55 protein-coding genes and 2 tRNA genes (2 of these 57 running past the window's edge) are annotated in these 57,671 nt (G+C 41.3%); 13 read left to right on the top strand and 44 right to left on the bottom strand.

Annotated elements, in window-relative coordinates; all coding sequences use genetic code 11:
* Positions 1–355 carry the 3' portion of a winged helix-turn-helix domain-containing protein gene (locus tag FAX86_RS09340; protein WP_144393052.1) on the top strand. 95 nt of this gene lie to the left of the window's left edge, so 355 of the gene's 450 nt are visible here — the last part of the coding sequence; its start codon lies off the left edge, out of view; the stop codon is at positions 353–355.
* On the opposite strand, the gene truB is transcribed toward FAX86_RS09340, so the two are convergent.
* The 28 genes from truB to FAX86_RS09200 all read right to left on the bottom strand — a co-directional run bounded on the left by truB (position 342) and on the right by FAX86_RS09200 (position 27,624).
* Positions 342–1,265: a tRNA pseudouridine(55) synthase TruB gene (truB, locus tag FAX86_RS09335; RefSeq protein WP_144393051.1), complete on the bottom strand. Its 924-nt coding sequence runs from the start codon at positions 1,263–1,265 to the stop codon at positions 342–344. The genes FAX86_RS09340 and truB overlap by 14 nt on opposite strands.
* A 19-nt stretch (positions 1,266–1,284) precedes the next feature.
* Positions 1,285–1,668, bottom strand: coding sequence for a 30S ribosome-binding factor RbfA (gene rbfA, locus FAX86_RS09330; RefSeq protein ID WP_144393050.1), 384 nt, complete (start codon positions 1,666–1,668; stop codon positions 1,285–1,287).
* A gap of 32 nt (positions 1,669–1,700) precedes the next feature.
* On the bottom strand, positions 1,701–4,442 hold the full coding sequence (infB, locus tag FAX86_RS09325) for a translation initiation factor IF-2 (RefSeq protein ID WP_144393049.1): 2,742 nt from the start codon (positions 4,440–4,442) through the stop codon (positions 1,701–1,703).
* 17 nt (positions 4,443–4,459) lie between these two features.
* On the bottom strand, positions 4,460–5,959 hold the full coding sequence (nusA, locus tag FAX86_RS09320) for a transcription termination factor NusA (RefSeq protein ID WP_144393048.1): 1,500 nt from the start codon (positions 5,957–5,959) through the stop codon (positions 4,460–4,462).
* A 20-nt stretch (positions 5,960–5,979) separates the two neighbouring features.
* Positions 5,980–6,438: a ribosome maturation factor RimP gene (gene rimP, locus FAX86_RS09315; RefSeq protein ID WP_144393244.1), complete on the bottom strand. Its 459-nt coding sequence runs from the start codon at positions 6,436–6,438 to the stop codon at positions 5,980–5,982.
* A gap of 155 nt (positions 6,439–6,593) precedes the next feature.
* Positions 6,594–6,670 (bottom strand) — tRNA-Met (locus FAX86_RS09310).
* Between the two features lie 248 nt (positions 6,671–6,918).
* Complete coding sequence (locus FAX86_RS09305) at positions 6,919–8,004, bottom strand: mechanosensitive ion channel family protein (RefSeq protein ID WP_144393047.1); 1,086 nt, start codon at positions 8,002–8,004, stop codon at positions 6,919–6,921.
* Positions 8,005–8,010: 6 nt separating this feature from the next.
* Positions 8,011–9,441 (bottom strand): NADH-quinone oxidoreductase subunit NuoN, encoded by a 1,431-nt coding sequence (gene nuoN / locus FAX86_RS09300; RefSeq protein ID WP_144393046.1) that lies wholly within the window; start codon positions 9,439–9,441, stop codon positions 8,011–8,013.
* Entirely contained in the window at positions 9,438–10,976 is a 1,539-nt protein-coding gene (locus tag FAX86_RS09295; protein WP_144393045.1) for an NADH-quinone oxidoreductase subunit M, read from the bottom strand. Before FAX86_RS09295 ends, nuoN begins: the two co-directional genes overlap by 4 nt.
* 18 nt (positions 10,977–10,994) lie before the next feature.
* Complete coding sequence (gene nuoL, locus FAX86_RS09290; protein WP_144393044.1) at positions 10,995–12,959, bottom strand: NADH-quinone oxidoreductase subunit L; 1,965 nt, start codon at positions 12,957–12,959, stop codon at positions 10,995–10,997.
* Positions 12,960–12,962: 3 nt separating this feature from the next.
* Positions 12,963–13,268, bottom strand: a complete 306-nt coding sequence (gene nuoK, locus FAX86_RS09285; protein WP_144393043.1) for an NADH-quinone oxidoreductase subunit NuoK — start codon at positions 13,266–13,268, stop codon at positions 12,963–12,965.
* A complete protein-coding gene (locus FAX86_RS09280; RefSeq protein WP_246128536.1) occupies positions 13,265–13,900 on the bottom strand; it encodes an NADH-quinone oxidoreductase subunit J in 636 nt (211 codons plus the stop codon). The genes nuoK and FAX86_RS09280 overlap by 4 nt, the downstream gene beginning before the upstream one ends.
* A gap of 2 nt (positions 13,901–13,902) precedes the next feature.
* Positions 13,903–14,397 (bottom strand): NADH-quinone oxidoreductase subunit NuoI, encoded by a 495-nt coding sequence (gene nuoI / locus FAX86_RS09275; RefSeq protein ID WP_144393042.1) that lies wholly within the window; start codon positions 14,395–14,397, stop codon positions 13,903–13,905.
* Positions 14,398–14,411: 14 nt separating this feature from the next.
* Positions 14,412–15,440 (bottom strand): NADH-quinone oxidoreductase subunit NuoH, encoded by a 1,029-nt coding sequence (nuoH, locus tag FAX86_RS09270; RefSeq protein ID WP_144393041.1) that lies wholly within the window; start codon positions 15,438–15,440, stop codon positions 14,412–14,414.
* Positions 15,433–17,676, bottom strand: coding sequence for an NADH-quinone oxidoreductase subunit NuoG (gene nuoG / locus FAX86_RS09265; RefSeq protein WP_144393040.1), 2,244 nt, complete (start codon positions 17,674–17,676; stop codon positions 15,433–15,435). The genes nuoH and nuoG overlap by 8 nt, the downstream gene beginning before the upstream one ends.
* 37 nt (positions 17,677–17,713) lie before the next feature.
* Positions 17,714–19,000 (bottom strand): NADH-quinone oxidoreductase subunit NuoF, encoded by a 1,287-nt coding sequence (gene nuoF / locus FAX86_RS09260; protein ID WP_144393039.1) that lies wholly within the window; start codon positions 18,998–19,000, stop codon positions 17,714–17,716.
* On the bottom strand, positions 18,990–19,517 hold the full coding sequence (locus tag FAX86_RS09255; protein WP_144393038.1) for an NADH-quinone oxidoreductase subunit NuoE family protein: 528 nt from the start codon (positions 19,515–19,517) through the stop codon (positions 18,990–18,992). Before FAX86_RS09255 ends, nuoF begins: the two co-directional genes overlap by 11 nt.
* Positions 19,517–20,770, bottom strand: coding sequence for an NADH-quinone oxidoreductase subunit D (locus FAX86_RS09250; RefSeq protein WP_144393037.1), 1,254 nt, complete (start codon positions 20,768–20,770; stop codon positions 19,517–19,519). Before FAX86_RS09250 ends, FAX86_RS09255 begins: the two co-directional genes overlap by 1 nt.
* Positions 20,771–21,463 carry an NADH-quinone oxidoreductase subunit C gene (locus FAX86_RS09245; RefSeq protein ID WP_246128535.1) on the bottom strand — a complete coding sequence of 231 codons (693 nt, stop codon included), beginning with the start codon at positions 21,461–21,463 and terminating at the stop codon, positions 20,771–20,773. It lies immediately after the preceding gene.
* Positions 21,464–21,471: 8 nt separating this feature from the next.
* Positions 21,472–21,948 (bottom strand): NuoB/complex I 20 kDa subunit family protein, encoded by a 477-nt coding sequence (locus FAX86_RS09240; protein WP_144393036.1) that lies wholly within the window; start codon positions 21,946–21,948, stop codon positions 21,472–21,474.
* Positions 21,939–22,295, bottom strand: a complete 357-nt coding sequence (gene ndhC, locus FAX86_RS09235) for an NADH-quinone oxidoreductase subunit A (protein ID WP_144393035.1) — start codon at positions 22,293–22,295, stop codon at positions 21,939–21,941. The genes FAX86_RS09240 and ndhC overlap by 10 nt, the downstream gene beginning before the upstream one ends.
* A 219-nt stretch (positions 22,296–22,514) precedes the next feature.
* Positions 22,515–23,051, bottom strand: a complete 537-nt coding sequence (locus tag FAX86_RS09230; RefSeq protein WP_144393034.1) for a retropepsin-like aspartic protease family protein — start codon at positions 23,049–23,051, stop codon at positions 22,515–22,517.
* Between the two features lie 11 nt (positions 23,052–23,062).
* Positions 23,063–23,401: an MGMT family protein gene (locus FAX86_RS09225; RefSeq protein ID WP_205859138.1), complete on the bottom strand. Its 339-nt coding sequence runs from the start codon at positions 23,399–23,401 to the stop codon at positions 23,063–23,065.
* A gap of 65 nt (positions 23,402–23,466) precedes the next feature.
* Positions 23,467–23,552: transfer RNA gene (locus FAX86_RS09220), tRNA-Leu, on the bottom strand.
* Between the two features lie 7 nt (positions 23,553–23,559).
* Positions 23,560–24,063: a preprotein translocase subunit SecG gene (secG, locus tag FAX86_RS09215; protein WP_144393032.1), complete on the bottom strand. Its 504-nt coding sequence runs from the start codon at positions 24,061–24,063 to the stop codon at positions 23,560–23,562.
* A 4-nt stretch (positions 24,064–24,067) separates the two neighbouring features.
* On the bottom strand, positions 24,068–24,820 hold the full coding sequence (tpiA, locus tag FAX86_RS09210; RefSeq protein ID WP_144393031.1) for a triose-phosphate isomerase: 753 nt from the start codon (positions 24,818–24,820) through the stop codon (positions 24,068–24,070).
* Between the two features lie 162 nt (positions 24,821–24,982).
* A complete protein-coding gene (locus FAX86_RS09205; RefSeq protein ID WP_144393030.1) occupies positions 24,983–27,076 on the bottom strand; it encodes an EAL domain-containing protein in 2,094 nt (697 codons plus the stop codon).
* Positions 27,076–27,624 carry a YfiR family protein gene (locus tag FAX86_RS09200; RefSeq protein ID WP_164503518.1) on the bottom strand — a complete coding sequence of 183 codons (549 nt, stop codon included), beginning with the start codon at positions 27,622–27,624 and terminating at the stop codon, positions 27,076–27,078. Before FAX86_RS09200 ends, FAX86_RS09205 begins: the two co-directional genes overlap by 1 nt.
* Before the next feature lie 486 nt (positions 27,625–28,110).
* Here FAX86_RS09200 and FAX86_RS09195 point away from each other — a divergent pair, with 486 nt between their 5' ends.
* From FAX86_RS09195 to nqrM, 9 genes are all read left to right on the top strand, one after another.
* Positions 28,111–29,454: a Na(+)-translocating NADH-quinone reductase subunit A gene (locus FAX86_RS09195; RefSeq protein WP_144393028.1), complete on the top strand. Its 1,344-nt coding sequence runs from the start codon at positions 28,111–28,113 to the stop codon at positions 29,452–29,454.
* Entirely contained in the window at positions 29,454–30,662 is a 1,209-nt protein-coding gene (locus tag FAX86_RS09190; protein WP_144393027.1) for an NADH:ubiquinone reductase (Na(+)-transporting) subunit B, read from the top strand. The genes FAX86_RS09195 and FAX86_RS09190 overlap by 1 nt, the downstream gene beginning before the upstream one ends.
* Entirely contained in the window at positions 30,652–31,428 is a 777-nt protein-coding gene (locus FAX86_RS09185) for a Na(+)-translocating NADH-quinone reductase subunit C (RefSeq protein WP_144393026.1), read from the top strand. The genes FAX86_RS09190 and FAX86_RS09185 overlap by 11 nt, the downstream gene beginning before the upstream one ends.
* Positions 31,418–32,050 carry an NADH:ubiquinone reductase (Na(+)-transporting) subunit D gene (locus FAX86_RS09180; RefSeq protein ID WP_144393025.1) on the top strand — a complete coding sequence of 211 codons (633 nt, stop codon included), beginning with the start codon at positions 31,418–31,420 and terminating at the stop codon, positions 32,048–32,050. The genes FAX86_RS09185 and FAX86_RS09180 overlap by 11 nt, the downstream gene beginning before the upstream one ends.
* Complete coding sequence (nqrE, locus tag FAX86_RS09175; RefSeq protein ID WP_144393024.1) at positions 32,050–32,658, top strand: NADH:ubiquinone reductase (Na(+)-transporting) subunit E; 609 nt, start codon at positions 32,050–32,052, stop codon at positions 32,656–32,658. Before FAX86_RS09180 ends, nqrE begins: the two co-directional genes overlap by 1 nt.
* 18 nt (positions 32,659–32,676) lie before the next feature.
* Entirely contained in the window at positions 32,677–33,903 is a 1,227-nt protein-coding gene (gene nqrF / locus FAX86_RS09170) for an NADH:ubiquinone reductase (Na(+)-transporting) subunit F (RefSeq protein ID WP_144393023.1), read from the top strand.
* A 54-nt stretch (positions 33,904–33,957) separates the two neighbouring features.
* Complete coding sequence (locus FAX86_RS09165) at positions 33,958–34,542, top strand: GGDEF domain-containing protein (protein ID WP_144393022.1); 585 nt, start codon at positions 33,958–33,960, stop codon at positions 34,540–34,542.
* A 103-nt stretch (positions 34,543–34,645) separates the two neighbouring features.
* Positions 34,646–35,560: an FAD:protein FMN transferase gene (locus FAX86_RS09160; protein WP_164503517.1), complete on the top strand. Its 915-nt coding sequence runs from the start codon at positions 34,646–34,648 to the stop codon at positions 35,558–35,560.
* Between the two features lie 27 nt (positions 35,561–35,587).
* Positions 35,588–35,815, top strand: a complete 228-nt coding sequence (gene nqrM / locus FAX86_RS09155; protein ID WP_144393020.1) for a (Na+)-NQR maturation NqrM — start codon at positions 35,588–35,590, stop codon at positions 35,813–35,815.
* 44 nt (positions 35,816–35,859) lie between these two features.
* Here nqrM and FAX86_RS09150 read toward each other — a convergent pair whose 3' ends face one another.
* From FAX86_RS09150 to rlmE, 5 genes are all read right to left on the bottom strand, one after another.
* Positions 35,860–36,267, bottom strand: a complete 408-nt coding sequence (locus FAX86_RS09150) for a CBS domain-containing protein (RefSeq protein WP_144393019.1) — start codon at positions 36,265–36,267, stop codon at positions 35,860–35,862.
* 248 nt (positions 36,268–36,515) lie between these two features.
* Positions 36,516–37,859, bottom strand: coding sequence for a phosphoglucosamine mutase (gene glmM / locus FAX86_RS09145; RefSeq protein WP_144393018.1), 1,344 nt, complete (start codon positions 37,857–37,859; stop codon positions 36,516–36,518).
* Between the two features lie 9 nt (positions 37,860–37,868).
* On the bottom strand, positions 37,869–38,684 hold the full coding sequence (gene folP / locus FAX86_RS09140; RefSeq protein WP_144393017.1) for a dihydropteroate synthase: 816 nt from the start codon (positions 38,682–38,684) through the stop codon (positions 37,869–37,871).
* A gap of 116 nt (positions 38,685–38,800) precedes the next feature.
* A complete protein-coding gene (gene ftsH, locus FAX86_RS09135; protein WP_205859137.1) occupies positions 38,801–40,720 on the bottom strand; it encodes an ATP-dependent zinc metalloprotease FtsH in 1,920 nt (639 codons plus the stop codon).
* 112 nt (positions 40,721–40,832) lie between these two features.
* Positions 40,833–41,453 (bottom strand): 23S rRNA (uridine(2552)-2'-O)-methyltransferase RlmE, encoded by a 621-nt coding sequence (gene rlmE, locus FAX86_RS09130; RefSeq protein WP_144393015.1) that lies wholly within the window; start codon positions 41,451–41,453, stop codon positions 40,833–40,835.
* 128 nt (positions 41,454–41,581) lie between these two features.
* On the opposite strand from rlmE, the gene yhbY reads away from it, so the two are divergent.
* Positions 41,582–41,878 (top strand): ribosome assembly RNA-binding protein YhbY, encoded by a 297-nt coding sequence (gene yhbY, locus FAX86_RS09125; RefSeq protein ID WP_144393014.1) that lies wholly within the window; start codon positions 41,582–41,584, stop codon positions 41,876–41,878.
* A gap of 227 nt (positions 41,879–42,105) precedes the next feature.
* Positions 42,106–42,561: a CBS domain-containing protein gene (locus FAX86_RS09120; protein WP_144393013.1), complete on the top strand. Its 456-nt coding sequence runs from the start codon at positions 42,106–42,108 to the stop codon at positions 42,559–42,561.
* A 2-nt stretch (positions 42,562–42,563) separates the two neighbouring features.
* Here the strand turns inward: FAX86_RS09120 and FAX86_RS09115 are convergent, their stop codons facing one another.
* Genes FAX86_RS09115 through coaBC form a run of 4 tightly spaced genes read right to left on the bottom strand, consistent with a single transcriptional unit; the run spans position 42,564 to position 47,633 of the window.
* Positions 42,564–43,247, bottom strand: a complete 684-nt coding sequence (locus tag FAX86_RS09115) for a zinc metallopeptidase (protein ID WP_144393012.1) — start codon at positions 43,245–43,247, stop codon at positions 42,564–42,566.
* A gap of 33 nt (positions 43,248–43,280) precedes the next feature.
* Positions 43,281–43,865, bottom strand: coding sequence for a nucleoid occlusion factor SlmA (slmA, locus tag FAX86_RS09110; protein ID WP_144393011.1), 585 nt, complete (start codon positions 43,863–43,865; stop codon positions 43,281–43,283).
* A 26-nt stretch (positions 43,866–43,891) separates the two neighbouring features.
* Positions 43,892–46,423 carry a phosphomannomutase/phosphoglucomutase gene (locus FAX86_RS22740; RefSeq protein ID WP_281286389.1) on the bottom strand — a complete coding sequence of 844 codons (2,532 nt, stop codon included), beginning with the start codon at positions 46,421–46,423 and terminating at the stop codon, positions 43,892–43,894.
* A gap of 25 nt (positions 46,424–46,448) precedes the next feature.
* On the bottom strand, positions 46,449–47,633 hold the full coding sequence (gene coaBC / locus FAX86_RS09100) for a bifunctional phosphopantothenoylcysteine decarboxylase/phosphopantothenate--cysteine ligase CoaBC (protein ID WP_246128534.1): 1,185 nt from the start codon (positions 47,631–47,633) through the stop codon (positions 46,449–46,451).
* A gap of 248 nt (positions 47,634–47,881) precedes the next feature.
* On the opposite strand from coaBC, the gene radC reads away from it, so the two are divergent.
* A complete protein-coding gene (gene radC / locus FAX86_RS09095; protein ID WP_144393009.1) occupies positions 47,882–48,556 on the top strand; it encodes a RadC family protein in 675 nt (224 codons plus the stop codon).
* A 16-nt stretch (positions 48,557–48,572) separates the two neighbouring features.
* Here the strand turns inward: radC and FAX86_RS09090 are convergent, their stop codons facing one another.
* The 7 genes from FAX86_RS09090 to argC all read right to left on the bottom strand — a co-directional run.
* Positions 48,573–49,619 (bottom strand): hypothetical protein, encoded by a 1,047-nt coding sequence (locus tag FAX86_RS09090; protein WP_144393008.1) that lies wholly within the window; start codon positions 49,617–49,619, stop codon positions 48,573–48,575.
* A 13-nt stretch (positions 49,620–49,632) separates the two neighbouring features.
* Positions 49,633–52,287 carry a hybrid sensor histidine kinase/response regulator gene (locus FAX86_RS09085; protein WP_144393007.1) on the bottom strand — a complete coding sequence of 885 codons (2,655 nt, stop codon included), beginning with the start codon at positions 52,285–52,287 and terminating at the stop codon, positions 49,633–49,635.
* Between the two features lie 96 nt (positions 52,288–52,383).
* Positions 52,384–54,192: an argininosuccinate lyase gene (gene argH, locus FAX86_RS09080; RefSeq protein WP_144393006.1), complete on the bottom strand. Its 1,809-nt coding sequence runs from the start codon at positions 54,190–54,192 to the stop codon at positions 52,384–52,386.
* Positions 54,192–55,439: an argininosuccinate synthase gene (locus tag FAX86_RS09075; RefSeq protein ID WP_144393005.1), complete on the bottom strand. Its 1,248-nt coding sequence runs from the start codon at positions 55,437–55,439 to the stop codon at positions 54,192–54,194. The genes argH and FAX86_RS09075 overlap by 1 nt, the downstream gene beginning before the upstream one ends.
* Positions 55,439–56,338: an ornithine carbamoyltransferase gene (argF, locus tag FAX86_RS09070; protein WP_144393004.1), complete on the bottom strand. Its 900-nt coding sequence runs from the start codon at positions 56,336–56,338 to the stop codon at positions 55,439–55,441. Before argF ends, FAX86_RS09075 begins: the two co-directional genes overlap by 1 nt.
* Positions 56,335–57,135, bottom strand: a complete 801-nt coding sequence (gene argB, locus FAX86_RS09065; RefSeq protein ID WP_144393003.1) for an acetylglutamate kinase — start codon at positions 57,133–57,135, stop codon at positions 56,335–56,337. The genes argF and argB overlap by 4 nt, the downstream gene beginning before the upstream one ends.
* Positions 57,132–57,671, bottom strand: the 3' portion of a protein-coding gene (gene argC, locus FAX86_RS09060) for an N-acetyl-gamma-glutamyl-phosphate reductase (protein ID WP_144393002.1). Its footprint extends 507 nt past the window's final position; only the last 540 of its 1,047 coding nucleotides appear in the window; the start codon falls outside the window, past its right edge; its stop codon occupies positions 57,132–57,134. The genes argB and argC overlap by 4 nt, the downstream gene beginning before the upstream one ends.

Genomic DNA, 57,671 nt, shown 5'->3' with positions numbered 1-57,671 from the left:
ATTGCGAAATAAGCTTTTTCAATTATTAGTATATTTAATCGATAAACGAAATACGCTTGTCAGCAGGAAGGAGCTCATTGATGCCATTTGGGATGGAAATTACTACATTGGTGAAAAAGGTTTAACTCATGCTGTATGTATTTTGCGAACAAAATTAAAAGAAGCCGGTGATAGCGGATTAAGTATTGAGACCATCCCCAAAACTGGCTATCTACTTAAAGTCAAAGGAGTCAATTCGGCTCAAACAAAAAGCAAAGAAAGTGATTACGACCCAACTTCAGATATCGATACATCGATTCCAGACTGGTGGCCACAAAATTTGTCAAAGTTAATGACAGGTATCAATCGCGATTAGCAATGACTCTTTTGGGAGCTAGCTGCAGTTCATCATCAATTGCGGCTACACCTAAAAACCTATGATGCTCATCGTAGACTCGAATAACAGGGTGATGTTCAAGCTCGGAATCAGTAACGGTGACTGACTGTCCTTGAAGAAAATAAAAAGCAGAGTCATGGTCCAGTTCAACAGATGGATAACCACTCAATGCTTCGTCACTTGGTAGCAAAAGTTCATCCATCTCGGCAAATTTATCATCATCCCTCAAGCTTTGAATATCAGCGATAGAAATCATATTATCTGTCTTGAAATGTGCAACCCACTCTCTTCTTAACGCTATGACATGAGCACCACATCCCAAAATCTCTCCAATATCCTCGACCAAATTTCGAATGTAAGTTCCTTTACTGCACTCCACAAAAAGTGAAAATTCATTACCGTTATATGACTCGAGTTCAATTCGATAAATATGAATTGCACGAGCTTTACGTTCTACTTCAATTCCTTGACGAGCCAGCTTATAAAGAGGTTGACCATTATGTTTGAGAGCAGAAAACATCGATGGAACTTGCATCGATTCACCCAAAAAAGATTTCACAACATCAAGCAGCTGACTCTCGGAAACATTCACCTCTCGGCGTTCCCTAACTTCTCCTTCCGCATCAGCAGTCGTTGTAGTTTCTCCAAGTTTTCCTGTAACCCGATAGGATTTATCGGAGTTTAAAAGATATTGAGAAAACTTCGTGGCTTCACCGAAACAAATGGGCAACATGCCGCTGGCCAGAGGATCGAGGCTTCCAGTATGACCAGCTTTGGCCGCATTATAGAGCCGCCGTACCTGTTGCAGAACTCTATTCGAAGATTCTCCGGTCGGTTTATCCAACAGAAGAATTCCATCTAAAGAACGACCTTTACGTTTTCGCGCCATATTATGAAATTAGAATTGGTTACTCTGTATCAGATGGTTGGTCTGAATCTTTTGATCGGGCTTTCTTGATTAACGACGACATCGCCTGCCCTCGAGAAAGAGAGGTATCATGAACAAAGTGTAGTTGAGGAACAACCCTCATTCGAACTCGACCAGCAAGACTCGAACGAATAAATCCTTCAGCTTTATCAAGAATTTTTAAAGCCTGTTCGACTTCTTCGGGTTCATCTTTACCCAAAAATGAAACAAAAACCTTAGCATGTTGAAGATCGCGAGTCATTTCAACGGCTAATACCGTTGGCATACCGACACGCGGATCTTTAATTTCTCGCTGAAGTATTTGCGCCAACTCGCGTTGCAGTTGCTCTGCAACGCGTTCTGTTCGACTAAACTCACGACTCATATACTAACTTACCTGTAAAAAAGACGAACAAACTAAATCGTTCGAGCAACTTCGATGATTTCGAAACATTCGATTTGATCGCCTTCTTTAACATCATTGTAATTCTTAACGCCAATACCACATTCCATGCCGTTACGAACTTCTTGTACATCATCTTTAAAGCGGCGAAGTGACTCAAGTTCACCTTCATAAATCACCACGTTATCACGAAGTACACGAATAGGATTGTTTCGCTTCACATACCCTTCAGTAATCATACAACCAGCGATAGCACCGAATTTTGGCGATCGGAAGACATCTCGCACTTCAGCAAGACCAACAATTTCTTGTTTACGTTCTGGTGACAACATTCCAGACATTGCAGCTTTAACTTCATCAATGACATCATAAATAACGCTGTAATAACGTAAGTCAACACCTTCTGCTTCTGCCGCTTTTCGACCCGAAGAATCAGCACGAACGTTGAAACCTACGATAAATGCATTAGACGCTGCAGCAAGAGAAACATCCGTTTCCGCAATTCCACCAACACCAGTTGCAATAACGTTAACGACAACTTCGTCCGTCGATAAATCGTTAAGAGAATTAACAATTGCCTCAACCGAACCTTGAACATCCGCTTTAACAATAACACTTAAAGTCATCTTGTCGGCTTCAGTCATGTTAGCAAACATGTTCTCAAGCTTAGTTTTTTGTTGGCGAGCTAGTTTCGCGTCTCGATCTCTTTCTTGTCTTGACTCCGCTACTTCACGAGCTTTACGTTCACTTTCTACGCTCAACATCTCATCACCAGCTGATGGAACACCTGAAAGCCCTAAAACCTCAACTGGCATTGAAGGACCAACAGAATCTACCATCTTCCCAGTATCATCAACGAGAGCTCTAATTCGACCATAATGATGACCGGCCAGCATAATATCACCACGATTGAGAGTTCCAGATTGAACCAGAACAGAAGCAACCGCACCACGCCCTTTATCGAGGCGAGCTTCAATTACAATTCCTTTCGCGTGACCTTCCGCAGATGCTTTCAACTCTAATAATTCAGCTTGTAGTGATATTGCATCTAATAAGTCATCAATACCTTCACCGGATTTTGCGGAAACGTGAATAAATTGAGTATCACCACCCCAGTCCTCTGGAAGCACGTCATATTTAGAAAGCTCCGTTTTAACGCGATCAGGGTCAGCTTCTGGCTTATCCATTTTATTGACCGCTACTATCAGTGGCACGCCCGCAGCCTTCGAGTGCTGAATGGCTTCGACGGTTTGCGGCATAACGCCATCATCAGCAGCAACAACGATAATTACAATATCTGTCGCATTTGCACCTCGCGCTCGCATGGATGTAAATGCAGCATGGCCAGGAGTATCAAGAAATGTAATACCGCCTCTATTGGTATCAACATGATAGGCACCAATGTGCTGAGTAATACCACCGGCTTCACCATCAGCAACTTTTGTTGAGCGAATATAATCCAATAAGGATGTCTTACCGTGATCAACATGCCCCATGATAGTCACTACAGGAGCGCGCGGAGTTCCTTCGCCTTCACCCTGGCTTTCAGAAGCTCTTGTAACTAACTCATCTTCAACAGACACTTCTGCTTTTGCTACCGCTTTGTGACCAAGCTCTTCGACAAGCAGTATTGCTGTATCTTGATCTAAACTCTGGTTTATCGTTGCCATAGTGCCCATTTTCATAAGTGCTTTAATGAGCTCCGCAGCTTTAACCGACATTTCTTGTGCTAATTCACCAACGGTGATTACTTCGGGGACTTGAACTTCGATAACTTTTTTATCCATAGGTTTCGAAAAGCCATGTTGCAACGCTTTAGGCGCTTTTATCGGCTTAGCCGACTTAACAGTGCTTTCAACTTTTTCTGGTTTACGTCGGCTTGATGAATATCGACTGATGATGTCATCATTGTCGCCTTCCTTATCATTAGACCCGCGCTTTTTCTTTTTACGTTTCTTTTTCGGCTCCGCAGCACGAATATCTTCTTCAACCCGACCCGACTTTTTCCGTTGTTCTAAACGAGCTTTCTTTTCAGCTTCTCTTTCTCGCTCTTCTTCAGCAGCTTTGGCCTTGGCTTCTTCCTCTGCCTTCTTACGTGCCTGGTCGGAGATACGGGCTTCGACTTCTTTGCGAGCCATAGCTTCTGCCTGGGCTTTCATTTGTGCAGCGATTTCAGCTTTGGCAGCTGCCGCAGCATCTTCCTCAGAAACTGGCTCTGATTGCCCAGCTTCTGATTCAGTAGCTTTTTCTTCAGGTTCAGCTAAAGTTGATTCTTCAGGAGCAGCCTCTGGCTCTGCTTTTTCAGTAGTTTTAGCTTCAACCTCGGCAGCTTCGACTTTATCTTCTACAACGTCTTCTTTTTGAGGCTTCTTCTCAACTACCGTATCTTCTTCAGGCAAAACAGGCTTTTCTTCTAGCTCTGGTTTAGCTGAAGTCTCTAATGACTCTGCCGCACCTTTCTTAACGTAGGTACGCTTTTTTCGTACAGCAACCGTTACCGTTTTTGATTTTCCAGTAGAGCCCGTTACTTTTAGTGAGCTTTTTTTGGTTCTTTTTAAAGTGATCCGCTTAGGTTCACTGTCTTGTTTCTCGCCGTGACTTTGCTTCAAGTAAGTCAGCAACGTTTGCTTCTGCTCATCTGAAACGACATCATCCGGATTCGACAATTCGAGTCCGGCGCTTTTCAATTGGTCCAGTAGTTTATCTACAGGAGTGCCAACGGTTTCAGCGAGTTTAGCGACTGTTACTTCTGACATTCGTTATGGCCTCCAGATTATGATTCATCATTTTCAAACCAGGGAGCCCGAGCAGCCAGAATTAATTTTCCAGCTCTTTCTTCGGTCATACCCTCTACTTCCATTAACTCGTCTACGGACTGTTCCGCCAAATCTTCCATACATTGAATTCCCATTCCTGCTAACTGAAATGCTAACTGCTTGTCCATACCTTCCATATTCAGCAAATCTTCAGCTGGTTCGGTAGCATCCAGTTTTTCTTCTGACGCAATTGCCTTAGTGAGCAATACGTCTTTGGCTCGAGACCGTAACTCTTCAACCAGGTCTTCTTCAAATCCATCGATTTCCAGCATCTCAGCAAGAGGAACATAAGCAACTTCTTCTAAAGTTGTAAATCCTTCCTGTACAAGAACCTCAGCCAGCTCTTCATCAACGCCTAACTCATCGATGAACATCGTAATAATTGACTCACTTTCAACCGTATTTTTCTCATCGAAATCAGCTTCAGTCATTACATTTAATGTCCAGCCAGTCAGCTCGCTTGCTAACCTAACATTCTGACCAGAACGACCAATCGCCTGAGCTAACTGATCTTCTGCAACAGCTATATCCATACTATGTTTGTCTTCATCAACCACTATTGATGCTACTTCAGCAGGTGCCATTGCATTGATGACATATTGTGCTGGATTGTCATCAAATAAAACGATGTCAATTCGTTCGTTATCTAGCTCACCGGATACCGCCTGAACACGAGAACCACGCATGCCGACACAAGCACCGACAGGATCAATACGCTTGTCGTTCGTTTTCACTGCAATTTTCGCACGAGAACCAGGATCACGAGCAGCGCCTTTTAGTTCAATTACCTCTTCGGCAATTTCTGGCACTTCAATGCGGAAAAGCTCGATTAACATTTCGGGACGAGTTCGACTAACAAATAACTGAGGGCCTCTCGCTTCTGGTTTAACTGCGTACAATAAACCTCTTACACGGTCACCAGTACGAACAGACTCTCGTGTAATCATTTCTTCACGTGGCACAATAGCTTCCGCATTGTTGCCTAAATCTAGAATAATACTGTCACGATTGGCCTTCTTCACAACACCTGTGATGAGCTCGCCTACACGCCCTTCAAAAGCACGAACAACTTTCGCTCGCTCTGCTTCTCGCACTTTTTGCACAATGACTTGCTTTGCTGTTTGAGCAGCGATTCGCCCAAACTCTATGGACTCAATTTGCTCTTCAACATATTCACCAACCTGAATTTCAGGCTCTTCAACTTGCGCTGCAGATAAACTAATTTGGGTAAATGGCGACTCTAAGCCTTCATCGGTATCTGCAACAACTTCCCAGCGACGAAAAGTATCATACTCACCCGAGACTCGGTCGATGGCGACCCGAACTTCGATTTCACCACCATTCTTTTTCTTGGTTGCTGTCGCAATGGCTGCTTCTAAAGCCTCAAAAATTAATTCTGGCTCAACATCCTTTTCATTGGATACAGCATCAACTACCAATAAGATTTCTTTACTCATAGGTTAAACCTCGGTTGTACTCACTTCTCGTCACCAAAATCGGGGACAACTCTTGCCTTATCAATGTTGTCAAAAGCAACGGTAAACACATGACCATCCACATTCAGTGAAATTTGATCGCCCTCAACAGCTTGCAACACACCGCGAAAATTTCGGCGTCCTTCAACGGGTGTATGACTTCGCAACTTTACCTCTTCTCCTTGGAAGCGTTCAAAGTGTTCAAGTTTAAAAAGAGGTCTGTCCATTCCAGGTGATGAAACCTCCAGGTTGTAATGCCCAGATATAGGATCTTCAACATCTAAAACAGCGCTCACCTGCCTGCTAACATCGGCGCAGTCATCAATAGTTACACCGTTTTCGCTATCGATATAGACTCTTAAGACAGAATGGCGACCATCTGCCACGTACTCCAGGCCCACAAACTCGCAACCTACAGCTTCCACTGCAGGCTCAATCAGTTTGTTAAGCTCAGCTATCATCGCCACTGTTAAAACCTCTCTCAAACTCCAAAAACAAAAAATGGGCTACAAACGCCCATTTTTCAAACAACATCTGGGCGGCAAACCGCACCGATATTTTCAATTTGCCTAAGAAAAAGCCCCATAATAACGGGGCTTTTTCTATAAAAACCTGTTGGTAGCGGGGGCCGGATTTGAACCAACGACCTTCGGGTTATGAGCCCGACGAGCTACCAGACTGCTCCACCCCGCATCAAAGTGCCGGAATTTTAACGAATACGGGCAAGAATCACAAGTATAAGACAGAATTAGTCGAAAAACTCTCTTGATAGAGATAATTATACCTTTTAAAGCTCAATTATCAGACAAATCTTTAGCACTAAGTAGGTAACAACTTAAAAACTACAAGAATACATTAATCTATATTCAAACAACGAAGCCTGACTTGAGCAGAAGTTTCAATCGATATGCAAGAAACAATGCCAACTGGCATTAAGAGAACTAGTCTGAAGCACCCGTTTGATTAACATGATGCAAATAAACGTCTTGCTGAGGAAACGGTATAATGAGTTTTGCATTATTAACCGCGTCATAAACCTGCTCATTTAATTCGTCACTAATTTTACCCCGCAATTCAGGATTAGGTACCCAGCACAACAATTCAAATAACAGTGCCGAATCACCAAACGAACGGAATCGAACTCTCGGCTCGGGATCTCGACAAATAGAAATGTTCTCTTCCGCAACACTCATTAACACCTTTCGAATGAGTTGAACGTCTGAACCGTAAGCTAATCCGATTTGCACACGAATTCTGTATTTTTCATATGGACCTGCTGACTCGTTGATTATTTTACTATTTCCCATAATGGAATTAGGAATTGTGACCTCAACATCATCTCTAGTGAGAATTCTTGTGCTTCGAATTCCTATATGAGTAACCTTTCCACGCTCTCCACTGTCCAAAACAATATAATCTCCAATTGAATAAGGAGCATCTGCCATGATAAAAACGCCAGCAAATAAATTGGCCATGGTATCTTTAGCAGCTAATGACATTGCTAAACCAAGAATACCCGCAGAAGCAATGATAGGACCGACATTAATATCCCAAACAACAAGAATAAAATAAGCGCCTGTTGCAATCGCTGCTATAAAAAGTAAGTTTTCAAATAAAGGCAAGGTTTTAGCTTGTACAAAATGAACCTTATCTTCCTTTTGAGCTGTATAGCTCAACGCATAACGAGCCACTCGATAAACAAAAATCCCCCACAAAAATACTGCGAGAGTATATTCAATGGACACAATTATGGTTAACCAAAACTCTTCTAGAGGAATGCTCTTTAGTGCAAAATAAATAGCTATGAATAAAATACTCCAACGCACCGGAGATTTTAAATTTTGAACTAATAGATCATCGAGTTTATTTTTTGTTTTAGAAGCCCCCAACCAATGAAGGTGATGAAAAATAAAAGTCGAGAATGAAGATACGAAAACGCCTGCAAGCAGCCATAAGGTTGCCCGCACCCAAGGATGCGGTAACCATTCATTTATAAAGTCTACGAAGATTTGATAAAACTCAGCCATAATAAATCATCCAAAAGCGAGTACACAATAACGGTAAATGCTGTCAGGAATTAATCCTAGTATTAACAGTGCGAGACAATTAAATGTAATTGCAAAACGAATACTCCGACTGGGAAGAAAGAGAAACTCTCGATCAGGCTCATCAAAATGAACAACTTTTATAACTCTTAAATAATAATAAAGTCCTATCACTGAAAACAGAATAGCGTACACGGCGATTTTCCAATGCCCATCGGCCACTAACGCCCTAAAAATCTCTAGTTTCGGCCAAAAACCAACAAATGGAGGAATACCAGCCATAGAAATCATCACAAATGTGAGCATCAACGCATACCATGGATTCTTCCTTCCTAATCCTTTAATGTCTTCAAGAGTTTCATATTCATAACCGATACGACTGAAAAACATTAACAACCCAAAAGCCGCTAATGTCATTAAAGAGTACACTAAAATATAAAACATAGATGCCGAATGACCACCTGCCTCAGGAACATAAAACCCAAGAATAAAATATCCCATATGACCAATACCTGAGTAGGCAAGTATTCTTTTTAAATTATTTTGTGCAATTGCAACTAAGTTACCTAAAGCAATTGACAGCATTCCGGCAATCAGTATTAGTTGTTGCCAATCGGCACTTAACGGCTGAGCTCCCTCTACTAAAAATCGAAAAGCAAAACCAAACCCAGCTACTTTCGGTGCACTGGCAACAAAAGCAGTAACCGATGTTGGTGCACCATGATATACATCAGGAATCCACATATGAAAAGGAACAAGCCCGAGTTTAAAAGCAATACCGGCGACAACAAAAATTACAGCAAATTTTGCAACCAAAGAATGTTCCGATAAATTTGCAATAACATCCGACATTGAATCCAATTGCAAATGTCCGGTTACACCATAGAGTAAGGACATTCCATACAATAAAAAGCCAGATGCAATCGCCCCTGTAACAAAATACTTAATTGCTGCTTCAGCTCCTAGTTGGCTATTTCGCTCCATGGCAATCATGGCATATAACGTTAGAGAAAGTAATTCGAGCCCTAAATACAAAGTTAACATGTGATTCGCAGATACCATAATCATCATGCCTAGGGCAGCGAAAACAGATAAACTGTAATACTCGCCTCTTAAAAAACGTCTTTCTCGTATATATGCTCGTGCATAGACTAATGAAACACCGGTTATTAAAATCAATGCTACCTTAAGGATCTGGCTAAGATAATCGACAACAAATGTACCATTGTAAGTAATTGTCTTTTCCTGCCAAATATTTCCGATTAGATAAAGAATAATGACGGCAAAACCAATTTGAGTCACTAAATAACAGGTTTGCTTTTCTCTATTTTTCGAATAGAGATCAATCATTAAAACGATACACGCCAAACAAAGTGTCAGCACTTCAGGAATTAACGGATCAATATTGAAAGAAGTCATTCAGAACACATTCCTTCTAAGGAAAGCTTACTTTTTACACCACAATTAACTAATTGCTCGACAGATGCATTCATAATATCCAACAATGGAGCAGGCCAAATGCCTATCAACAGAACCAATATTGCCAATGAAACCAAAACACAATACTCACGAGTTGTTACATCATTCAATGAAGCAATATCTTTATTTTTTGGCTCTCCAAACATGACACGACGGTACATCCATAAGGAATAAGCCGCACCAAGTACCAAGGTTGTACCTGCTAGCAAGGCATACCAGGGAGTTACCTGAAATGAGGATAAAATGACAAAGAACTCACCAACAAATCCTGAGGTTCCTGGTAGTCCAGCATTAGCCATAGCGAACAACAAGAATAGAGCGGCAAACTTAGGCATTGCATTTGCAACACCGCCATAATCTTCGATCTTACGGCTATGAATTCGATCGTAGAGAACACCTATGCACAAAAACAATGCACCGGAAATAAAACCATGAGAAATCATTTGTATTAAACCACCTTGAATTCCCATAACTGCAGCATCAAACCTTCCATTTTCGATCAATGAAAAAACGATAAAAAATCCGAGTACAACAAATCCCATATGTGCAATTGAAGAATAGGCGATTAATTTTTTCATATCCTTTTGAGCAAGTGCGACAAAACCAATGTAGACAACAGCAATTAATGCCAACACTATTAAAGTTTCTGACCAATACATTGACGCATCAGGAGTAACAGGCAAACTAAAGCGAACGAATCCGTAGGTGCCCATTTTCAGCATGATTGCAGCTAATACAACCGAACCTCCGGTTGGAGCTTCAACGTGCGCATCCGGTAACCAAGTATGCACTGGCCACATGGGTACCTTAACAGCAAAGGCAATTAGAAATGCCCAAAATAAATAATGTTGAACCTCAAGAGACATTGGTAATCGTTGCATGTCTCCAATACTGAAACTTTTGGCCTCGATACCAAGATAAATAAGAGAAACCAACATGAGCACTGAGCCAAGAAAGGTGTAAAGAAAAAACTTAAGCGTTGCATAAACTCGATTTGGCCCCCCCCAAATTCCTATCACCAGGAACATTGGAATTAACATCGCCTCCCAAAAAACGTAAAACAAAATTGCGTCTGCTGACGCAAAAACACCATTCATTAATCCACACAACATTAAAAATGCGGACATGTACAATGCAACCCTATGTTTAACTGAGTTCCAGCTGCTTAAAATGACTACGACGGTAATAAAAGAAGTAAGAATAATAAGCGGTAAAGAAAAACCATCGACGCCTAAGTAATATTGAATTTTTACCGACTCGAACCAAGATTCTTGCTCAACGAATTGCAAAGCATGAGACAAGGGATCAAATGCCAAATAAACAGGAATAGTGAGAATAAGTGTGGAAGTAGCAATAAGAAGCGCAATCCATTTACTGGCTTTTTCTTTTGACTCACCAATCGTAAACAGCAATATTGCCCCACCAATAATGGGTAACCAGATCAATAAACTAAGCCATGGGACTTGGTAGATCATATTCTTTCCTGTTTTTATTTATTCTACAAATGGCCAAGCAATCCAAGAAAAGCCCAATAACAAACCAATAAGCATCATAAGTGCATAATGATACAAATAACCGCTTTGTATTTTCCGAACTATTTCGGCAAAAAAGCCTATCGTTTTTGCACTCCCATTAACGAATAAGCCATCAATTAACTTTTCATCTCCTAACTTCCACAAGCCTTTACCAGTTGATAGACCAAATCTGACAAGAACTTTTTGATTAAAAGCATCAAAGAAATAACCTTTATCAAGAATCCAACGTATGGATGACAATGGCCCTGTCAAGTTTTCAGTAAACTTTGGATTAATTACGTACAAATAAAGTGCCGTTACAAATCCTAACACGACGAACAAGAAAGGCAGTGTTTGAAAGCCATGGATAGAGAAAGACCAAATACCCGTGAACTCTCTGGAAAATATAGCCAACGTGTCATGTTCCGGCAGTACACTAATTGCGCCCTTGAAAAAGTCGCCGAATAAAAGAGGCTCCATGGTCCACCAACCGATGATAATCGAAGGGACTGCCAAAATAACTAATGGTACCGTGACAACCTGAGAAGATTCCTGTAAATGCCTTCTGGTGTGTTCACTCATTCTCTCTTTGGTATGAAACACCAAGAAATACAATCGAAAACTGTACAGCGAAGTTATAAAGACTCCCACCACCAAACAAAAATATGCGAAATCTGAGCCAGCGAGACTAGACGCATGTACCGCTTCAATAATTGCATCTTTAGAATAAAATCCGGAGAAGAATGGCGTACCTACTAAAGCAAGAGTCCCGATCAAAGAGGTAATCCAGGTGACACGCATGTATTTTTTGATATTACCCATTTCTCGAATATCCTGAATATGATGCATGCCAATAATAACGGAGCCTGCCGCCAGAAATAATAAGGCTTTAAAAAATGCATGAGTCATCAAGTGAAAGATCCCTGCTGCATATGCCGATGCGCCCAATGCAGTGACCATATAGCCCAATTGAGACAAAGTCGAATAAGCGATCACTCGCTTTATATCGTTTTGCACAATGCCTAAGAAGCCCATCAATAAAGCTGTAGTTGCACCTATCACCATCACAAAAGTAAGAGCCGTCTCTGACAACTCAAATAAAGGAGACATACGAGCAACCATAAAAACACCCGCGGTAACCATAGTGGCAGCATGAATTAAAGCAGAAATTGGAGTTGGGCCTTCCATTGAGTCGGGAAGCCAGACATGTAAAGGAACTTGGGCCGACTTACCCATAGCTCCAATAAACAAACAAATACAAATGAAAGTTATTACGGACCACTCACCAAGACCAATTGACATTGTCGGCTGTGACATCGCCAAAGTATCTACCTGAGCAAAAACATTAGCGTAATCTAAGGTTCCAAAATAATGCAGAATAGCGGCAATTCCAATTAAGAATCCGAAGTCGCCTACTCGATTCACTAAAAAAGCCTTTAGGTTTGCAAAAACAGCAGAGTCTTTCTTAAACCAAAAACCAATTAATAGATATGAAACTAAGCCAACGGCTTCCCAACCAAAAAACAATTGTAAAAAGTTATTGGATAAAACCAGCATGAGCATGGCAAAAGTAAACAAACTAATGAAGCTGAAAAATCTTTGATAGCCAGGATCATCCTTCATATATCCCATGGTATAAATATGGACCATTAAAGAAACAAAAGTGACAACGCATAACATCGTCGCAGACAAAGAGTCCAATAAGAACCCTATCTCTAACGATAAATTACCAAGAGAACCCCATTCATAAATAGTTAGATTTAAACTGGGAATCGTTTCATTAATCATTCCCCACATTACTTGAAACGACAAAACACAAGAAACACCCACACCAGAAATAGTCACAATGTGTGCGCCACGTCGACCAATTTGATTGCCCCATAATCCAGCAATAATTGAACCGAACAAGGGCATTAAAACAATGGCAAGTAATGTATTCTCCATTATTTACCCCTTTAACCGATTGAGCTCTTCCACATCAATCGTTGTTCGGTTTCGGAAAAGTGCAACTAAAATAGCCAATCCGATTGCAGCTTCTGCCGCAGCGACAGTTAGAATAAAAAAGACAAATATCTGACCTTGCAAATCATTCAAATATCGACTGAATGCAATAAAGTTGATATTCACAGATAAAAGCATTAGCTCCAGGCACATCAATAAAGTAATGACATTTTTTCGATTGATAATAATTCCAGCAACGCTTATCGCAAATAAAATAGCAGCAACGGTCAAATAATCAGATAACTGAATCACGATGAAGCCTCCTTCGATTTATCTTTTTCTTGCGGCGTATCATAAGAAATTATTTTCAAGCGCTCAGCTTTGGTAACGCGCACTTGCTTATCAATGTTTTGACTTTTTCGACTGCGCTTACCACGAAAGGTCAAACTGATTGCTGCGATCATCGCTACCAACAAAATAACTGCTGCTAATTCAAATGGTAGAAAGTAGTCCGTATATAACATTTTTCCTAGTTCTCGAACATTACTGTATCCCTCTTCAACATTTGAAGGAGGAGGCATAACGTCAGAGCCGAAGTGATGTTCACCAATGATCCAATGCAATAAGTAGAGAAAACCCGCTGCAATAAAAATGGCAAGCGGCAATAAGCGAGTAAATCGATGTCTTGCTGCTGCTACTCTTACGTCAAGCATCATGACAACAAATAAAAATAGAACCATTACGGCTCCGACGTACACAAGCACTAACGCGATAGCTAAAAACTCCGCCTGCAATAACATCCACAAGCCAGCCGTTGAGAAAAAACTCAAAACTAAAAACAAAACAGCTTTAACACTATTTTTAACTAGAATGACCATCAATGCAGATAAGATCAGTAGCGCAGAGAAGCCATAGAAAACAATTTGTTCGAAATTTATTTCCATTATTATCGATACTTTTCATCAGCAGCCCGATCAGCTGCTATTTGAGGTTCAAGTTTGTCACCAATCGCCAACAACTTAGCTTTTGTCATAATATGCTCGCCTCTTTTCTCAAAGTGATAATCGAATACTCGAGTTTCAACAATTGAATCAACGGGACATGATTCTTCACAAAAGCCGCAATAAATGCATTTAAATAAATCAATCTCATACTTGGTTGTTCGTCGCGACCCATCATCTTCTCGAGGTCCAGCCTCAATGGTTATCGCTAGTGCAGGACAAACCGCTTCACATAACTTACAAGCAATGCATCGCTCCTCACCATTTGGATAACGTCTTAACGCATGCAATCCTCTAAATCGTGGCGATTGCGGTGTCTTTTCTTCCGGGTATAACACAGTCACTTTTGATTTAAAAAAGTGACGCCCCGTTACAGCGAGTCCTTTAATAAGCTCAACCAGAAGAAATGTGTCAAAAAACTGTTTTAACCTGCGAGCCATAACAATCTCACTAATTATCCACCACCAAATGGCCAGACTTGCGATTTTATCCAAATGGCTAGCACTGCAATCCAAACTAAAGTGACTGGAATGAAAATTTTCCATCCGAGACGCATGATTTGATCATATCGAAAACGAGGGAACGTTGCTCTCAGCCATAGCAATCCAAATAAAAACACGCCTGTTTTGAGAAGTAACCAGAAAGTTCCAGGTATCCATTGAGTCAAACCATCTAATACAGGAATACCTTGAAAAGGAGAAAGCCAGCCACCAAAAAACATAATCGCTGTTAAACATGACACTAAAATCATATTGGCATATTCAGCTAAGAAAAATAAGGCAAAGGCCATTCCTGCATATTCAACATGAAACCCCGCCACAATTTCAGATTCTCCCTCTGGTAAATCAAAGGGTGCACGGTTGGTTTCGGCAACGCCAGAAATCCAAAACACAACTAAAAGAGGAAAAAGAGGCAACCAATACCATGTAAATAAATTCCCCGATTGAGCCAAAACAATATCACCAAGATTCATACTATTGGCACACATTAAAACGCCGACCAGCGAAATACCCATCGCAATTTCATAAGAAATGACCTGCGAGGCTGACCGAATTGCCCCTAAAAAAGCATACTTGGAATTTGACGCCCAACCCGCAATAATAATTCCGTAAACACCAATTGATGTCATTGCCAACAAATAAATCAACCCGGCATTAATGTCTGCAAGTACTAGATCGGCATCAAATGGAATGACAGCCCAGGCAGCAAAAGAGGGTCCAATAAATAAAATAGGACCGAGAATGAATAGCGTTTTTGATGCACCTGTTGGTAAAACAATTTCTTTCATTAAAAGTTTGATAACATCAGCGAAGGGTTGCAACAATCCGCGAGGACCGACTCGATTAGGTCCTCGTCTTAACTGCATATAGCCAATGACTTTTCGTTCGGCGTATGTGGTATAAGCAACCGCCAAAATCAACGGAACTAAAATAGCCCCGATCTTAGCCAAAATCCACAATAGCTCTTCAATCCATTCAAACATCAACTGACTCCTTTGTTCCGCTGGCTTCAGATAGTGCTGTGGGATTTTCAGATAATCGTTTTATTTGATCACGACGCCAGTTTGTCAAACCGTAAACCGTTTGCTGCAAACATTGAGCTCGTCTGGTTATCGAATCTATATCGTAAATTGAAAGTGGTTTAGGGATTTCTCCGCCAGACTCAAGCTGTTCTGGCATAGAAAGATGGCCAACACGAGCACTTGTCGTACTATTGTATTTATCAGCGACTGTATTTTTAATTTCAAGCGATGAAGTGTAATCGAAACCTTCAATCTCAAATAAATTTCCTAACACTCGCAACACTTTCCATGCGGGACGAGCCTCACCTTTAGCCCCGACGGCAGCACTAAAACTTTGCCATTCACCACAAACGTTAACGAAGGTTCCAGATGTTTCTGAAAACGCTGCAACGGGTAAAAGCACATTGGCATAGTCATTAAACTCACCGTCAGCAAAAGGCGTTAAACAAGCAACAAACTGTGATTTTAATAATGAAGCTCGTGCAGCATCACGATAACTGGAGTCAAGTTCTGGTTCAGTATGGCATAACAAATAACCAGTCAATCCTTTTTGCAACATTTGCTGCGTATTCCAGCCACAAACGTTACTTTCTTCAGCAGCAGGTAAACGATGCGGAAGCGCTCCTGCAATATAAGCACCTGCAGTATTTGCGCCATGAGTCAACTCTCCGTATTCCGCTCTGGAAAGCTCGCTGACCTGCCTTGCTAACCAACGGATGTGACCGCTGTGAGTGTGCTCTAATGCCGTTTGTCCCACAATGACACAAGCATTTTCGTTGATTCGTAACTCGGAAGCGATTGTTCTCTGATCGTCACTGGGTGTAACAGATTCAAAAAGTTCCGTAAGCTTCGCACTCACAGGCTCGCTCGATTGCTCTATCAAGGCAGCAACAATTCCTTGCAACTCACCAACTAACTCACCCGAAGAAACTCTTATCTCAGGTGATACTCGGTAATTATCATGAGTTTCCAAACATTGAACAGCCATAACACGCCCATAGCGAGTTGACTTTCGCAGACGAAATGCCAAAAGAGGTTGTTCTCGTCGTAAATCAGCACCGACTAAAAACGTTGCATCCATATCTTCGAGCTTATCAATACTAAACTCCATTCCCGGATAAATGGGATCTTCGTATTGCACAGAAAAATCAACTTGTCGTAAACGATGATCGATATTATTCGTACCGATTCCTCTCATTAATTTTTGCAGCAAATAAAATTCTTCGAGTGTGCATGAAGGAGAAGCTAGTGCACCAATTGCATCAGGACCATGCTCTATTTTGATCGCACTTAAATTATCAACAAGGAAAGTAAGCGCAGTTTCCCAGTCACACTCTTCCCATCGATCATTCTTTTTTATTTTAGGTTGTGTCAATCGTTTACTTTCATTTAAGGCCTGATATGAAAATCGATCGCGATCGCTTATCCAAACTTCGTTAATACTTTCATTCTCTCGCGGAACTACTCGTATAACTTCTCCTCGTCGATGATGAATATCTATATTGGTTCCTAGACAATCATGCGGAGCAATGGAAGGAGACGACTGCATTTCCCACGCACGAGCACGAAATAAAGAAGGTTTTGCCGTCAATGCTCCAACGGGACAAAGATCAATAATATTTCCCGACACTTCCGATTCAATACTTTTTTCGATATAAGTGCCAATTTCCATGTGTTCACCACGGCCGGTCGCCCCCATTTCTCGCATACCAACAACCTCGGTACCAAAACGGACACATCGTGTGCAATGAATACATCGAGTCATGTCCGTTTGAATCAACGGGCCGATATTCTTATCTTTAACAACTCGCTTTCCTTCGGTAAACCGAGAAATGTCATTACCAAATCCCATGGCAACATCTTGCAATTCACACTCCCCACCTTGATCACATATCGGACAGTCAAGGGGATGATTAATTAATAAAAACTCCATCACCGCTTTTTGGGCAATTCTCGCTTTTGTTGATTGGGTAAAAACTTTCATACCTTCAGCAACAGGCGTTGCACAGGCAGGTAAAGCTTTAGGTGCATTGGAAACATCGACAAGGCACATGCGACAATTTGCAGCAACAGACAATTTTTTGTGATAGCAAAATCGAGGGATGTGCATGCCAGCTTCGTCAGCAACTTCGATGATCATCGAACCTGTTTCAGCTTCAAGGGCAACACCATCAATTTCGATATGAACTATTCCCATACCATCCTCAATTTAAAAATTCGAAAGCCGCTCATAGCTAAGCCGCTTCCTGATGATCATCAACCCACCGTCGACCAGTACGAATCATATGCTCGAACTCATGACGATAATGTTTTAAAAATCCGTTCATTGGCATCGCAGCAGCATCACCTAAAGCACAAATGGTTCGACCCATAATGTTATTGGCAATATCGGAAAGCTTATCCAAATCTTCCATTTGCCCCTGTCCTTTTAATATCCGATGCAATACACGAGACATCCATCCGGTTCCTTCACGACATGGCGTACACTGACCGCATGATTCTTCAAAATAAAAATGTGCAGTCCGAGCCGCAAGTTCAACCATACAAGTACCTTCTTCAATAACAATGACAGCTCCAGAACCTAACATCGTTCCGGCTTTTCCTAATGCATCGTAATCCATAGTGATATCACTCATTATTTCTGCCGTTAGAATAGGTGAAGAAGAGCCTCCAGGAATCACCGCTTTTAAAGGTTTCTCGCCGCGCATACCCCCGCACATTTTCAGCAATTCAACGAAAGGCGTACCCAGTCCGATTTCATAATTTCCAGGCTTAGCGACATGCCCAGATACGGAAAAGATTTTTGTACCACCATTGTTTGGTTTACCGAGATCTAAAAACCACTGGCCGCCGTGTTGTAAAATGGCCGGCACAGAAGCATAACTTTCTGTATTGTTGATATTTGTAGGACGACCAAAAACACCATAATTTGCCGGAAAAGGAGGTTTAAACCTTGGCTGTCCTTTTTTTCCTTCGAGTGACTCTATCAGAGCCGTTTCCTCTCCACATATATAAGCCCCAGCTCCAAGGTGATTGTATAAATCAAAATCAACTCCTGAACCCAATATGTTTTTTCCTAAGAATCCTTGGTCGTAAGCTTCTTTAAGAGCTTGCTCCATCCGAGCAAAAGGTTCATAAAACTCACCGCGTAAATAGTTATATCCTACAGTTGCCGTCATAACATAACCACCAATGGCCATTCCCTCGATGAGTTGGTGAGGGTTATACCGCATGATATCTCTGTCTTTAAACGTTCCGGGCTCTCCTTCGTCAGAATTGCAAACAACATATTTTTGCCCGGGCATTCCCCTAGGCATAAAACTCCATTTCAGTCCGGTTGGGAACCCTGCACCACCGCGACCGCGCAATGCTGATAACTTCAACTGTTCAATAATTTCATTAGCTGGAGTTTTATTTTTTAGAATGTCTTGCCAAATTTGATATCCGCCAACGCTTTTATAGGCTTCAAGAGTCCAAGGCTCATCGAGATGCATTGTTCGAAAACAAACCTCATTCGCCATGAGCTACCTCCAGTCCAAGCTCTTCCAAAATGGAGTCAACTTTTTCAAAGGTTAAGTTTTCATGATAAGTTTCACTTACTTCCAACATAGGAGCGCCCGCACATGCGGCCATACACTCCACTTCTTTCAGAGTAAAACGTCCATCATGAGTCGTTTCACCAAGAGAAATTTTCAAGCGCTTTTCTAAATGTTCAACAATAGATTTTGATCCGCACATCATGCACGACAAATTAGTGCATACGGAAATAACATGTTCACCAACTGGCTTTAAATGAAACATGGTATAAAACGTCGCGACTTCGAAAACAGCAATGTGTGGTACATCAAGATAATCGGCTAATGCCATCATCAAGTCATCATTCAAAGAATTTCCATTTTCAGCCTGAACAACTTTTAAAGCGGCAATAATTGGGGGGCGTTTTCGCTCTGCTGGGTATTTTGAGCGCCAATGTTCAATTTCATCAATCGCCTCTTTTGAAACTAGTGTTTTCAAGCGAATTTGTTTTTTCTCACTCATCACCGATCGATCTCCCCAAAAACAATATCCATGGTACCGATCATCGCAACTACATCTGCTAACATATGCCCCCGTATCAATTCATCCATTGACGCTAAATGAGCAAAACCAGGCGCACGTATTTTTACTCGATAGGGTTTGTTTGCGCCATCAGAAATTAAATAAATACCAAACTCGCCTTTAGGATGTTCAACAGCAGCGTATGCCTCTCCTTCTGGAACACAAAAACCTTCAGTGAATAATTTAAAGTGATGAATCAATGCTTCCATATCATCTTTCATCTCTTTACGACTAGGTGGCGCAACTTTAAAATCTTTCGCAATGACAGGACCAGAGTTCTCACGTAACCATTGAATACATTGACGAATAATACGTGTAGATTGACGCATTTCTTCAACTCGAACTAAATATCGATCGTAACAATCCCCGTTTTTGCCAATAGGAATATCGAAGTCCAGTTCGCTGTAAACTTCGTAAGGTTGATTTTTACGTAAGTCCCATATAACTCCAGAACCTCGCAACATGGGCCCAGAAAACCCTAGTTGAAAAGCGCGTTCTGGAGAAACAACGCCAATTCCTACGGTCCTTTGTTTCCAAATTCGATTGTCAGTTAACAGAGTTTCATAATCGTCAATGTGACTCGGAAAGGATTCAGTAAATTCCCATAAAAAATCTAACAATGAACCGTCACGACCTTGATTAAGTTCGTCAGCACTTTTTTGCGTACGCCATTGGGAAGACTCATACTTTGGCATGGATTCGGGTAAATCACGATAAACGCCACCAGGTCGAAAATATGTCGCATGCATGCGCGCACCAGAAACCGCTTCATAAGCATCCATCAGTGGCTCGCGATCTCTAAAGCAATATAAAAAGACAGTCATCGCTCCAATATCAAGACCATGCGCTCCCAACCAAAGGAGATGATTCAGAATACGTGTCACTTCAGAAAATAACACGCGAATATATTTCGCTCGCTTTGGCACTGTAATGCCAAGTAGCTTTTCAATGGCTAAAACATAACTATGTTCATTACACATCATCGACACGTAATCTAGCCGATCCATGTAACCGATGCTTTGATTGTACGGTTTGCTTTCTGCGAGTTTTTCCGTAGCGCGATGCAGTAAACCAATATGAGGATCAGCACGCTGTACCACCTCACCATCAAGTTCGAGCACTAAACGCAGTACGCCATGTGCCGCTGGATGCACAGGTCCAAAGTTCATCGTGTAATTACGAATTTCAGACACTCAAGACTGCTCCTCTTTTTTATTCTCTACATAACGAGCATCATGCCGAATGACTCGAGGAACCAGCACGCGAGGCTCGATCGATACTGGTTCGTAAATACAGCGCTTTTCGGTTGCGTCGTATCGCAACTCAACTTGACCGATTAATGGGAAGTCTTTTCGGAATGGATGTCCCGAGAAGCCATAGTCAGTTAACAATCTTCTTAAATCATCGTGATTTTCAAAGCGAATTCCAAATAAGTCGAAAGCTTCTCGCTCGTACCAGTTTGCCGAAGCCCAAATACTGGTCACTGAAGGGATAATAAGGGTCTTTTCGGGAACAAAGCATCGAACTCTGAGGCGATGTCCGTTAGTAATTGAGAGCAAGTGATAAACAACGGCAAATCGAGGTTTTTGCCAATTAACATCTCTATCAGAAATTTCAGGCTCAACTCCTCGAGAAAAACCACCTCCTGACGCATCATCGGTTTCCCATTCCATTTGGCCGTACGTTGAATAGTCGACACCACACAAATCGATAAGTTGCTCAAAATGGAGGCCATCTTCATCGCGTAACTTTCGACAAAGCTCTATTAACTGTTTTGATTCAACTTCGACAGTTAATTCGCCAAATTTGAAATCACTACAGACAATTAAGTCATTGACGCGTTCGTGAACCGTATTTTTCCATTGTTCAATGGCTTCGGGATCCACACATTCTCCTAGGCTTTACGCGCGATTGTATTGGTTCTTTTAATTTTATTTTGCAATTGAATAACTCCATACATCAACGCTTCCGCGGTTGGAGGACAACCGGGTACATAAATATCCACAGGAATTACTCTATCGCAACCACGAGTTACTGCATAAGAATAGTGATAATAGCCTCCCCCGTTGGCACATGAGCCCATTGAGATTACCCAACGAGGTTCCGGCATTTGATCGTAAACTTTTCGCAGTGCTGGGGCCATTTTGTTCGTTAATGTACCTGCAACAATTAACACATCAGACTGGCGAGGTGATGGTCTAAAAACAACGCCAAAGCGATCTAAATCATATCGCGACGCTCCAGCATGCATCATCTCAACAGCACAACAAGCGAGTCCAAAAGTAACTGGCCACATACTGCCAGTCCTCGCCCAATTAACGAGACTATCAACAGAAGTCACAAAAAAGCCTTTGTTTTGCTCTACTCCCATTCAAGCGCTCCTTTTTTCCATTCGTAAATGAAGCCAACAACCAGTAAAACTAGAAAAACTGCCATAGTGACTACACCAAACCAGCCCAGTTCGTTAAAAACAACGGCCCAAGGAAATAAAAATGCAATTTCAAGATCAAATACAATAAATAGAATTGCCACTAGATAGAAGCGGACATCGAACTTCATCCGTGTGTCTTCAAACGCATCGAAGCCACATTCAAAAGGGGAGTTTTTAGCGTCGTCTGGTTTGTTTTTTCCGAAAATAAACCCTGCTAGCTCTAGGCCAACACCAAGACCTAATCCTAAAACTATGAAAACCAGAATCGGCAGGTAATTTTCTAACATGCTGTGGTCAGCTCTTTTTTCTTTAAGACTAGTTGCAGATAAGTGCTTTGTAAACCAGTATGTACCTTTTTATAACATAAATAAGTTCATTTTCATCAATGACTTAGCTTTCTTAAAATCAGTCTACACACTTTTATTGATAGAAAAAAGAATAACCGTAATAAAGAAGTTAATAATGCTTCTAGGCTAGTTATATCGAACGGTTTAACTCGTCGGACCTCAATGATACTGTCGTAGTATCAGCAAGTTTCCACGTTGAGTGAACTCAAGTTGCTTGAGCACAGTCATTCCAAGCAAGATTTGATTGGATGGCATATTTGGATTGATTCCAGCAGGCATCGGTCCAAGTTGAATCTCACCAATAGATAAAGAATCAATGTTAGTTTGGTATCCCACTCCAATTCCATTAGCAGTGTAAGTAGAATATTGCCGGCCTTTCCTCAACCCAATTTGATTGGCTACCGCCTCCGGAATAGAAATTCCAGAGGCACCCGTATCAACAAGGAAAACAACTGGAAATCGATTAATAGTGCCACTCACTACATAGTGTCCTTGACGATTGCGCTTCAATATTACCTCTGTATAGGTTTCGCTGCTGACCGACTCAGGATTTTGATTGGGATTGCGTTGCTTTTCTATTTTGTCGGAGAAGAAAAGATAAAGTAAAAAAAGACCAGCTCCCCATGCTAAAAACCACATGCTGTTACCAATCTTTTTTGCAGGATCACTCTGGTCTGATGGAAACTCGTTACTCATATAACTCCAAACTAAAACGGAAGTTGATGCAACACTTCTTCCAAACTTGGCTTCCATTGGAAAAGTGACATATCTACACGTCGATTGCATACCGTCACACCGTCATTTGCTAGCAATTTCCTTTGCTGCTTGAATACAGTGGAAGCCTCATCGAATGCCAGCTGGCCACTTGCTCTAATAACCCGATGCCATGGTAAGTCTTTCTCGGAATTTTCCTTTAACACTTTCCCAACTAACCTTGCCCTACCTGGCAATCCTGCCAAGTCAGCCACCTGCCCATAACTAGCGACACTTCCTTTCGGGATACTTTTAACAATCGTTAAAATTCGCTTTGCAGATAGGTTACTCAACTTACTCACCGAAAAACTTTCATTTAGCCATAAAAAAACCCGGCTGAAAAGCCGGGTTTTCAATGTGGTGCCCAGAGCCGGACTTGAACCGGCACGGCCTACGGCCACTACCCCCTCAAGATAGCGTGTCTACCAATTCCACCACCTGGGCAAAACTTTTAATTTCCATTTTCGCCTTCACTACCGTCATTACCGCTTTCGGTTTCGTCGGACTTTGATTCAGTAGTCGCCTCTTCAGACTGTGGAGCTTTGTCTTCTATTTCAGTCCCAGTTTCTTCACTCTGCTCTGGAGTTGAAACTTCTGGAATATCAGAACCGCCTTCAACAGGTTTTTCTAAACTTGGGATTTCTTCGTTAGATGACTCTTCAGAGATAACCGCTTCTTTCTGCTGCTCCAATTCGTCAAACAAATCTTTCTCAGCAACGACAGAACTATCATTTGCGATATAACCTAATGCCATCGCGATTCCAAAAAAGATAATCGCTAACACAGTTGTTGCTTTGGTTAATACGTTGCTCGAACCTGGCGCACCAAAAACAGTGCCCGAAGCACCAGCCCCAAAAGAAGCTCCCATGCCTGCACCTTTACCCTGTTGAAGTAAAATCACACCAACAAGAGCTAGAGCAACGACCAAAAATACGATGAGTAATACACTTTCCATTATTTTAACCTGCCGCTCGACATATCTGATAAAAATCTTCCGCAATAAGGGAGGCACCACCAATGAGGCCTCCATCAATATCTGCTTCAGAGAACAATTCGGCAGCGTTGTCGGCTTTCACACTACCGCCATATAAAATACTGACACCTTCCGCAATCGACTTATCTTGTTTTGCTAGATCCATCCGAATCGCGGAGTGTACTTCTTGAGCTTGTTGTGGAGATGCCGTTTTACCGGTACCAATCGCCCAAACAGGCTCGTATGCAATAACGATTCTTTCAAACGCTTTGATGCCACACTGATTCACAACAGCATCAATTTGCGACTTTACAACGGATAACGTTTCGCCACCTTCGCGCTGCTCAAGAGTTTCGCCAACACAAAGAATAGGAGTTAATCCGAGCTCTAACAGAGCACTTGCTTTCAAAGCGACTTGTTCGCTAGTTTCAGCAAACAACTGACGACGTTCAGAATGCCCGACTATAGCGTACTTACAACCGATTGACTTCAACATTTGTGCTGAAATTTCGCCTGTAAATGCTCCCTTATCGTTTTCGTTCACATTTTGCGCGCCAACAGCGACTCGGTTGCCAGCCACCCCTAACACTCGCTCAACAAACAAAGCGGGAGGGCAAACGATTATGTCGCATTTCAAATCGGCCAGGTTATGTTCTAATAACGCGTCCATCAGCTGTTTTATGCTGTCTGGAGAACCATTCATTTTCCAGTTTCCAGCAACTATTGAACGTCGACTCATAACCCATCCTCACATCGCAAAGCGGGCGCAAATGTTACACAAGACGGCTATTGGATACAAGCAGAAAGATAACAAATAAATGAAATAATCGTAGAGTTTTAGCCCTACCTGGGACTCTAAGAGTGAAATCTAGCATTTTCACTCTCAAGGGCAGATGACACCTTAGGTAGACTGACTATTTGCTGCCACTTTTTCAGCCGAGAAATGTTCAATAAATTTTAAGAAATCAGGACCAGGGATTCCTTTACTGATTAAATATCCCTGTATTTCATCACACTCATGTTTTGCCAGAAACTCCCACTGTTGGGTGGTTTCCACGCCTTCTGCGACCACTTTAAGCCGCAAACTCTTAGCCATCGATAAAATAGCCAAAGTAATAGCAGTATCATCTGGATCAACACAAACCTCATCAATAAATGTGCGATCAATTTTCAAAGAATCAAGCGGGAAACGCCGCAAGTAACTCAATGATGAGTAACCGGTACCAAAATCATCAATGGCTATTTGAAGGCCCATTCTTTTCATCCGTTGTAAGGTTTTGATTGCCTGCTCAACATCTCTCATCAACATACTTTCGGTTATTTCTAGCTCCAAAGCATGAGGCGGTAATTTATGTTTTTTAAGCAATAGTGCGATGGACTCAGGTAAATCAGACTGTCGAAATTGTAAAGCCGATAAGTTAACGGCAACTTTCATTCCATCAAATCCTTCATCACGCCATCTAGCGACTTCTGCACATGCAGTGTCTATAACCCACATACCTATCGAGCGGATTAGCCCAGTGCTCTCTGCAATAGGCACAAATTCTCCGGGAGAAATGAACCCTAAATCAGGATGAGTCCATCGGAGCAATGCTTCAGCCCCAATTACTTTCCCTAGACTCAAATCAACTTGAGGCTGATAAACTAAGCTCAACTCGTTACGCTCTACAGCAACTCTTAGGTCGTTTGCAATTCGGTGACGCCGCAATGCCATTTCATTCATTTCAGACTCATAAAATGCATAAGTATTACGACCCACTTCTTTTGCCTTATACATTGCTGCATCTGCGGCTTTCATTAATTCGTCTACATCATTACCATCATTGGGATAAACACAAACGCCAACGCTTACTGTCGAATTAACCGCATAATTAGAAAGGCTAAAGTGCTGATTAAATTCATCCACAATTTTTTCAACCACCGTAATAATGTCGTCGGTATCTTCAACTTCATTCAAAATGATGACGAATTCATCACCTCCAAGCCTGGCCAGAGTATCTTCTTCACGTAATAGAGCCTTTAAACGTTTACTTGACGCTTTTAACAATTCATCTCCTACAGCATGGCCCAAAGAGTCATTCACATCTTTAAAGTGATCCAAGTCGAGAAATAGTACAGCTGCATAAGTTCGAGTTCGACTCGCTCTTTTAAGCGCGTACCGGATACGGTCCATACAAAGTGCGCGATTAGGAAGTTGGGTTAATGAATCGTAATTGGCAAGATATTGAAGATCTTTCACCGCACGCTCGAGTCGTCTTTTATTCAATTGTAAAGCTTCTTCTGCAGCATCTCGCTCACGCTGACGATGCTCAATAGTTTCCAGCATGTCATTAAATGTTCGAGAAAGCTTTCCAATCTCATCTTTCGACACGACAGGAACCCGTAATGCATAATTTTGACTGTTGGTCACTTGGTGACTGATGCTTTCAAGATTCAAAATCGGCTGAGAAATATACTTCTGCATGGTTCTGGCCAAAATATAAGCGAGAATAACCATGCCCCCCAATAAAATAAGGAGAGTTACAATAAAGGAGTAAAGTTTTTCATTTAACGGTTCAGTCGATACTCGCAGGTATAAAGTACCTAATTGATCGCCAAGTGAATCTTTAATGGGCTGATACACATGCAGCCATTTATTCTCCCAAATAACGCCTTCTTGCCTTTGATAATCCGTAGTGTGCACATAACCGCCACCTAACTCGACCTTAGCAAAAATATTCCCTAAACCTTCGAATATCGCCAAGCTGTGAGGCGCTCCTAACGAAGTGTTCGCCAATAACTCCGTCTCTGCCTGCTTAGCTCGACTAAAACTAATGTAAGACACACTGTTTTCAGCAAGTAACTTGGCTTGAGATACAGCATCATTTTCTAAAGACTCTTGTAAATTTTGATTGAAGCTTATAGAGACGACGACAAAACCAATGCTTATGGTAATCATCGAAATACCAGCGATCATTAACGTCAATTTTGATCGAATCGAAGCTCCCCAGCGCATTAAAGATCTCCCTTAACGTCGCCAGCACCATAAACCTTTTTGGCGTGCTTCAAAAATCCGACTTTAAGCTCACTGCCATTGGTCGCAAATGCTTTTTGGTTAACTTCAATATCAACTGTTTTTTCAGCACCAACAAAAAGACGTAAATGCAATCCCATTTCTGCACTGTATTTACTCGACGCCACAAAAATCGTCTCTTTTAACAGGTTGTTCTCAATGGCCTTTTCGATCTCCTTTTTTGAAATTTCACCAACGTAGGTAACATGACAATTTTTTAAGTCCTCGAGACTTCGAGTGAACATGAATTGGATCTTGATGCCCTTAACGGTTTCGTCACGCAAAAAATCTTTTATAAAATTGAAATAATCTCGGTCTCGGTAGATGCACAACCGATATTGAGTTTCGGCTTTATTAAAATCCGAATCGGGAGACCAATAAATAACACCGGGAAGACGAAGAAGAATGGTCGATCGAATGCGCTCCTCCGTTTCAACAGCAAAACCTAGTCCAAAATAGACTAGGAAAAAGCTCGCCATTAACCATTTCACAGCTCTAAACACTCAGAACGCTCATTAATTAAACCATTTATGGACTCATTCGCGAATTAGCACTTGGAATTGCCCCAGCAATGGCCAATGGTTGAATATCGCATTTCTGCCAACCGCACTGCTGATTTTAATTATCAATGTTATTAATTTTGCTTAATTTACAATCAATTGCAAGTCAGAGTCGTTACTATTGCTTAAGTTTGGCAGCTATTTGACCGGTGTCAAATCGGTGTTAATAAAGAATTTATAAGAAATCCGCTCGGAAACTGGCGATCGGTTAATCAAAAGCAGTATAATACGGCGCCCTGAATGAGGGAAAATCTCATTCTTGGAATTCTGGTAGTTCAATCTTTTCGTTTTAAACCAAGGTTTTGGGTGTTTTAACAACAAGGCCGGGTTTACTACGTCTCTAGTCCGGCAAGGCCGGTCTCCTTGGACTATAGTATTCGTTTTAACTTCACAATGTTAACGAGTTCGGCGCAGCGTATGATTAAAATTAAGAAAGGTCTAGATCTCCCAATTAGTGGAGCGCCCGAGCAGTCAGTCAGCGAAACCAAATCGGTCAAGCATGTCGCTGTTCTGGGTGATGATTATGTCGGTATGAAGCCGACGATGATGGTAGAAGAAGGAGACCAGGTGGCCTGTGGTCAAATCCTTTTCACCGACAAAAAAAATGAAGGCGTTCAATACACTTCTCCTGCATCAGGAAAAGTCATTGCCATCAACCGAGGAGCAAAAAGAAAGCTGCTATCGGTTGTGATCGAAATCGAAGGCAACGAGAACGTAACATTCGACAGTTTTTCAGCCGACAGCTTAACTTCAATTGAGCGCGAACAAATAGTTGGAAACCTGGTAGCCTCCGGAATGTGGACTTCATTAAGAACACGTCCCTATTCGAAAGTACCAGCAATTGACTCAACTCCTGATGCAATCTTTGTGACTGCAGTAGACACTCATCCATTGTGTCCTGATCCGGCGGTTGTCATATCTGAGTACAATGATGCTTTCAATCATGGCTTAACGATTTTGAGTCAACTGACTCAAGGCAAAGTTTTTGTTTGTACGGCTCCAGATAGCAAATTCAGTGTTGCTACGAATGAGCAAATCATTCAAGAATCATTTTCAGGATGTCACCCGGCTGGCTTAGTCGGAACACACATTCATTTCCTACACGGTGCGAACAACGAGCATCCAGTTTGGCACATTGGTTATCAAGATGTGATTGCAGTCGGCAAATTGTTCACCGAAGGTAAACTTTTCACAGAACGAACCATTGCCATTGCAGGCCCTATGGCTAAAAAGCCACGTTTAGTGAAAACACAGTTAGGGGCTTCAACTACAGAAGTTCTGGAAGGAGAACTGGATAAAGGCGATATACGTCAGATTTCTGGTTCTGTCTTCAGCGGTTTCTCAGCCACTGGCGCTCGTTCTTACTTGGGGCGCTATCACAATCAGATTAGCTTGCTAGAAGAAGGTCGAGAAAAAGAATTCTTTGGCTGGATCCATGCTGGTCGAGATAAATTCTCAGTGACTCGCTCATTTATTTCACACTTACTACCAGGTAAAAAGTTCGACTTCACGACAACCACAGGTGGTAGTGAGCGAGCAATTATGCCGATTGGTAGTTACGAAAGAATAATGCCTCTCGATATTTTATCGACTCAACTATTAAGAGCATTAGTCAGTAAAGATACAGATACAGCACAAGCCCTTGGATGTCTTGAGCTTGATGAAGAAGATTTAGCTTTGGCAACTTATGTGTGCCCAGGTAAATTCGAATACGGTCCAATTTTGCGTGACGCGCTCACCACAATTGAGAAGGAAGGGTAATGAGCAAATTACGAAATTATATTGAGCATCTCGAACCACACTTCGAGAAAGGCGGCAAATACGAAAAGTGGTATGCGCTATACGAAGCGGTAACTACTATTTTCTACACGCCAGGGCACGTTACTAAAACGACAGCTCACGTCAGAGACAACGTCGATTTAAAACGTATCATGATTTTTGTTTGGGCATGTACTTTTCCAACAATGTTTTGGGGTATGTACAATGCTGGTGCGCAAGCCATCATTGCAATGAACCAAGTTGGAATGACCGAAATAGAAGGTTGGCGTGGTGCTATTATGAGCATGCTTGGAGTTGCTTACGATGCAAACTCAATAACTGCAAGCATGTTTTTAGGAGCGCTCTATTTTGTACCGATCTACGCAGTCACCTTCATTGTCGGTGGATTTTGGGAAGTTTTGTTCGCAAGTGTTCGAAAGCACGAAATCAACGAAGGCTTCTTTGTAACTTCTGTACTCTTCGCATTGACTTTACCACCCGATACACCTCTTTGGCAGGTTGCTTTAGGTATTAGTTTTGGTGTTGTTGTCGCAAAAGAAATCTTCGGCGGCACAGGTAAAAACTTCTTAAATCCAGCACTGGCTGGCCGTGCATTCTTATTCTTTGCTTACCCAGCAGACATGTCTGGCTCAACAGTTTGGACAGCCATTGATGCCTACTCTGGAGCAACACCTCTTGCTCAGGCTGCTGTCGGCCAATTGGATTATGCACTGAATCAAAATTGGTGGAATGCATTCTTCGGCTTTATTCCAGGCTCATTCGGTGGTGTTTCTACGCTGATGATAATGATTGGTGGATTAATGCTGGTGTATTTCAGAATTGCCTCTTGGAGAATAATACTCGGTGTAATGCTCGGGATGATTGCAACATCTTTATTACTCAATGCCGTTGGTAGTGAGTCAAATGCCATGTTTGCAATGCCTTGGTATTGGCATCTTGTAACAGGTGGTTTTGCCTTTGGAATGATGTTTATGGCAACTGACCCAGTTTCTGCATCTTTAACCAATACAGGCAAATACTATTACGGTGCGTTAATTGGTGTTATGACAGTACTCATTCGAGTCGTAAATAGCGCTTACCCAGAGGGCATTATGTTAGCTATTTTGTTTGCAAATTTATTTGCTCCATTCATTGACCACTTTGTTGTTCAGTCCAACATTAATCGGAGGGCTCGTCGTCATGTCAGCTAATAATGATTCTTTTGGAAAAACAATATTTGTCGCGGTCGCTTTGTGTCTCGTTTGCTCGCTGGTGGTATCCGGTGCAGCCGTAATTCTCAAAGAAGACCAACAAGCGAATAAAGCAGCGGATGTACAACGCAGCATATTAATCGCTGCCGGTGTTGTTGGTGCAGATGAGCAAGCTGATTTTGGAAAACTTTTCCAAGAAAAAGTTGAAGCACAAGTTGTCGATTTTGAAACGGGTGATATTGCAAAAGATATTGCTCCAGCCAGCTTTGATCAACGTCAAGCGTCAAAAAAGCCAGAAACAAGCATCAAGCTTTCTAAAGGTGAAGATCCTGCGAGTATCAAAAGACGCTCGAATTATGGAAAAGTATACCTTCTTAAAGAAAACGGTAAGCTTTCGAAAATTGTTATCCCAGTACATGGATATGGGCTGTTTTCGACTTTGTACGGATTTATCGCGCTAGAAGCAGATACTCGCACAGTAGCAGGAATCCGTTTCTATGAGCACGGTGAAACTCCAGGACTTGGTGCAGAAATCACCAATCCGCAGTGGATTTCAAAATGGGATGGAAAAGAAGTTCTTAACCAGAACTATAAACCATCTTTAAAACTCGTTAAAAATGGCGCAGACCAAACTAATGAAATCGATGCTCTTTCAGGAGCAACTTACACCAGTAACGGTGTCGAAAACTTAGTAAATTACTGGTTAGGCGACAAAGCGTTTGGACCTTACCTAGCTAAATTGCGCGGAGGCAAACATGGCGTTTGATAAAGCAGAAGCAAAATCGGTTATCACCACGCCGATTTTCGATAACAACCCGATAGCACTTCAAGTACTGGGTATTTGTAGCGCGCTTGCGGTAACAGGAAAAATGGATAAAGCATTCGTTATGAGCCTGGCTCTAACGACGGTATGTGCAATGTCGAATCTATTGATCAGTTTGATTCGCAATCATATCCCTTCCAGCATTCGTATTATTGTTCAAATGACTATTATCGCTTCATTGGTAATCGTCGTTGACCAAGTATTGAAAGCTTATGCTTATGAAATTGCAAAAGAGCTATCTGTTTTCGTAGGTCTAATTATTACAAACTGTATCGTCATGGGACGAGCAGAAGCCTACGCAATGAAAAATGGTCCTGGTATGAGTTTCCTTGATGGCTTAGGAAACGGACTCGGTTACTCAGCATTATTAATGTCTGTAGCATTTATTCGTGAACTTTTCGGCTCTGGTTCTTTATTTGGTTATACCATTTTAGAACCACTAAAAGATGGTGGTTGGTACCAAACTAATGGTTTATTAGTGTTACCACCCAGTGCGTTCTTTATTATTGGATTACTCATTTGGGCATTGCGAGCCTGGAAGAAAGATCAAGTGGAGGCCGCGTAATGGAAGCCTATATCAGTTTATTTGTACGCGCTGTTTTTATCGAGAATTTGGCGCTATCAGCTTTCTTGGGAATGTGTACTTTTCTAGCAGTATCGAAAAAAGTTCAAACAGCCATGGGATTAGGCGTCGCGGTTATTGTTGTTCAAGCAATTACAGTTCCTGTTAATAACCTTTTGTTTAATTACATATTAAAAGAAGGTGCGCTAAGCTGGGCTGGCTTAAGTGAAGTTGACTTGAGCTTCCTTGGTTTAATTTGCTACATCGGCGTTATAGCAGCTATCGTTCAGATTCTAGAAATGACGCTCGATAAATTTTTCCCAGCACTGTTCAATGCTCTCGGAATATTCTTACCCTTGATTACAGTAAACTGCGCAATATTGGGCGGTACTCTATTCATGGTTGAGCGTGACTATCAATTTGGCGAAGCGGTCGTATACGGTGTCGGTTCCGGGTTCGGTTGGGCACTCGCAATAGTTGCCTTAGCTGGAATACGAGAAAAAATGAAATACAGTGACGTTCCCGATGGCCTTAGAGGTCTTGGCATTACATTCGTTACCGTTGGTTTAATGGCGTTGGGCTTTATGTCCTTCACCGGTGTTCAACTGTAATTAGGAGAAAGAATACCCATGCAAGAGATTATATTAGGTGTCTCAGTCTTTACCGGGGTCGTTCTTGCTCTGGTTTTAATTATTTTGTTCGCGAAATCAAAACTAGTCGCTAGCGGTAAAGTTGAAATAAACATTAACGATGACGCAGAGAAATCCATAAGCACAAATGCTGGTGGAAAACTGCTAGGCGCGTTAGCCGATAGCGGTATTTTCGTTTCATCAGCCTGTGGTGGTGGTGGTACATGTGGGCAGTGTGTATGTAAAGTACTTGATGGTGGAGGATCAATTCTACCTACTGAGGAAAGCCATATTACCAAGCGCGAAGCAAAAGAAGGCTATCGACTTTCTTGCCAAGTCGCCGTTAAGCAAAACATGAAAGTAGAGCTTCCCGAAGAAGTATTTGGTACTAAAAAGTGGGAATGCGAGGTCATCTCTAATGATAACGTCGCCACTTTCATCAAAGAGCTTCGTTTAAAGCTACCAGAAGGTGAAGTTGTTCCCTTCCGGGCTGGTGGTTACATTCAAATAGAATGTCCTCCACATGTATCGAAATACAATGAGATGGAAGTCGCTGAAGAGTATCATCCAGATTGGGATCGCTTTAAAATTTGGGACTTAGTTTCAGAAGTTAAAGAAGAAACGATTCGTGCTTACTCGATGGCAAATTATCCTGAAGAAAAAGGCATGATAATGCTCAATGTTCGTATTGCAACGCCACCGCCTAACAACTGGAGCTTACCGCCAGGGAAAATGTCTTCGTACATTTTCAACCTGAAAAAAGGCGACAAAGTTACTATTTCAGGCCCATACGGTGAATTTTTTGCCAAAGAGACCGATAACGAAATGGTATTTATTGGTGGTGGTGCCGGTATGGCTCCTATGCGTTCGCATATCTTCGATCAATTACGTCGAATAAAGACTAATCGAAAAATTTCATTTTGGTATGGCGCACGAAGCAAGCGAGAAATGTTCTATGTTGAAGATTTCGATATGCTAGCTGCAGAAAACGAAAATTTCGAATGGCACACTGCACTTTCGGATCCCATGCCCGAAGATAATTGGGAAGGCTACACTGGATTTATTCACGAAGTACTTTATGAGAATTATCTTAAGAATCATAAAGCTCCTGAAGATTGTGAGTATTACATGTGTGGACCACCTATGATGAATGCTGCCGTTATCAAGATGCTCGAAGACTTAGGCGTCGAGCGGGATAATATATTCCTTGATGATTTTGGTGGTTAATAAATCTCGAAAGCGGCTCTCAAGAGTCGCTTTCTAGTTTTAACAGGCTGACAAGTGCTCGAAATCCTCCCCTACATTCTTCTTGGTCTTTCATTTATATTGAATATAATTTTATTCGTTCAATATTATTGGCAAAAAAAAGAGCTAGCCATTGCAAAGCAGACAGATAAAACAACAGGGTTAAATAATACTCAAGCAACTTTTGCTGAGCTCGAGCAAGCTTTTTTATATGCCAAAAGATACCACCGCCCATTAACCATCGCTTTACTACATATTGGAGGATTATCTGAATTAGAAGATGACTCTACAGGAGCTAGAGATAAGCGATTAAAAAAAATTGCGAAAGAATTAAATGCACTATTGAGAAATACTGATATTTTAGGACGTGTCGATAATCAACAGTTCCTAATTGCACTCACACATACAAACACTCATGACGCGCGAGCGGTTTTTGAAAGAATCTCAGAAGTGTTAACAAAAGCTTTTAGCGATTCTTTTTTCAATCTAGGTGTCGTTCACGTTTCAAGTATCATCACTTCTTCAAAAGAGCTTATGTCAGAGGCACAAATGGCTTTAAGAGACTCAAAAGCTAATGGTGCAAATCAAATTGCATACAGCTCTCACAAACACACAGATTAAAAGGTTTATTATGTTTAAAGCTAGAGCTTTAGTTTATCTTCTTTTTCTACCTTTTATATTGTCATGTGATTCCCCGAGCTATAAAAAGCTCAGAGGAGAGACCATGGGAACTTGGTACAACATAATATTTAAAGAAGAGCATAAAAATACTGGAGACCTAGCGAAAGTAATTGACTTGCGACTATCAAGCTTGAACCAAAATCTCTCAACCTATATTGAACAATCGGACCTTAATCAACTTAATCGCTCATCATCAGATGGCTGCGTTGAAGTTAGTGATGATACCGCGGCTGTCATGAAAGAAGCATTGCGGATTTATAATCTTTCTAATGGTGCTTTCGACCCAGGCCTGGGACCATTAATTGAACTTTGGGGATTTGATAAAAAAGATACTCACGAAATGATTCCAAATGAGGGAAGCATTCAAGAAATGTTGACCAAACTTACATTTGGCAAGTCCGAACTGAATGAGCAAAAACAATGCATCAAGAAAGGTAGTTCCGATTTAGCAATTAACTTTTCAGCCATTGCCAAAGGGTATGCAGTCGATGAATTAGCAGAAGTGTTAGAAAAACGATATGGCATAAAAAATTACTTAGTAGAAATTGGAGGCGAAGTTAAGGTCAAAGGAAATAATAATCAGGGCAAACCATGGAGAATCGCTATCGAAGCGCCTGATCCATCCTCTCGCACGGTGCAAAAAATAGTCAACCCAGGTATAATGGGAGTCGCAACCTCAGGTGATTATCGCAACTACTTTGAAAAAGACGGTAAAAGGTATTCGCACACGATAAATCCTGTGACCGGTTACCCAATTGACCATCAATTAGCTTCAGTCACGGTCATCCATCCCTCAGCCATGACAGCAGACGCATTAGCGACCGCGTTTATGGTCTTGGGAGATAAAATAGGATACGAGCTTGCAGAGAAGAACAAAATTGCTGTTTTCATGATTATAAAAACAGCAGACGGATTTGAAGAACAATACAATCAACACTTTAAGCCTTATTTAAACTAATTTAACGATATATCAGGTAAACTTATAATGACCACTGTTTTTTTGATTACTTTCGGTATCATGCTGTTCGTTATTACCATTATGGCAGTTGGATATATATTCCAACGAAAAACCATAACCGGCAGTTGTGGAGGAATGTCTACGCTAGGAATTAAAAAGGTCTGTGATTGTGACGAGCCATGTGAAAAACGCAAAGAAAAAATGCGCAAAGAAGCGAGTAAAAATCAGCTAGAGATCGATATTAAACAAAATTAGAGAAAGAATTATGAGCCTGCCTTTATTCTGCAGGCTCCAAGCTCTCAACTCCAATTGACACCAATTGTCTCCATTGCCTTCAAGACATTCGCACGACAAATCATTCCTACCAAAACATTTTTCTCAATTACTGGTAAGCAGCGACAATTACATTTCAAAAATTTCTCAGCAACATCAGCAATGCTATCATCAGGGTGGGCAGAGATAACGCCTTGTGTCATACGATCCATAACTCGATCACCCAAGTCTCCGTTATAAATCGCACTACGAACAACATGCAAACAATCTTTTTCGGACAGAAATCCGATCACTTCTCGGTGCTCATCAACTACAGCAGCACCACTCAAATTGTACTCAAGCAATGTTTCAACCGCTTCGAGAATATCAGTCTCTGGCTTGAGCGTAATAGCAGCAGAGGTCATATAATCTCGGGTTGTAACCGATTTGAGCATAGGGTTTCCTCCGGGAAATATCTAAAGCAATTGTATTTATTTATTTTTTCAATGTGGCTCGAGAGCGTATGCTATCTATTTAAAACCCAATTTCGATTTCAAAAACTTCATACTGCAAGCACTTATGTGAAAAAACCTATTATCACCAATAAGTAAATCACAAAGGATTAATTTTCACTAGGTAAAACCATAATTTTTTTTATGGTGCAGAGCGCCATTTAGCGCTCTCTTAATAAGGACACTTGAGATTATTTACAATTAGCTTCAACAACTTCAGCCAAATGCTGAGAGCATTCTTTAACCAAAGTAGGATCTTCTCCTTCCACCATAACTCGAATGAGAGGCTCTGTTCCTGAAGGCCTTAATAGCACACGGCCTTTGTCAGCGAGTTTACTTTCGACCTCTTTAACTGCGCTTTTAACCGCATCTGACTCTAATGGATTACTTTCTTTCGAGGGCAAACGGACGTTAATCATTGATTGAGGATATTTTGTCATACCTGATTTTAAATCGTGGAGCGATAAATCTTGCTTCGCCATAACTGACAACACTTGTAACGCAGAAACAATTCCATCGCCGGTAGTTGTCGCGTTCAAACAGATGACATGCCCTGAAGATTCTCCACCATATATCCACCCATGCTCCTTTAATCGCTCCATGACATATCGGTCACCGACTTTTGCTCTGGCGAAAGGAATATCTTGCTTTTCTAAAGCCTTTTCCATTCCAAGGTTGGTCATTAACGTTCCAACAACACCACCATTGAGACGGCCTCTTTGCTTGGCATCTCGAGCAATGATAAATAATAACTGGTCGCCATCAACTTGCTCACCACGCTCATCAACCATCATGACACGATCGCCGTCGCCATCAAATGCAATGCCTAAATCAGCTTTCTCTGCGAGAACAGTTTCAGCGAGCTTACTTGTATCTGTGGCTCCACAGCCTTCATTTATATTCAAACCATTAGGTTTATTGCCTATGGTAATGACTTCAGCACCTAACTCATTAAAAACGGCAGGAGCAATGTGATAAGTCGCTCCATGAGCACAATCGAGAACTATTTTTAAGTTTGAGAAATCTAGAGCAGAAGGAATGGTAGCTTTACAAAACTCTATATATCGCCCACGCGCATCTTCAATGCGACGAGCTTTTCCTAGCTCATGCGAGCCGACGGTTTCCATCGGTCGATCCAACATTGCTTCTATTTCAAGCTCAACTTTATCAGGAAGCTTATAACCATCATTCGAGAAAAACTTAATCCCATTGTCATTAAACGGATTGTGAGAAGCAGAAATGACAATTCCAGCATTAGCCCTAAAAGTTCGCGTTAGATATGCAATTCCAGGCGTTGGCATTGGTCCCAACTGTAGAACATCGACACCCGCCGCGATCAATCCTGCCTCCAGAGCAGATTCAAACATATAACCCGATATGCGCGTGTCTTTACCAATTAAAACTTTACTCCCAGCTCCATCACCGAGTACTTTACCAACAGCCCAACCAAGTTTAAGGGCAAAATCTGCCGTTATTGGGTATTCACCGACTGTTCCTCTTACACCATCGGTGCCAAAATATTTCCGTTTTGTCATTGGATTACCTTAGATTTCCTCATTGTACACTGCACCAAATACACATATCGCATCTCGTGTTTCGGCAACGTCATGAACGCGAATTATATTCGCTTTTTTAATCGCTGCAATAAGAGCGACGCTGATGCCTGCGGCTAATCGCTTTTCAACTGGCTTATCCGTTATTTGCCCCAGCATAGACTTACGCGACATACCGACAAGCACAGGCAAATTTAAATTCTGAAAACGCTCTAAATTTTTTAACATATGGAGGTTATGCTCTAGTGATTTTCCAAAGCCAAACCCAGGGTCAATTGATAAAAGAGAGCGATCGATACCGGCTGCTTCACATCGTCTAATTCGCAACTCCAAGAACCGGAGAACATCAGCCACCACATCATCGTAAGTAGGATTGGTTTGCATAGTTCTCGGTTTTCCTTGCATGTGCATTAAGCAAATGGGTAATCCTGTTTGTGCTGCAGATTCAAGTGCACCATCTTCTTGTAACGCTCTAACATCATTAATCATTGCAGCACCTGCTTTTGCTGCTTCCAACATAACGACCGATTTACTGGTGTCGATAGATACAGGCTTACCTAAATTTGCGATCGCCTCGATAACTGGAATAACCCGATCAAGTTCTTCGTTAATAGAGACTTCCTTTGCACCAGGCCTGGTAGATTCGCCACCAACATCAATAATATCAACACCCTCTTCAATCATTGCTTCAGCTCTACTTCTAGCCTTTATCGGATCAATGAAAGACCCTCCATCAGAAAAGGAATCGGGCGTAATATTCAGAACCCCCATGATTTGAGGTAAATCAGATTGATATAGAGAATGCATCTTAATTGAGGAGCTACTGTGTTTAATTTTGATTACGAGAAGTAATTATATCTGCACCTTGGAGCAAAATAAAAAAAAGGAGCTATTTAAGCTCCTTTTTAGAGATAAATTGCGACTTAGTGCTCGCTCGCTGGACCACCAATAGGATTGGAGGAAGGCTTATCTCCAGACGGTGCTGTACCCGATGGATTATCACCAGAAGGTCCATTTTTATCATTCCAACCTTCAGGAGGTCGAGGGTCTTTACCATTCATAATGTCATCAATTTGCGCAGCATCAATGGTTTCATATTTCATTAATGCTTTTGCCATTGCATGCAACTTATCGGTATTTTCATTAAGAATTTTTTCAGCTCGTAAATAATTGCGATCGATAATTGCTTTCACTTCTTTATCAATTGCCGTCGCAGTTTCATCCGAAACATTTTTGTGCTGAGTAACTGAACGACCAAGGAACACTTCACCTTCATCTTCCGAGAAGTTCATCGGTCCTAATTCAGATAAACCATAATGAGTAACCATATTTCGAGCAATTTCAGTCGCTCGTTGAATATCGTTAGAAGCACCAGTGGTTACACCGTCCTTCCCATTAATCATTTCTTCTGCAATACGACCGCCGTAAAGCGAACTCAACATGCTCTCAAGCTGCTCTTTACTCTGACTGTATTTATCTTCTTCTGGCAGGTACATCGTAACACCAAGAGCTCGTCCACGAGGAATAATACTGACCTTATAAACCGGATCATGCTTTGGAACTAAGCGGCCGACAATGGCATGACCTGCTTCGTGATAAGCGGTATTTAACTTCTCATCTTCACTCATTACCATTGATTTACGCTCAGCGCCCATCATGATTTTATCTTTGGCTTTATCAAACTCTGCCATTGATACCGTTCGGCGATTCGCTCGGGCTGCAAATAACGCAGCTTCATTAACGAGATTGGCCAAATCAGCTCCAGAAAAGCCAGGCGTACCTCGCGCGATAACAGCAGGCTCGACATCGTCGCCTAAAGGCACTTTTCGCATGTGAACCTTGAGTATTTGTTCACGACCGCGAATATCAGGGAGTCCGACGACCACCTGACGATCAAAACGGCCTGGACGCAGTAAGGCCGGATCCAATACATCGGGTCGGTTGGTTGCAGCAATGACGATAACGCCTTCACCACCTTCAAAACCATCCATTTCAACCAACAATTGGTTTAGTGTTTGCTCTCTTTCATCATGACCACCGCCGAGACCAGCACCACGATGACGACCTACCGCATCAATCTCATCAATAAAAATTATGCATGGCGCCTGTTTTTTAGCTTGCTCAAACATGTCTCGAACTCGAGAAGCACCAACACCAACAAACATTTCTACAAAATCGGAACCTGAAATCGTAAAAAATGGAACTTTCGCTTCGCCCGCAATCGCTTTAGCAAGAAGTGTTTTACCCGTTCCTGGAGGACCGACCATCAAAACACCGCGTGGAATTTTACCGCCCAAGCGTTGAAACTTTCCAGGATCTCTTAAAAAGTCGACTAACTCTTCAACTTCTTCTTTTGCTTCTTCAACGCCAGCCACGTCGGCAAAAGTGGTTTTTATTTGATCTTCCCCCATCAGGCGGGCTTTGCTCTTACCAAAAGACATCGCACCTTTGCCGCCACCGCCTTGCATCTGGCGCAACATAAAGATCCAAAAACCGATTATTAAGGCTGTTGGAAGAAGATAGAGAAGAATCGTCCAAAAACCGCTGCCATCGTCAGGCTTTTTCGCCTCAACATTGACACCGTTCTGCTCGGCAGTCTCGATTAAACTCTCGAAAGAAGAATCATTTGCTGGAATGACTGTCTTTCTTGCAGGACCAGTTCCCAAACGCGCTTCCACGTCTAAGCCCTGAATCGTAATTTGGTCAACTCGGCCAGCCTGAATATCCTCTTTCAATTGAGAATAACTGTAGCGTTCCTGTTGACCCTGCCCCGGCCCAAAATTATTAAAAACAGAGATAAGAACCACTGCTATAATGGCCCAGAGCAACAAATTTTTAGCCATATCGTTCAAACTAACGACCTCTTTTCACTCGGTTATATTGGCATTATTACCCACTGAGTTGAGCTGTCAAACCGTTATTCGTAACACTTTACGATATTGTGACGGTTTGCAACTAACCCTTAAAACCTTTTGCCAGTATGTATACCTCGCGCGAACGTGCGCGAGAAGCATCGGGTTTCCTTATTTTAACGTTGGAAAAAGCCTTTCGGACTTCCGCCAAATACGCATCAAAGCCCTCCCCCTGGAATATTTTAACCAGTAAGGCTCCGCCAGGCTTTAAAACTTGTCTTGCTAAATCTAGTGCCAACTCAACTAGATACATAGCTCGAGGCTGATCAACGGCACTCATCCCGCTTATATTGGGGGCCATATCAGATAAAACAAGGTCTGCATTTTGACCAGCCATTGCATCGAGAAGCTGAGTTAGTACTAACTCCTCTCTAAAGTCGCCTTGAATAAAGGTAACTCCTGCAATTGAATCCATAGGCAAAACATCCAGAGCAAAAACTTGTCCTTTATCTCCCACTTTTTCAATGGCAAGTTCAGACCAACCTCCTGGCGCAGCGCCCAAGTCTACAACAGTCGCGCCTTTTTTGAATAACTTATCCTTGTTATCCATTTCCTCCAGCTTGAACAAAGCTCGAGAGCGCCGACCTTCAAACTGTGCTTTTTTGACATAAGGATCGTCAAAATGTTCTCTCAGCCAGCCTTTACTACTTTTACTTCGCCCCATGTTACAAGCCCAAATTTAAATATTAATTATATAGCAATCAAAATAAGATTATATCGTATCTGTCAATTCAGTTAGAATAGCAGCGCCTCAATTGAGATGATTCAGGCTGACAAAGGAGTATTAAATATATGAAATTATCCACATCACAAACGCGGTTTTTGCGTTCTCAAGCTCATAATCTTAAGCCCGTCGTAATGGTTGGCGGAAAAGGTGTCACTGAGGCCTTACTCGAAGAGCTTGAAATTGCATTAAATGCTCATGAGCTAATTAAAGTAAAAGTTAGCGCAGAAGAGCGAGAGGAGCGCGATGAAATGATCGACATTCTTTGTCGTAAATCAGGTGCGGTAAAAGTTCAACGAGTCGGACACATTGTGACACTTTTCCGAAGAAATTCACAAAATCCGAAAATTGAACTGCCCAAATAGAGTTGACGCAGTACCACTGAGTCTACCTATAGCGAATTTCAATATCTCCAGCGCTGACCAATCATGGCCAAATTGAGCCATTTTCAGCGCTGGAAAACTCCGAGAGTACTTCTCAAATCAATCCCCTCGCACTTTAAACAACCGCTTTTAAACGCAACTCTTCAGAAAGAACTATCATTACTAACAAGCACAATTAAAATTTAAGTGTATTAAATTTGGAGCTTAGAATGATAGCTATTGAAGATGTCATGACTCAAAATCCAATCACCTTATCTCGTTTTAACTCATTAGCTGACGCGAGAAAGCTGATGAAAGATAAAGGATTTCGCCATGTACCTATTGTGAACGAATTTGGTGAGCTAGTAGGACTGGTTACTCAACGAACCATATATCAATATGGCATATCCTCCCAAACTTTTATGGATGAAAAAGAACTATCGGAAATTGAAACAGGCACTCTTTTGTCCGACATTATGACGACAGAACTAACAACCGTATCACCCAGATGCAAAGTGAATCGTGCTGCTGAAATTATACATAAACATAAATTTGGGTGTTTACCGGTTGTCGATGCGGATAAAAAATTAAAAGGAATCATCACCGATCATGACTTTGTGACTATTTGCGTGCAATTGTTAGAAATGCTTGAGGAATCGGAACCTTTGGAAGATGACGAACCATAATATTATCGAATGCGCAAAATTCTTAGCCAGCGCCAAACATTAACCAAGCTCATAAGAGCAGAAGCCACATAAGTTAACGCAGCAGCTAGTAGTATTTTACGTGCGGCTTTTAATTCTGAACTCGATAAATAATTTCCCTGTTCAAGAATCGGTAAAGCGCGATTAAAACTAGCGTCCCACTCAACAGGTAGTGTAATTAGATGAACTAAAACCGAAATTCCCATAGATAAAATAACAGCAAGTAAAAATAGACCACTTAATATTGGGGAACGTGACACCAGGGCAATTACCGGCAAAATCAAAAAAGCAATGCCTCCGATCTTTTCCGCAATGATAGCAATCTTTGCCAAACGGGTTCTCAGTTTGAGCCATCGATAATTGGAATGATCTTGTATGGCATGTCCAACCTCATGTGCCGCAACCGCTACGGCACTCAAAGAACGACCACTTAAATAATTTTTTGTGAGCCTCACGGTTTTATCTTTTGGATCATAGTGATCACCTAAGTCCGTCTCCTCAATTTTAATAGGTAAAGAAAAACGGGTCGCTAGGTGTTGAGCCAATTCGCCTCCTGTACCAGGAAGCGCATCGTATTCAATGGAATATTTTCTAAGTGTGCGATTAACCCACCAACCAGGAAAGGCAACAATCAAAACGATACAAATAAAACCAACCAGATACAACAAATGAGTTAACCGTCTATCCGTTTTTAAAACTAACTAAATATGATTTGCAAAGTAATGCCACTGTTTATCCCAGTTTTCCATCGGTAAACGCTTAAAGCCACTTCGGACAAACTGTTGAATCCGCCCTTCTGCGGAAGATAGAATTGCGTTTGCCAAGATCCCTGCATCTAAATGGTCTTTACGCTGTAACATACGCTCATCACGAATGATTTGCTTTAACTGAGTTTCAATGCGATCAAAAAACTGCACCACTCTTTCTCTTAACCTTTCATGTTCTCCAATCAACGCATCACCCATTAACAACCGACAAATTCCAGGATTTTTTTGCGCAAATCCTAAAAGTAAATTCAATATCAATTGACAGCGTTCTGTTGCTGAGTTTGACTCGCCAACGATCATTGTAATTCGAGAAAATATACTTTCTTCAACAAATTCCAACAGTCCCTCGAACATTTTGGCTTTACTTGGAAAATGACGATACAAAGCAGCTTCAGAAACTCCAACTTCTTTAGCCAATCGCGCCGTTGTAATTCTTGCTCCGATTTCTGTCTCGAGCATATGCGCTAAACATTGCAAAATTTCTTGGCGACGCGATCCACTTTTTTTTATGGCAGGCATAGTTTAATTCCCCATTAATATTCTTTTTAAAATGGCATCTGAATTGAATTATCAATCGCGAGCATTTGTTTTCGAAATAAATCTTGAATGCGACTCATACTTTGCTCATCATCAGCTTCAAACCGAATAACAAGCGAAGGCGTTGTATTCGAAGCTCTTACTAATCCCCACCCATCATCAAAGTCCACCCGAACACCATCTGTTGTATTAATTCGACCATTAGAAAAATCTCCATTTTTCGCAAGTTTGTTTACAAAGTCGAATTTTCGAGAATCCGAGAAACTGATATTCAATTCAGGTGTTGTTACAGAGTCAGGCAGAGCTTTAAAGACTTCTTCAGAGGAGCGAACGTCTCCAGCTAAAATCTCTAATAGCCGAGCCGCGGTATACAATGCGTCATCGAAACCATACCAGCGTTCTTTAAAGAAAATATGCCCACTGCACTCGCCCGCCAGTAAAGCGCCGGTTTCTTTCATTTTTGCTTTTACTAATGAGTGGCCTGTTTTCCACATTATTGGACGGCCGCCATGTGAAGAAATCACTTTTGGTAAATGTCGTGTGCACTTAACGTCAAAAATGATGTCCGCGCCAGGGTTTCTTGACAAAACATCTATCGCATACAACATCATCTGACGATCAGGCCAAACAATGTTCCCTTCTGACGTAACAACACCTAAACGGTCACCGTCACCATCAAATGCCAACCCGATATCGGCTTTCTCACTTTTGACCATATTGATCAGTTCTTTAAGATTTTCGGGCTTACTTGGATCGGGATGATGATTAGGGAAGTTGCCATCGACATCACAATACAAACCCATAACCTCGCAGCCTAATCCTTGCAATAATGTAGGCACAATATTTCCGGCCACACCATTACCACAATCAACGGCTACTTTTAAAGGCTGAGCCAATGCAACATCAGACGTAATCTGGCCTATGTAATCAGGAACAACGTTTCTTGATTCTTCAGAACCTTTACCGCTGACAAGCTCATCTTGTAGGATTCGCTTGTAAAGATTGCGAATACCTTTTTGGGCTAGGGTTTCTCCTGCAATAACAATTTTTAATCCATTGTAATTGGCCGGATTGTGGCTTCCAGTCAACATGACACCTGTGCGAGTGTCTAAGTAATTGGTCGCAAAATAAAGTACTGGCGTCGGCACTTCCCCGATATCAACAACATCTCTTCCACTGAGCTTCAAACCTTCTTTTAATGCTTCTAAAAGAGTCGGCCCGGAAAGACGTCCATCACGAGCAACAATCACTTTTTGCTCGCCACGATCAAATGCTTCACTACCGATAGCTTTACCTATCTCTCGAACCACATCGGGAGATAGCTGGCTGTCGACGATCCCTCTAATATCGTAAGCTCTAAAAATGCTGTCTGGAATTTTCACTTGTTTATTTTCAGAGATGTCCTCAACATCTAATCCGCTATCGCTCCCGAGAGCAGAAGTTAAAGGAGCTTTTTGTTTCTCTTGTGAGCTTCCAGTCGATGCGGCTTGTTTTTCATCTTCTGTGCCTGCTTTACCTAAGGAAACATTTCCTCTTACTAGCGTAATGATCAAATCTCTAAAAAAATTAATTCTGAACCGAGAGGTATTTTCACTTAGCTTACCTGAGTCCATCAATACCTTAGCGAGCTCTCCACAATCGACTTTTACATCGTGCTGAATCGTTCTTAAACTTAAGAAGTTAATACCACCCACCACTAACAAAATAACTATGAGTCCTAGAGTGAAAAAAACCAACTCTTGTTGTCCAGAAAACTCCGAGCGATTTTCCGGCCAAAAAGCCACTCGCCAACTATCGCTTTCACTTTTACCAACAGCAAATGGATCTCCAGATTTAAACGACTGGTTACCTTCACTAATAATGAGTTGGTCGTTGTCATAAAAGCTTTGCCAAACTTCGACATAACCAGGCGTTTTATGAACTCTTTTCAAAGTATCCTGCAATAGTTGAATGTCGAGCCCCAAAAATACAACTGCGATTATTTCATCACCATTTTTGACTGGCGCCATAACTGATACAAACTGATCTGGGCTGGAAGGAGCAATCACTTCAGGAAAAGTCGTTGTATTTTTTGAAACTTTACGAACCAAATCTAACACAGCATTCGTTATGGGAGGCTTTGCCTGAGGATTTTGACGAATTACATCAGGAAAAATAACTTGCGTTCCAATAGAATAAGGAACTTGACTATTAATCCTTTGTTCAAACTCAGAGATAATCTCTTCATTACGGTTTTGAACGGCAGATATCAACGCTCTGTTTTTTGCAAACTCTTGAACAAAATCTCTCGACGTCTCGAGCTTCACCAAAATTGAATCAACATAACTCCTTAATGCCGTATCGATAAACATTTTATTTTTTTGAGCACTCGGGCCAGAAACCACCATTTGGTATTGAAAAATACCAACAATAATTATAATCAATAGAGACAGGAGTAAATAAGGAGCTCCAATGCCCATCAACGATTTCGCACCAGAACGATGACTCGACTTTTTACTTGCCGATGCGTTTGAATCTTGTTTAGATACTTTTCTCTTCACGTTTAATTCCTTTACTTATAGTGACCTAAGTATTTGTAGAATTTTTAGCTATTTGAGTTACCAGTTCTTTCGCAATTAAATGTTTCGGTTTCTTTTCTAAAGTAATTTTATCGGCACTTCTGAAAAATATCGTTAGTTCATTCTCATTTGAGTCAAAGCCAATATCTTTAGATGCGACATTGTTTGCACAAATCATATCTAAATTTTTGCGCTTTAGCTTGTCTTTAGCATAATATTCCAGATTCTCAGTTTCAGCTGCAAATCCAACACAAAACGGCTTATTTAACAAAGCTCCGACTTGCTGAATAATATCTGGATTCTTTTTTAACTCGATTGTCATGGTAGAAGCAGATTTCTTAATCTTATTTTCAGCTACCTCAACCGGTTGATAGTCGGCAACAGCTGCACACCCTACGAACACTTGTGCTTTCTCAACTTTTGCCATTACCGCAGACAACATTTCTTCTGCCGTTTCCACACAAACCCGCTCAACCCCTGGAGGAGCGGGTAAGCTAACAGGACCGGAAACCAGCGTTACTTGTGCGCCCATTCTCATGGCCGCTCGAGCAATTGCATACCCCATTTTTCCAGAGCTATTATTTGATAAAAATCGAACGGGATCGATCGGTTCTCTTGTTGGGCCTGCAGTAACTAACCAATGTTGTCCGGAAAGCTCATCAGAGTATGGTGAGAACAGTTCTTCAATAATTTCTGCTGGTTCAAGTAATCGACCTGCTCCAACTTCACCACAAGCCTGGCTGCCTTCACCCGGTCCAATTATTTGAACTCCTGACTTTTGAATAGATGTAGTGTTTTGCTGGGTTTTGGCTGCCGCCCACATTTGTTGATTCATCGCTGGCGCAATCGCGATTGGAGCGGCAGAAGCCAGGCAAACGGTCGACAGCAAATCGTCAGCTAATCCATAGTTTAATCGGGCAATCACATTCGCTGTAGCTGGCGCAATTAAAATTTGATCGGCCCACCGCGCTAACTCAATATGCCCCATAGCGGCTTCAGCAGCTTCGTCAAAGGTGTCACGATGCACAGGGTGACCAGAGACTGCTTGAAATGTTAGCGGAGACACAAACTCCATGGCAGAGTGCGTCATGATGACTCTCACATCACAATTCAAATCTTTCAATCGTCGGCACAGCTCGACACTTTTGTACGCAGCAATTCCGCCAGTGACCCCAAGGATAATACGTTTCATGGAATGAGAATTTCCAATAATTGTTTCTGTGCTAACGTTGCTCTTCGGCATATTTCGTCTAACACTTTTTTATTAATAACCAACCAATCTAATATATGTTAGCGAATAACCACTAACTTAACCACCTAAAGTCGATGAATTAGGGTCAATTTCATACACAGGTTTGCGAATTTATCTCTAAATAAATCTCAAACAAGCGATTAATATACCTCGGCTTGTGATAACCCTATAAATTACAAAGGAATGTTATGTCACTCAAGTCCTGGCCAGCTTCTGAACGGCCGAGAGAAAAACTGATTGAACACGGAGCACAAAGCTTATCCGACTCAGAACTACTGGCAATATTTTTACGAACCGGTACTCGAGGAAAAAATGCACTTGAATTAGCGAGAGAACTAATTTCTTCAACCGGCGGACTTAGACAATTACTCAGCTTAACGTTAAATGATATCGATCAGTTTAAAGGTTTCGGTACGGCTAAGTATGTCCAGCTACAAGCATCACTTGAAATAGCCAAACGTTGCCTGAACCAAAATTTAAGAGAAAACGACGCACTAGAATCAGCCGAACAAACGAAGCAATATTTAAAATACCAGCTTAGAGATTGCCATAATGAGCAATTTGCTTGTGTCTTTTTAGATAATCGACATCGAGTGATCGCATTTGAAGTACTCTTTACGGGCTCAATCAACCGAGCGTCGGTTTACCCCAGAGTTGTTGTACAAAAAAGTTTACATCACAATGCGGCTGCTCTCATATTGGCTCATAATCATCCAAGTGGCATTGCAGAGCCCAGTCAATCGGATATCGACATTACACACACTTTAAGAGATGTATTATCAGTTATCGATGTTACGGTACTGGACCACATTGTTATTGGCGATCAAGCTCCTATCTCTTTGGCCGAGCAGGGTTATTTATGAACAACAGGGGCGGACGCTATTTTTTAATAATAAAATCAAATGACAAAGTAACACCCAGATTTGCTTTCCAGTCAAAAACATCTTCCCACAGAATAAAGGGTCTTATTTCAAAAAAAATCCAGTCTTCAGGCATTCGCACCCGATACCCCCACGCTAATTGCGAACTGACCCATCGTGATTTTGGCTGCGAATGATAATGTGACGACCAGATTAATCGCCACGCAGAGGTATCTGACAGGGGATATATGAAAGAACTGGCAAAATTAGTATTAACACCAATAGTATCTTTTTCATCTTCCCGCCATGAAACAATTACGCGTTGTTGGAAAAAACGATTTTCAGGTAATATTTTTTCTATGTCGAGAATTGAGCGGTTTTCCCAACCAAATTTATGATACCAACGAACTCTTTGAGAAGCTCTAAGAAACCACTGCTCACCGATAGTTTTACTTTTTCTCAATCGACCACCCAGATAAAAGGAGTTTTCTCCAAATCGATACCCAAGTTTTACTCTTTGAAAATATCCAGGTGAACGCTCTTTTAAGTACTCAAGTCCCAGACTAGGTTGATCATCAGCATCTCGAATGGAATCAGTTAAGCTAGACCTTCCTGGCCCATTCTCATCATCATCGTCGTTTCCATCAAATGTTAAGCTTATCTTTCGCTCAGCATTCGGTAATCGGACTCGACCACTTACTCGTGTTTTAAAGTCCGTATCTCTCGACTCAGATTTTGTAACAGATTGACGCAAATCAAGTTCAACATCGACATCTTCATCCGGATAATCTGTATCGGCAAAAAATGAATCAATCCATTTTGCAGCTTCAGTAACACCAACAGCAACTCCTTTACGAATCAAATCAGAATTTGACTCTTGGTTTTCGGAATCCTCTTCCGTTGATGAGTCATCCTTTATATTACTTTCTTTAGACAACTCATTTTCCACTGAACGACTTTCATTGTTTGCCGTGCTGGTTGTGCTGCAGCCAAAGCTCAATAGCAAAAAAGTAATCAAAATTATTACTTTAATAAAGCTATCTATCTTCAAATTCAAAAGCCACATCAAAAACTCATAACTAACTTACTTTGGTTTTGCGAATATAAGCGTTTATCTTCCTTGATACATCAACAATATTAAAGGGCTTTTCAATAAAGTCATCCATACCTACTTCGCGACATTTATCTTTATTATCATTCGACACATCAGCTGTCAATGCGACAATGGGTGTAGCGTTAAGCTCGGACATCTTTTCATACTCACGAATTCGCTGCGTCGCAGTAAGTCCATCAACAATTGGAAGCATACAATCCATTAATACCAAACAAAAATTATCTTGTAGAAAGTGATCGATAGCTTGTTGGCCATTTTGAGCCCAAACAACCACGACTCCCTGCTTAGTTAATAACTTCTCAACGATTAAATAGTTGACCTCGTTATCCTCTACAACTAAAACTTTAGAGACATCAGCAAGTTGACTCATATCATTATTCAATAAGAGAGAAGAGTTATCAGACGTTAGTGTAGATTCTTCCGGATACTGCGAGTGGACTTGTAAAGTCGAACTTTCTCCATTCATCCCATCCAATAAACTAGTCATGGTATCAACCAATATAGGTTTACTAACTATATCTTTGATCTTAAGAAACTGACATTGACGATAGAAACTCACACTCGAGGTCGATGTCATAATGACTACGCGAGTATTCGACAACTCATTTAATTGCTTCTCTTTGACAATATCCAGCCCCGTTTTGCTTTCACTATTATTTGACAACAAATAATCAATTAATAATATCTGTGGTAAGTTGACTTCTGATTCATTTAGTTGCCTTTCTAGCTCGGCAATCGAACTAAAAATTCGACATTCAATATTTAAAAAGTTAAATATCTTTCTCAGTGTTTGTCTTCCTTCAGCGCTGTCGTCCAGAGCCCAAATTAAGCACGTAGTATAAGTAGTCGATTGGCGAACAGACATGGGCTCGCTGTTAGAGCATTGTTTAAGTTTCAACTCAAAATAAAACTCACTACCGTTATTAAGTTCTGAGTTAACTTCTAACTGCCCTCCCATCAGCTTAACCAGAGAATGACTAAGAGCCAAGCCTAACCCTGTTCCCCCATACTCTCTAGTTATTGTCTCATCAGCCTGATGGAATGCATTAAAAATATTCTGTATATGATTTGGATCAAGTCCAATTCCAGAGTCGATAACAGAAAAGCGAATAAATACACTGTCATCGTCGGTTTTGACAGTGCTGACTTTTAGCTTAACAAATCCTTCGTGCGTGAATTTAATCGCATTTGATATCAAATTATTAAGAACTTGCTTTAACCGTGTATCATCAACCATTACTGAAGTATCAATCACATCAGTTATATCAACCCAATAATCAATCTCCTTTACTAATGCAGCTGCCTTAAAGCTTTCCGCCAATTCTAGTAACAACTTACTCAAAGAAGTTGCAACTAAGCTCAGTGAAACTTTATTTGCTTCTAGCTTGGAGAAGTCGAGAACTTCATTTATGACATGAAGCAAATGCATTCCGGAAGAGTTTATCGTGTTTAGATTTTCCCTTTGCTCACGAGAGAGTTTAGATTGCCCTAAGAGCTGTGTCATGCCTAACACCCCGTTAAGTGGCGTTCGAATTTCATGACTCATTCGCGCCAAGAAGTCACTCTTTGCCTGGTTAGCATTTTCAGCTCTTTTTCTTGCTTTAATTAACATACCTTGACTTCTCTCGAAAGCATGAAGCAACAACTGCGATATCCAAATAGACAATCCACCAAACACAAGTATCGATAGAATAGAAATAATCCAGATGACTTTGGTTTGAGCATTAACAAAAAGATCAATCTCTTCGGTTGGAAGAATCCCGATATAGGTCCAGTCCAGTTCTTTTGATGGATACTTGAATAATGTAATGTCTTCGTTCTCGATAACCGCATTAGTGATAGTGACATCACGATTGAGTAAGTTAGTAACTGAATCAGGATAAACTTTCGACAAAGCTTTAAAATTATGAGATAAGCTCGATGTATCAGCTAAAATTCGAGATTTCTTTTCAACTAGCACTATCCTTGACTCATGCCCGAACTCGCTTTTCATCAACATATCGGTGAGTCCCTCTAAAGATACGTCCATTCCCACTACACCTAAAGGCTTTCCATTTGAGGACTTTATTAGCTTGACTGTGGAAATAATTGCAACCTCGTCGGCTTGCCAAAAGTAGGCGCTTGCCCGTGTAATATCCCCTTGCCCAGTCAGCCCAGCTTTAAACCAGGGACGCAGAGTTGGATCATAGTAATCCGTCGTTCTTCCTAGTGGCCATTGAACATAGCCACCTTCAAAATTACCAAAATATATATACGCAAAGCCTGGATTAGCCCGCGCAAATTGAAGAAAAATAGAATAAATCTGAGCTTCTTTACCACCAGCACTTTGCGGCATCATCAATTGAGCCTTACTCTCTTTATAAGTTGATATTCCAGTTCCAGACTTCTGGAAAACAGGCAGGCCACTCAAATACTTTAAATTATTTTCAATTTGGGAAAAAGTTAAATTAATGAAGCTGTCAATCTGCCGTACATCACTCAAAAAACGTTCTTTGAAATAGGCGCGCTCTTTTTTTTCTATCGAGTCGACAATAAAAAAACTAATAAGAAGGATCGGAATCGTAACAGCAAGTAAAAAGGCTATTACGAGTTGATATTTTAACTTTCGCTTTGAAATCACAAGTATATGCTATATGAAAAGGGAGATTGTCAATCTGCTTTTGACAGTAGACTTTAGTAGAGTATAGCAAATACTTGAGACGATGAGGGTCTAATCTCAGTCAAGTAAGTAGATTAATGCTTTTTCATCACAATTTGCTTTCCTTGGGCAGAACTGACAGTCTTTTAGGACTTTTTTGGGTAACTTATCGATGGTCGTCGAATCAAAATCACACGCTTGGAAAAATTCGGGTTGACGCGTTAGAACAAAAACCTCATTAAGATTTAAGCGCTTAGCTTCTGCTAACAAGGTATATACCAAACGCTTACCAAATCCTTTTCCTTGATATTTTTCAAGAACGCCCAATGATCGAATTTCAACGAGAGACTCATCATAAATATGTAATGCACCACAGGCTAAAACATTATCATCTTGATCTTTTATAATTTTAAAGGTCGATAATTGATTTAAAATTTCCTCCGTCGATAATGGAAGGTTTTCCCCCTTAATACTCCAGTAAGATACCAACTCATGGATACCAGAAACATCGTGAATTTCTGCATCTGTTAATCGATATTCCATTGCCCACTTTGCTTGTTGATAATAATAACCAACACCGCCTTTTACCTGACGCCTTTCTATAGCACGACGAGAATCAAGCCAAGTATAAACATCTTCGTTGATCAGTGGGCAGATAGACTGCAACTGCTCTAACGATAGCTGATGCAAGTAACAATTACTTTGCTCAGCCAGTAATACCAAGCGTCCGGTAATTTCATGCGCATCACGAAATGGAATTTTCATATTTACTAGGTAGTCGGCTAATTCAGTGGCGTTTGCAAAGCTTTGTTCGACCGCTTGGCTCATTGTTTCTTTATTGATCATCATCGAGCCGACAACTTGCTGAAACATCACGAGACTATCGAACCAGCTTTTTAATGCTTGAAAAAGTATACTTTTGTCTTGCTGTAAATCTTTGTTGTAGCCTAACGGAAGACTTTTCAGAGCCATTAATATCTGCGACAAATGACCAACACCTTCGGCGCTTTTTCCACGAATCAACTCGAGTGCATCAGGATTTTTCTTCTGTGGCATTAAAGAAGAGCCGGAAGTTACGCTGTCATCAAAAATAACGAAGCCGGCTTCTTGTGTGTTAAAAAAGATTAGGTCTTCACACAGTCGAGAGAGATGCAATAATGATGAACAACCCGCGTAAACAATATCAACAACAAAGTCTCTATCTGAAACTGTATCTAGAGCATTGTGGGTCGCTTGCGAAAAACCAAGACTAATCGCTAACTGGTCACGATCTATATTAAATGCGGTACCCGCAATTGCAGATGCTCCAAGGGGACATTCATCCGCTAGCTCAGAAAAAAACTGAAGTCTCTTTAAATCACGAGCAAACATTTTTGCAGCAGCATCAAGCCAAAAACCAAAAGTAATGGGCTGAGCTCTCTGCAAATGGGTGTATGACGGCATGAGCGTATCAGCATATTGTTGTGACAACTCATCCAATTGCAGAATGGTACGTTTTAGCTGTTTAGAAACTCGTCTAGTTTGCTTTTTGCACCAAAGCTTTACATCAGTTAAAACTTGATCGTTTCGACTTCGTCCCGTGTGCAATCGTTTACCGAGATCACCAACTTTGTCTACAAGTTGGAGTTCTACCCAAGTGTGGATATCCTCAACTTCAGAGGCTAAAATAGTTTCCGGAGATTGACGAACACTTTGCAGAATTTCGTTTAAAGCGGACTTCACAGTTTTAACTTCTTGCTTATCAAAAATTCCAACTTGATACAAAGAGTTTGCCCACGCAACCGAACCTTCAATATCTTGCTCGACCAGTTGATAATCAACCGGCAAAGAATCATTAAACGCTTTAAACACCGAACTTGCTTCGGTTGTGAATCTTCCACCCCACATTAATTGAGGCCTCCTTTAACTTTTAATGCTTGAATTCGATTACTCAATGAAAATAATCGGATAAATCCTTCAGCATGGGATTGATCATATACATCATCGCTACCAAAGGTCGCAAAGCTTTCGGAATACAAGCTATTTTCAGATTTTCGTTGAGTAACAGTCGCAGTACCTTTATAAAGAGATACGACTACGCTACCTGTTAAATCTTTTGCCAGGTCTTCTGCAGCCGTCAAAATTGCGTGCGCTTTTCGAGTGAACCATTTACCGTCGTAAACGAGTTGCGCGAAGTCTATGGCTAAACGCTGTCTGAATTGCAATGCGTCTCGATCGAATACGAGTTGTTCGAGGCCAGATAAAGCTTTCATCATTACCGTCCCCCCAGGTGTTTCATAACACCCTCGCGACTTCATACCAACGAGCCTGTTTTCTACGATATCGAGTCGACCAATTCCGTGCTTAGCACCCAGAACATTTAATGCTTCAAGACAATCGAGAGGAGACATCACTTCCTGATTAACCGAAACAACAGCACCGTCTTTGATATTTATTAGAACATCCTCTGGTGAATCTGGCGCTTTCTCGGGTGAATTGGTCCAAATCCAAACTTTTTCAGAAGGAGCCTGCCATGGATCTTCCAGTTCTCCACCTTCATGTGAAATGTGCCATGCATTTGCATCACGGCTGTAAATTTTTTCAGCACTGGCATCACAAGAAATACTTCTTTCGGATAAATACTCTAGGCAATCCTCTCGAGATTTCAAATTCCAGATGCGCCAAGGAGCAATAACTTTTAACTGCGGCGCAAAAGTGGCGAAGACCGATTCAAATCTAACTTGATCATTGCCTTTTCCAGTACATCCGTGACACAAAGCATCAGCTCCGACTTGTAAAGCATATTCAACTTGTGCTTTCGCGATAATTGGTCGGGCATAAGACGTGCCTAGTAGATAACCATCTTCATACACAGCTCCTGTTTTTAAAGCTGGATAAATAAAGTCTTTTACAAAGTCAGCTTTTAAATCAACAACTTTGCACTCCGTTGCGCCGGACTTTAAAGCTTTTTCCTCAACCCCCGATAATTCATCTTCACCTTGTCCTACGTCTGCAACAAACGCATAAACCTCGCAATCGTAATTTTCTTTTAACCAGGGAATAATAGTGGAAGTATCTAATCCACCAGAGTAAGCGAGAACGACTTTGTTAATCGAATTATTTTTTACTACATTGCTTTGAGTTTCACTGACCATTATAAGGCCTCCGAATAGATAAGATGTAAGAGCGCTTGTTGAACAAACATTCGATTGGTAGCTTGCGCCAACATAAGAGAAAAGTTACTGTCACATACCTCACTGGTCACTTCTGTACCGCGATGAGCCGGCTGACAATGCATAAAAAATTTCGCTCCTGTTTTTGCCATCAGGTTTGAGTTCACTTGATAGTTTTGCAAAGCTTTTAATGTTGATTTACTTTGCTCATCTCCCATCGAAGTCCAAGTGTCGGTGTATACGACATCGATTTTGGAAAGCGACTGCGGATCAGACGTCCAGTTTACTTTTCCTTCACTAACAGACTGAGCAGATTTAAGATAGTCATTATCAAGTTGAGCGCATTCTGGTGAGGCTACCGTAATTGTTGCACCTACCTTTGCTGCTAAGTCAACCAAACTTCGAGCGACATTATTTCCATCACCTAAATACGCAATATGCCAGTCGTTAAAGTTCTTTGCGCGCTCATACAAAGTAAAAAAATCAGCCAGTGCCTGACATGGATGATGTTGATCGCAAAGCGCATTGATGACAGGGATCGTTACTGAGTTTGCTAACTGTACCAGAGTAGAGTGACTATCTACCCGAGCGATAATTCCTTGATACCAGCACTCCGTATTTTTTCCTAAATCAGAAACTGACTCTCGAATCCCCATTTTTTCATTTTGCATATCATAAAAATGTGCAATACCTCCAAGCTTTTCAATACCGACAGAAAAGCTGGCTCGAGTTCGCAAACTTGGTTTTTCAAAAAGTAGGGCGAAATGTTTATTCGATAAAGAACTTTCTCTCAGTGAATTATTTTTCAAATCGAAAGCGGTTTGAAAGACTTTTAATACTTGAGGCTTAGTTAAGTCATCTATCTTAAGAAATGAATTCACATTCCCTCCTTACTGGCAGAAATAATTCGAGTACAGGCAGAACCACCATTTAAAACTTGAAGAAGTTTTTTATGATTAGCCGCAGATGTAATAGCGATATTGCTAACAGAGGAATTAGAAACTTTGGCCAATGAGTGCAGCTTCGCAATCATGCCATCACTCACAAAAGAAGAAGGCTTTAATTCATCGACTTTATTAGCGTCGATACTTTTAATTAAATTTCCTTTTTCATTAAATATGCCTTCGATATCAGACAAAAGAATCAACTCTTCAGCATTTAATGTTAATGCCAACTGAGTAGCAACATCATCAGAATTAATATTTAAACATTCTCCATCCTGAGATAGACCTATTGAATGAAAAATAGGTGTATATTTTTGATGTATTAACTGCAGTATTAGCTCCGGGTTACCTGGAGAAACGGTTCCAACTCGACCAAGCTCACTAGCTTTAGGATGCAACTTACAAGTTAATACCTCACCGGTCGCCGGCGTTACACTAACAGATTTTAACCCTGCTTCTTTACTAGCACTCATAACTTGAGTATGAGAATACCCGGCTAATGCACCTATGATTATTGGCAACTGATTTTTGGGTTTAACCGGTATTCCATTCCACTTAGCAACCTCGAGCTCAAATGCTTGCGACCACTTGTCGCATAAGGAACCGCCGCCGTGAACCAGTACAAGTTGCTTATCAAACTTTAATTGCCACTCATTTAATACTTGAAGTAAAGAAACTAACGCTTCAAAGTCATTAATCACTTTTCCAGATAACTTTATGACGACAAGACTCATAATTTAGCCTCATGCGCTTTTTGGGATAATAAACCTGTCGTCTCACTCCAGTTATTTGCCAGGTTACAGCATTGTATGGCCGAGCTGGCCGCCCCTTTTAATAAATTATCGATGGCCGAAAATATTTGAAGCATGTTTTTATGTTTCAGATACTTTATTGCCAGATAACAAAAAGGGGTGTGAATAACTTGATGAATGGCTGGTAAGACATTTAACTGTTTTAACAATGGATTCTTATTGACCCAATCATCAAAAGCTCCAACAATGTCCTCACCTGAAATTTGCTCAACGATAGGTACCGTGATGGTTGCTAGAATCCCTCGATTAAAATTCCCAAGATGAGGAGTAAAGATAACAGGATGTCCAGTGGCTTGTTCTATTTCAGGCGTGTGACGATGAGTACCCACACCATAAGCCTGTAAACTTACTTCACAAAATGATGTTCCCGCTTTCGCACCACGCCCGGCTCCTGAAACCCCGCTAATAGCATTAATAACAGGAATTCCCTTGTGCCACTGATTCTTGACGACTGGGTG

This window comes from Pleionea sediminis, assembly GCF_007570825.1.
Lineage (GTDB): Bacteria > Pseudomonadota > Gammaproteobacteria > Enterobacterales > Kangiellaceae > Pleionea > Pleionea sediminis.
Note: the sequence above shows the minus strand (reverse complement) of the source record. Positions and strands in the feature narration are given on the sequence as shown.

Coding starts and splice junctions, on each gene's coding strand:
- truB (WP_144393051.1), bottom strand. CDS start 1,265: ATGGCGCGAAAACGTAAAGGTCGTTCTTTAGATGGAATTCTTCTGTTG.
- rbfA (WP_144393050.1), bottom strand. CDS start 1,668: ATGAGTCGTGAGTTTAGTCGAACAGAACGCGTTGCAGAGCAACTGCAA.
- infB (WP_144393049.1), bottom strand. CDS start 4,442: ATGTCAGAAGTAACAGTCGCTAAACTCGCTGAAACCGTTGGCACTCCT.
- nusA (WP_144393048.1), bottom strand. CDS start 5,959: ATGAGTAAAGAAATCTTATTGGTAGTTGATGCTGTATCCAATGAAAAG.
- rimP (WP_144393244.1), bottom strand. CDS start 6,438: ATGATAGCTGAGCTTAACAAACTGATTGAGCCTGCAGTGGAAGCTGTA.
- FAX86_RS09305 (WP_144393047.1), bottom strand. CDS start 8,004: ATGGCTGAGTTTTATCAAATCTTCGTAGACTTTATAAATGAATGGTTA.
- nuoN (WP_144393046.1), bottom strand. CDS start 9,441: ATGACTTCTTTCAATATTGATCCGTTAATTCCTGAAGTGCTGACACTT.
- FAX86_RS09295 (WP_144393045.1), bottom strand. CDS start 10,976: ATGATCTACCAAGTCCCATGGCTTAGTTTATTGATCTGGTTACCCATT.
- nuoL (WP_144393044.1), bottom strand. CDS start 12,959: ATGGAGAATACATTACTTGCCATTGTTTTAATGCCCTTGTTCGGTTCA.
- FAX86_RS09280 (WP_246128536.1), bottom strand. CDS start 13,900: ATGGAAATAAATTTCGAACAAATTGTTTTCTATGGCTTCTCTGCGCTA.
- nuoI (WP_144393042.1), bottom strand. CDS start 14,397: ATGGCTCGCAGGTTAAAACAGTTTTTTGACACATTTCTTCTGGTTGAG.
- nuoH (WP_144393041.1), bottom strand. CDS start 15,440: ATGTTTGAATGGATTGAAGAGCTATTGTGGATTTTGGCTAAGATCGGG.
- nuoG (WP_144393040.1), bottom strand. CDS start 17,676: ATGGGAATAGTTCATATCGAAATTGATGGTGTTGCCCTTGAAGCTGAA.
- nuoF (WP_144393039.1), bottom strand. CDS start 19,000: ATGGCGAATGAGGTTTGTTTTCGAACAATGCATCTCGATGAGCCTTGG.
- FAX86_RS09255 (WP_144393038.1), bottom strand. CDS start 19,517: ATGAGTGAGAAAAAACAAATTCGCTTGAAAACACTAGTTTCAAAAGAG.
- FAX86_RS09240 (WP_144393036.1), bottom strand. CDS start 21,948: ATGGGAGTAGAGCAAAACAAAGGCTTTTTTGTGACTTCTGTTGATAGT.
- ndhC (WP_144393035.1), bottom strand. CDS start 22,295: ATGTTAGAAAATTACCTGCCGATTCTGGTTTTCATAGTTTTAGGATTA.
- FAX86_RS09230 (WP_144393034.1), bottom strand. CDS start 23,051: ATGAGTAACGAGTTTCCATCAGACCAGAGTGATCCTGCAAAAAAGATT.
- secG (WP_144393032.1), bottom strand. CDS start 24,063: ATGGAAAGTGTATTACTCATCGTATTTTTGGTCGTTGCTCTAGCTCTT.
- tpiA (WP_144393031.1), bottom strand. CDS start 24,820: ATGAGTCGACGTTCAATAGTTGCTGGAAACTGGAAAATGAATGGTTCT.
- FAX86_RS09205 (WP_144393030.1), bottom strand. CDS start 27,076: ATGCGCTGGGGAGCTTCGATTCGATCAAAATTGACGTTAATGATCGCT.
- FAX86_RS09195 (WP_144393028.1), top strand. CDS start 28,111: ATGATTAAAATTAAGAAAGGTCTAGATCTCCCAATTAGTGGAGCGCCC.
- FAX86_RS09190 (WP_144393027.1), top strand. CDS start 29,454: ATGAGCAAATTACGAAATTATATTGAGCATCTCGAACCACACTTCGAG.
- FAX86_RS09185 (WP_144393026.1), top strand. CDS start 30,652: ATGTCAGCTAATAATGATTCTTTTGGAAAAACAATATTTGTCGCGGTC.
- FAX86_RS09180 (WP_144393025.1), top strand. CDS start 31,418: ATGGCGTTTGATAAAGCAGAAGCAAAATCGGTTATCACCACGCCGATT.
- nqrE (WP_144393024.1), top strand. CDS start 32,050: ATGGAAGCCTATATCAGTTTATTTGTACGCGCTGTTTTTATCGAGAAT.
- nqrF (WP_144393023.1), top strand. CDS start 32,677: ATGCAAGAGATTATATTAGGTGTCTCAGTCTTTACCGGGGTCGTTCTT.
- FAX86_RS09160 (WP_164503517.1), top strand. CDS start 34,646: ATGGGAACTTGGTACAACATAATATTTAAAGAAGAGCATAAAAATACT.
- nqrM (WP_144393020.1), top strand. CDS start 35,588: ATGACCACTGTTTTTTTGATTACTTTCGGTATCATGCTGTTCGTTATT.
- FAX86_RS09150 (WP_144393019.1), bottom strand. CDS start 36,267: ATGCTCAAATCGGTTACAACCCGAGATTATATGACCTCTGCTGCTATT.
- glmM (WP_144393018.1), bottom strand. CDS start 37,859: ATGACAAAACGGAAATATTTTGGCACCGATGGTGTAAGAGGAACAGTC.
- folP (WP_144393017.1), bottom strand. CDS start 38,684: ATGCATTCTCTATATCAATCTGATTTACCTCAAATCATGGGGGTTCTG.
- ftsH (WP_205859137.1), bottom strand. CDS start 40,720: ATGGCTAAAAATTTGTTGCTCTGGGCCATTATAGCAGTGGTTCTTATC.
- rlmE (WP_144393015.1), bottom strand. CDS start 41,453: ATGGGGCGAAGTAAAAGTAGTAAAGGCTGGCTGAGAGAACATTTTGAC.
- yhbY (WP_144393014.1), top strand. CDS start 41,582: ATGAAATTATCCACATCACAAACGCGGTTTTTGCGTTCTCAAGCTCAT.
- FAX86_RS09120 (WP_144393013.1), top strand. CDS start 42,106: ATGATAGCTATTGAAGATGTCATGACTCAAAATCCAATCACCTTATCT.
- slmA (WP_144393011.1), bottom strand. CDS start 43,865: ATGCCTGCCATAAAAAAAAGTGGATCGCGTCGCCAAGAAATTTTGCAA.
- coaBC (WP_246128534.1), bottom strand. CDS start 47,633: ATGAAACGTATTATCCTTGGGGTCACTGGCGGAATTGCTGCGTACAAA.
- radC (WP_144393009.1), top strand. CDS start 47,882: ATGTCACTCAAGTCCTGGCCAGCTTCTGAACGGCCGAGAGAAAAACTG.
- FAX86_RS09090 (WP_144393008.1), bottom strand. CDS start 49,619: ATGTGGCTTTTGAATTTGAAGATAGATAGCTTTATTAAAGTAATAATT.
- argH (WP_144393006.1), bottom strand. CDS start 54,192: ATGTGGGGTGGAAGATTCACAACCGAAGCAAGTTCGGTGTTTAAAGCG.
- FAX86_RS09075 (WP_144393005.1), bottom strand. CDS start 55,439: ATGGTCAGTGAAACTCAAAGCAATGTAGTAAAAAATAATTCGATTAAC.
- argB (WP_144393003.1), bottom strand. CDS start 57,135: ATGAGTCTTGTCGTCATAAAGTTATCTGGAAAAGTGATTAATGACTTT.